Annotated in this window: 50 protein-coding genes and 1 other RNA gene (2 of these 51 cut by a window edge); 12 read left to right on the top strand and 39 right to left on the bottom strand. The window is 61.0% G+C overall.

Going from position 1 to position 57671, the window contains the following annotated elements; translation table 11 throughout:
- The 4 genes from ACQ7C1_RS11475 to ACQ7C1_RS11460 form a co-directional block, all read right to left on the bottom strand.
- Window positions 1–861 carry the 5' portion of a SpoVR family protein gene (locus ACQ7C1_RS11475; protein ID WP_221126960.1) on the bottom strand. The gene continues 690 nt to the left of window position 1, outside the view, so only the first 861 of its 1551 coding nucleotides appear in the window; its start codon is at window positions 859–861; its stop codon lies off the left edge, out of view.
- On the bottom strand, window positions 858–2132 hold the full coding sequence (locus tag ACQ7C1_RS11470) for a YeaH/YhbH family protein (protein WP_430958341.1): 1275 nt from the start codon (window positions 2130–2132) through the stop codon (window positions 858–860). Before ACQ7C1_RS11470 ends, ACQ7C1_RS11475 begins: the two co-directional genes overlap by 4 nt.
- Before the next feature lie 12 nt (window positions 2133–2144).
- Window positions 2145–4088 (bottom strand): PrkA family serine protein kinase, encoded by a 1944-nt coding sequence (locus ACQ7C1_RS11465; protein WP_430958340.1) that lies wholly within the window; start codon window positions 4086–4088, stop codon window positions 2145–2147.
- 406 nt (window positions 4089–4494) lie between these two features.
- On the bottom strand, window positions 4495–4971 hold the full coding sequence (locus tag ACQ7C1_RS11460; protein ID WP_430958339.1) for a VOC family protein: 477 nt from the start codon (window positions 4969–4971) through the stop codon (window positions 4495–4497).
- Between the two features lie 211 nt (window positions 4972–5182).
- Here ACQ7C1_RS11460 and ACQ7C1_RS11455 point away from each other — a divergent pair, with 211 nt between their 5' ends.
- Window positions 5183–7660 carry an ATP-dependent helicase gene (locus ACQ7C1_RS11455; protein ID WP_430958338.1) on the top strand — a complete coding sequence of 826 codons (2478 nt, stop codon included), beginning with the start codon at window positions 5183–5185 and terminating at the stop codon, window positions 7658–7660.
- Window positions 7661–7686: 26 nt separating this feature from the next.
- Here the strand turns inward: ACQ7C1_RS11455 and ACQ7C1_RS11450 are convergent, their stop codons facing one another.
- Entirely contained in the window at window positions 7687–8034 is a 348-nt protein-coding gene (locus ACQ7C1_RS11450) for a hypothetical protein (RefSeq protein ID WP_430958469.1), read from the bottom strand.
- Window positions 8035–8397: 363 nt separating this feature from the next.
- Here ACQ7C1_RS11450 and pncA point away from each other — a divergent pair, with 363 nt between their 5' ends.
- A complete protein-coding gene (pncA, locus tag ACQ7C1_RS11445) occupies window positions 8398–9024 on the top strand; it encodes a bifunctional nicotinamidase/pyrazinamidase (protein ID WP_430958337.1) in 627 nt (208 codons plus the stop codon).
- Window positions 9025–9039: 15 nt separating this feature from the next.
- On the opposite strand, the gene ACQ7C1_RS11440 is transcribed toward pncA, so the two are convergent.
- Both ACQ7C1_RS11440 and ACQ7C1_RS11435 read right to left on the bottom strand, forming a co-directional pair.
- On the bottom strand, window positions 9040–10632 hold the full coding sequence (locus ACQ7C1_RS11440; RefSeq protein WP_430958336.1) for a hypothetical protein: 1593 nt from the start codon (window positions 10630–10632) through the stop codon (window positions 9040–9042).
- Between the two features lie 82 nt (window positions 10633–10714).
- Window positions 10715–10966 carry a DUF2164 domain-containing protein gene (locus tag ACQ7C1_RS11435; protein WP_430958335.1) on the bottom strand — a complete coding sequence of 84 codons (252 nt, stop codon included), beginning with the start codon at window positions 10964–10966 and terminating at the stop codon, window positions 10715–10717.
- Window positions 10967–11097: 131 nt separating this feature from the next.
- Here ACQ7C1_RS11435 and ACQ7C1_RS11430 point away from each other — a divergent pair, with 131 nt between their 5' ends.
- Window positions 11098–11829 carry an AzlC family ABC transporter permease gene (locus tag ACQ7C1_RS11430; RefSeq protein WP_430958334.1) on the top strand — a complete coding sequence of 244 codons (732 nt, stop codon included), beginning with the start codon at window positions 11098–11100 and terminating at the stop codon, window positions 11827–11829.
- A gap of 3 nt (window positions 11830–11832) precedes the next feature.
- Window positions 11833–12141 (top strand): AzlD family protein, encoded by a 309-nt coding sequence (locus ACQ7C1_RS11425; RefSeq protein WP_085778763.1) that lies wholly within the window; start codon window positions 11833–11835, stop codon window positions 12139–12141.
- A gap of 66 nt (window positions 12142–12207) precedes the next feature.
- Here ACQ7C1_RS11425 and ACQ7C1_RS11420 read toward each other — a convergent pair whose 3' ends face one another.
- Window positions 12208–14040, bottom strand: coding sequence for an aminopeptidase P family protein (locus ACQ7C1_RS11420; protein ID WP_430958333.1), 1833 nt, complete (start codon window positions 14038–14040; stop codon window positions 12208–12210).
- A gap of 278 nt (window positions 14041–14318) precedes the next feature.
- Here ACQ7C1_RS11420 and ACQ7C1_RS11415 point away from each other — a divergent pair, with 278 nt between their 5' ends.
- Window positions 14319–14492, top strand: coding sequence for a hypothetical protein (locus ACQ7C1_RS11415; RefSeq protein ID WP_004668779.1), 174 nt, complete (start codon window positions 14319–14321; stop codon window positions 14490–14492).
- A 399-nt stretch (window positions 14493–14891) separates the two neighbouring features.
- Here ACQ7C1_RS11415 and ACQ7C1_RS11410 read toward each other — a convergent pair whose 3' ends face one another.
- Together ACQ7C1_RS11410 and ACQ7C1_RS11405 are read right to left on the bottom strand one after the other, a co-directional pair.
- Complete coding sequence (locus ACQ7C1_RS11410) at window positions 14892–15770, bottom strand: 50S ribosomal protein L11 methyltransferase (RefSeq protein WP_285191561.1); 879 nt, start codon at window positions 15768–15770, stop codon at window positions 14892–14894.
- Window positions 15771–15838: 68 nt separating this feature from the next.
- A complete protein-coding gene (locus ACQ7C1_RS11405; protein WP_430958332.1) occupies window positions 15839–16441 on the bottom strand; it encodes an SCO family protein in 603 nt (200 codons plus the stop codon).
- 380 nt (window positions 16442–16821) lie between these two features.
- On the opposite strand from ACQ7C1_RS11405, the gene ACQ7C1_RS11400 reads away from it, so the two are divergent.
- Complete coding sequence (locus tag ACQ7C1_RS11400; RefSeq protein WP_430958331.1) at window positions 16822–18786, top strand: methyl-accepting chemotaxis protein; 1965 nt, start codon at window positions 16822–16824, stop codon at window positions 18784–18786.
- Between the two features lie 2 nt (window positions 18787–18788).
- Window positions 18789–19256: a chemotaxis protein CheW gene (locus tag ACQ7C1_RS11395; protein WP_011426076.1), complete on the top strand. Its 468-nt coding sequence runs from the start codon at window positions 18789–18791 to the stop codon at window positions 19254–19256.
- A 238-nt stretch (window positions 19257–19494) separates the two neighbouring features.
- Here the strand turns inward: ACQ7C1_RS11395 and ACQ7C1_RS11390 are convergent, their stop codons facing one another.
- Together ACQ7C1_RS11390 and ACQ7C1_RS11385 are read right to left on the bottom strand one after the other, a co-directional pair.
- Window positions 19495–19986: a CreA family protein gene (locus tag ACQ7C1_RS11390; protein WP_085780127.1), complete on the bottom strand. Its 492-nt coding sequence runs from the start codon at window positions 19984–19986 to the stop codon at window positions 19495–19497.
- A gap of 78 nt (window positions 19987–20064) precedes the next feature.
- On the bottom strand, window positions 20065–20655 hold the full coding sequence (locus ACQ7C1_RS11385; protein ID WP_430958330.1) for a 3'-5' exonuclease: 591 nt from the start codon (window positions 20653–20655) through the stop codon (window positions 20065–20067).
- A gap of 273 nt (window positions 20656–20928) precedes the next feature.
- Between ACQ7C1_RS11385 and ACQ7C1_RS11380 the strand changes: the two genes are divergently transcribed.
- Window positions 20929–21465, top strand: coding sequence for a GNAT family N-acetyltransferase (locus ACQ7C1_RS11380; protein ID WP_097597966.1), 537 nt, complete (start codon window positions 20929–20931; stop codon window positions 21463–21465).
- Window positions 21466–21604: 139 nt separating this feature from the next.
- Here ACQ7C1_RS11380 and ligA read toward each other — a convergent pair whose 3' ends face one another.
- The 9 genes from ligA to ACQ7C1_RS11335 form a co-directional block, all read right to left on the bottom strand.
- Complete coding sequence (gene ligA / locus ACQ7C1_RS11375; RefSeq protein WP_430958329.1) at window positions 21605–23761, bottom strand: NAD-dependent DNA ligase LigA; 2157 nt, start codon at window positions 23759–23761, stop codon at window positions 21605–21607.
- A 109-nt stretch (window positions 23762–23870) separates the two neighbouring features.
- Window positions 23871–24398: a DUF6886 family protein gene (locus tag ACQ7C1_RS11370; RefSeq protein ID WP_430958328.1), complete on the bottom strand. Its 528-nt coding sequence runs from the start codon at window positions 24396–24398 to the stop codon at window positions 23871–23873.
- A gap of 76 nt (window positions 24399–24474) precedes the next feature.
- Window positions 24475–26148: a DNA repair protein RecN gene (gene recN, locus ACQ7C1_RS11365; protein WP_221112225.1), complete on the bottom strand. Its 1674-nt coding sequence runs from the start codon at window positions 26146–26148 to the stop codon at window positions 24475–24477.
- A gap of 5 nt (window positions 26149–26153) precedes the next feature.
- Entirely contained in the window at window positions 26154–27023 is an 870-nt protein-coding gene (locus ACQ7C1_RS11360) for an outer membrane protein assembly factor BamD (protein ID WP_170965882.1), read from the bottom strand.
- 267 nt (window positions 27024–27290) lie between these two features.
- On the bottom strand, window positions 27291–28247 hold the full coding sequence (gene lpxC, locus ACQ7C1_RS11355) for a UDP-3-O-acyl-N-acetylglucosamine deacetylase (protein WP_085778772.1): 957 nt from the start codon (window positions 28245–28247) through the stop codon (window positions 27291–27293).
- 264 nt (window positions 28248–28511) lie between these two features.
- Entirely contained in the window at window positions 28512–30257 is a 1746-nt protein-coding gene (gene ftsZ, locus ACQ7C1_RS11350) for a cell division protein FtsZ (protein WP_430958327.1), read from the bottom strand.
- A 56-nt stretch (window positions 30258–30313) separates the two neighbouring features.
- Complete coding sequence (ftsA, locus tag ACQ7C1_RS11345) at window positions 30314–31645, bottom strand: cell division protein FtsA (protein ID WP_064803798.1); 1332 nt, start codon at window positions 31643–31645, stop codon at window positions 30314–30316.
- The gene (locus tag ACQ7C1_RS11340) at window positions 31642–32574 is read right to left on the bottom strand and encodes a cell division protein FtsQ/DivIB (protein ID WP_430958326.1); all 933 of its coding nucleotides are present in this window, start codon (window positions 32572–32574) and stop codon (window positions 31642–31644) included. The genes ftsA and ACQ7C1_RS11340 overlap by 4 nt, the downstream gene beginning before the upstream one ends.
- The gene (locus ACQ7C1_RS11335; protein ID WP_430958325.1) at window positions 32562–33488 is read right to left on the bottom strand and encodes a D-alanine--D-alanine ligase; all 927 of its coding nucleotides are present in this window, start codon (window positions 33486–33488) and stop codon (window positions 32562–32564) included. Before ACQ7C1_RS11335 ends, ACQ7C1_RS11340 begins: the two co-directional genes overlap by 13 nt.
- A gap of 447 nt (window positions 33489–33935) precedes the next feature.
- On the opposite strand from ACQ7C1_RS11335, the gene ACQ7C1_RS11330 reads away from it, so the two are divergent.
- Window positions 33936–34865, top strand: a complete 930-nt coding sequence (locus ACQ7C1_RS11330) for a UDP-glucose 4-epimerase family protein (protein WP_430958324.1) — start codon at window positions 33936–33938, stop codon at window positions 34863–34865.
- A 1-nt stretch (window position 34866) separates the two neighbouring features.
- Here the strand turns inward: ACQ7C1_RS11330 and murB are convergent, their stop codons facing one another.
- From murB to ACQ7C1_RS11240, 18 genes are all read right to left on the bottom strand, one after another.
- Window positions 34867–35841 carry a UDP-N-acetylmuramate dehydrogenase gene (murB, locus tag ACQ7C1_RS11325; protein WP_085778776.1) on the bottom strand — a complete coding sequence of 325 codons (975 nt, stop codon included), beginning with the start codon at window positions 35839–35841 and terminating at the stop codon, window positions 34867–34869.
- The gene (gene murC / locus ACQ7C1_RS11320; RefSeq protein ID WP_430958323.1) at window positions 35838–37253 is read right to left on the bottom strand and encodes a UDP-N-acetylmuramate--L-alanine ligase; all 1416 of its coding nucleotides are present in this window, start codon (window positions 37251–37253) and stop codon (window positions 35838–35840) included. The genes murB and murC overlap by 4 nt, the downstream gene beginning before the upstream one ends.
- Entirely contained in the window at window positions 37250–38374 is a 1125-nt protein-coding gene (murG, locus tag ACQ7C1_RS11315; protein ID WP_430958322.1) for an undecaprenyldiphospho-muramoylpentapeptide beta-N-acetylglucosaminyltransferase, read from the bottom strand. The genes murC and murG overlap by 4 nt, the downstream gene beginning before the upstream one ends.
- A 5-nt stretch (window positions 38375–38379) precedes the next feature.
- Window positions 38380–39534 carry a putative lipid II flippase FtsW gene (gene ftsW, locus ACQ7C1_RS11310; protein WP_085778779.1) on the bottom strand — a complete coding sequence of 385 codons (1155 nt, stop codon included), beginning with the start codon at window positions 39532–39534 and terminating at the stop codon, window positions 38380–38382.
- A gap of 1 nt (window position 39535) precedes the next feature.
- The gene (murD, locus tag ACQ7C1_RS11305) at window positions 39536–40948 is read right to left on the bottom strand and encodes a UDP-N-acetylmuramoyl-L-alanine--D-glutamate ligase (RefSeq protein WP_221112220.1); all 1413 of its coding nucleotides are present in this window, start codon (window positions 40946–40948) and stop codon (window positions 39536–39538) included.
- Between the two features lie 7 nt (window positions 40949–40955).
- Window positions 40956–42056, bottom strand: coding sequence for a phospho-N-acetylmuramoyl-pentapeptide-transferase (mraY, locus tag ACQ7C1_RS11300; protein WP_085778781.1), 1101 nt, complete (start codon window positions 42054–42056; stop codon window positions 40956–40958).
- A 22-nt stretch (window positions 42057–42078) separates the two neighbouring features.
- Window positions 42079–43518 (bottom strand): UDP-N-acetylmuramoylalanyl-D-glutamyl-2,6-diaminopimelate--D-alanyl-D-alanine ligase, encoded by a 1440-nt coding sequence (locus ACQ7C1_RS11295; protein WP_183701725.1) that lies wholly within the window; start codon window positions 43516–43518, stop codon window positions 42079–42081.
- The gene (locus ACQ7C1_RS11290) at window positions 43515–45035 is read right to left on the bottom strand and encodes a UDP-N-acetylmuramoyl-L-alanyl-D-glutamate--2,6-diaminopimelate ligase (protein ID WP_183701728.1); all 1521 of its coding nucleotides are present in this window, start codon (window positions 45033–45035) and stop codon (window positions 43515–43517) included. The genes ACQ7C1_RS11295 and ACQ7C1_RS11290 overlap by 4 nt, the downstream gene beginning before the upstream one ends.
- 6 nt (window positions 45036–45041) lie before the next feature.
- Window positions 45042–46799 (bottom strand): peptidoglycan D,D-transpeptidase FtsI family protein, encoded by a 1758-nt coding sequence (locus ACQ7C1_RS11285; protein ID WP_085778783.1) that lies wholly within the window; start codon window positions 46797–46799, stop codon window positions 45042–45044.
- Complete coding sequence (gene ftsL, locus ACQ7C1_RS11280) at window positions 46799–47287, bottom strand: cell division protein FtsL (RefSeq protein ID WP_085778784.1); 489 nt, start codon at window positions 47285–47287, stop codon at window positions 46799–46801. Before ftsL ends, ACQ7C1_RS11285 begins: the two co-directional genes overlap by 1 nt.
- Before the next feature lies 1 nt (window position 47288).
- Window positions 47289–48314, bottom strand: a complete 1026-nt coding sequence (gene rsmH, locus ACQ7C1_RS11275) for a 16S rRNA (cytosine(1402)-N(4))-methyltransferase RsmH (RefSeq protein WP_430958321.1) — start codon at window positions 48312–48314, stop codon at window positions 47289–47291.
- A 17-nt stretch (window positions 48315–48331) separates the two neighbouring features.
- Entirely contained in the window at window positions 48332–48769 is a 438-nt protein-coding gene (gene mraZ, locus ACQ7C1_RS11270; RefSeq protein ID WP_221112217.1) for a division/cell wall cluster transcriptional repressor MraZ, read from the bottom strand.
- Between the two features lie 411 nt (window positions 48770–49180).
- Window positions 49181–49578, bottom strand: an RNA gene (rnpB, locus tag ACQ7C1_RS11265) — RNase P RNA component class A.
- A gap of 56 nt (window positions 49579–49634) precedes the next feature.
- A complete protein-coding gene (locus ACQ7C1_RS11260) occupies window positions 49635–50810 on the bottom strand; it encodes an NAD(P)/FAD-dependent oxidoreductase (protein ID WP_430958320.1) in 1176 nt (391 codons plus the stop codon).
- 10 nt (window positions 50811–50820) lie between these two features.
- Window positions 50821–52008 (bottom strand): NAD(P)/FAD-dependent oxidoreductase, encoded by a 1188-nt coding sequence (locus ACQ7C1_RS11255; protein ID WP_430958319.1) that lies wholly within the window; start codon window positions 52006–52008, stop codon window positions 50821–50823.
- A gap of 116 nt (window positions 52009–52124) precedes the next feature.
- Complete coding sequence (locus ACQ7C1_RS11250; RefSeq protein ID WP_088681326.1) at window positions 52125–52748, bottom strand: lytic transglycosylase domain-containing protein; 624 nt, start codon at window positions 52746–52748, stop codon at window positions 52125–52127.
- A gap of 260 nt (window positions 52749–53008) precedes the next feature.
- Window positions 53009–53770, bottom strand: a complete 762-nt coding sequence (locus tag ACQ7C1_RS11245; RefSeq protein ID WP_430958318.1) for an N-acetylmuramoyl-L-alanine amidase — start codon at window positions 53768–53770, stop codon at window positions 53009–53011.
- Window positions 53767–54474: a J domain-containing protein gene (locus ACQ7C1_RS11240; protein WP_285191542.1), complete on the bottom strand. Its 708-nt coding sequence runs from the start codon at window positions 54472–54474 to the stop codon at window positions 53767–53769. Before ACQ7C1_RS11240 ends, ACQ7C1_RS11245 begins: the two co-directional genes overlap by 4 nt.
- A gap of 385 nt (window positions 54475–54859) precedes the next feature.
- Here ACQ7C1_RS11240 and ACQ7C1_RS11235 point away from each other — a divergent pair, with 385 nt between their 5' ends.
- The 3 genes from ACQ7C1_RS11235 to ACQ7C1_RS11225 form a co-directional block, all read left to right on the top strand.
- Window positions 54860–56071, top strand: coding sequence for a pyrophosphate--fructose-6-phosphate 1-phosphotransferase (locus ACQ7C1_RS11235; RefSeq protein WP_183701740.1), 1212 nt, complete (start codon window positions 54860–54862; stop codon window positions 56069–56071).
- A 58-nt stretch (window positions 56072–56129) separates the two neighbouring features.
- Complete coding sequence (locus ACQ7C1_RS11230) at window positions 56130–56765, top strand: LysE family translocator (RefSeq protein ID WP_085778793.1); 636 nt, start codon at window positions 56130–56132, stop codon at window positions 56763–56765.
- Between the two features lie 144 nt (window positions 56766–56909).
- Window positions 56910–57671, top strand: the 5' portion of a protein-coding gene (locus ACQ7C1_RS11225) for a transglycosylase SLT domain-containing protein (protein ID WP_430958317.1). Its footprint extends 180 nt past the window's final position; 762 of the gene's 942 nt are visible here — the first part of the coding sequence; the start codon lies at window positions 56910–56912; the stop codon falls past the right edge of the window.

Genomic DNA, 57671 nt, shown 5'->3' with positions numbered 1-57671 from the left:
TCCCTCGTTCATCACCTTGGTCTGCCGCTGGGGATGGAAATATTGCGCGACGTGGCGCACGATTCGAAGGATCTCTCGCTGCCACGGCTGCAGCCGGGGCGCAGATTTCTCGAGAAAATAGAGGATATTATCCTGCGGGAGACCGAGCGCGGCGCGCCGCTTTTCCAAGCCTATGTCACCCGTCTTCTTCGCCTTCCCGACGGGAACCGTGCGCCACAGATCGTTGAACATCTGCTCCTCGTGGGCGCGACGCTCCTGTTCCCGCTTCTCCTCCTGGCGAAGGTCGATGGTGGTCTTGCCGGCATATCGATGCACCCCATGCGACATGAGCGCATGCGCCGCATCGAGCGTTCTTTCGACCGCCGTCTCGCCGTAGCGCTCTTCGCAGCGGGTGATATAACCCTTGGCGAAATCGAGATAATCAAGAATTCCCTCGGCATCGGTCCAGAGCTTGAAGAGATAGTTGTTCTTGAAGAAGTGATTGTGGCCGAAGGCCGCATGGGCGGTGACGAGCGTCTGCATCGTCGCCGTGTTTTCCTCCATCAGATAGGAGATGCAGGGAGAGCTGTTGATGACGATCTCGTAGGCAAGATCACGCATCCCGCGGCGGTAGAAGGTCTCGTGATGCGCGAAGTGCTTTCCGAAGGACCAATGACGGTAAAAGAGCGGCATGCCGGTTGAGGAATAGGCATCCAGCATCTGCTCCGAGGTAATGACTTCGATCTGGTTCGGATAGACATCGAGGCCGAGTTCACCGAGCGCGATCTCTTCGCACGCATCGTGGATGCGCTGCAGCGTTGCAAAGTCCCAGTCGGCCCCCTCGAATAGGAGCCGCTCTCTTGGCCTCACCGTCATGGTCATGGCGTCACCTTCGACTGTGCCTCACGTTTCTGGAAGAGATCGTGGAAAACAGGGAATATTTCGCTTCGCCGGCAGACCTTGCGCATTGAAAGCGGCAGCGGTTCGGAACGGATCCCATCATAGAGCATCCACAGCGGCGATCGCGATATTGAAGAATCGCCGCCCTCCTCGCCGACTTCGATATAGGCGAAATACTGGCATAGCGGCAAAATCTCGCGCAGCAGCTGCCCGGTCAGATTTCCGTCCGAATGGGCGTTGTCGCCATCCGAGGCCTGGGCACCATAAATATTCCACTCCGCCGGGTCGAAACGCGCTGCGATAATTGCCCGCATTGCGGCAAGCGCACTCGAAACCAGCGTGCCACCCGTCGCCGGGCCGTAGAAGAAGGTTTCCTCATCGACCTCCTCAGCTCTGTCGGTATGACGGATGAAGACGATTTCCACCTTCTTGTAGCGTTTCGACAGGAAAAGGTAGAGCAGCAGATAGAATCGCTTCGCGAGGTCCTTCATGTGCTCCGACATGGAGCCTGACACGTCCATCAGGCAGAACATCACCGCTTTCGCGACTGGCTTCGGCTCGTTTTCGAAGCGGCGATAGCGGACATCAAGCGGATCGATATAGGGAATGCGCCGGCTTTTTTCCGTCAGGGCTTTGAGTTTTGTCTCAAGCGCCAGACGGGTCTCCTCGTCCTGGCATTCCTCTATCTGTCGCTGCAGGGCTTCGATTTCTTCGCGGCGTGGGCGGCCAAGCGCAACGCGGCGCATCATTGCCAGCTTCGTCGTGCGGCCGACAGCAATGTTGGAAGGCGACCCTGATACGGAATAGCCGGCCCGGAACGGAGTTTCCTCCTCGGTTTCGGCTAGACGCCGCTTGGCGAGGTCTGGCAATTCGAGGTCGTCAAGGAACACATCGAGGAATTCCTCCCGCGTCAGTACGAAGCGGAAGCCGTCCTCACCGTCACCTTCGCCTGCATCTTTTGGTTTTCCGCCCTTCCCGCCCGGCGGCCGCGGAATGATGTCCCCTTCGACAAAAGCTCGGTTCCCAGGCAGGATGTGGTCGGCGATGCCGCCTTCGCCCCGTCGAAAGCTTGGTTCGGCCATTCCATCGATCGGCAGGCTGATCTCCCCGCCGTCGAGCACGTCTCGAATGTTTCGATTTTGCAGCGAACGTTTCACCGCCTGCTGCACGGCTCCCTTCATGCGTCGAAGGAACCGCTGACGATTTTCCAGACTTTTACCGCGCGGATTTAGCCGCCGGTCGACAATGTGCATAATGGCTCCGCATTAACTTGCCTGTTTGACGCGCATGTACCATTCGACGAGGCGCCGAACCTGCCGTTCCGTGTAACCTCGCGCGGCCATGCGCGAGACGAATTCGCTATGCTTCTTTTCTGTTTCCGAATCCTTCTTCGATCCGAAGGAAATGACCGGCAAGAGATCTTCGACCTGCGAGAACATACGCTTCTCGATGACTTCCCGGATTTTCTCGTAGCTCGTCCATGACGGATTTTTTCCGCCATTGGCTGCCCGCGATCTCAGCGAGAACTTGACGATTTCGTTGCGGAAATCCTTCGGATTGGCGATTCCCGCCGGCTTTTCGATCTTCGTCAGCTCCTGATTGAGGAGCTCGCGGTCGAGAAGCTGACCAGTATCGGGATCCTTGAAGTCCACATCTTCGATCCAGGCGTCGGCATAATCTACATAACGGTCGAACAGATTCTGTCCGTAGTCCGAATAGGATTCAAGATAGGCTTTCTGAATCTCGTTGCCAATGAACTCTGCGTAGCGTGGCGCAAGATCGGCCTTGATGAATTCCAGATAGCGCTTCTCGACATCATCCGGGAATTGCTCGCGACGGATCGCCTGTTCCAGCACATACATCAGATGGACGGGATCGGCGCCGATATCGGTGGTGTCGTGATTGAAGGTGGAGGCGAGCACTTTGAAGGCGAAGCGAGTTGATATCCCGTCCATGCCTTCGTCGATGCCGGCAGCATCCCGGTATTCCTGGACACTGCGGGCGCGCGGATCGCTTTCTTTCAGGCTCTCCCCGTCATAGGTGCGCATCTTCGAGAAGAAGGTCGAATTTTCGTGCTTGCGCAGCCGTGAAAGGACGGAGAAACGCGCCAGCATTTCGAGCGTTGCCGGGGCGCATGGAGCATCCACCAGTTCCGATCCCTCGATCAGTTTTTCGTAGATCTTCTGTTCCTCTGTCACCCTCAGGCAATAGGGCACTTTGATCACACAGATACGGTCGATAAAGGCCTCATTGTTCTTGTTGGCCTTAAAGGTCTGCCACTCCGCCTCGTTCGAATGAGCAAGGACGATGCCGGAGAAAGGTATGGCACCGATATTCTCGGAGCCGATATAATTGCCCTCCTGCGTTGCCGTCAGCAGCGGGTGCAGCATCTTGATCGGCGCCTTGAACATCTCGACGAATTCGAGCACGCCCTGATTGGCCCGGTTCAGCCCGCCCGAATAGCTGTAGGCATCCGGATCGTTCTGAGAGTAGGTTTCCAGCTTGCGGATATCTACCTTGCCGACCAACGAGGAGATGTCCTGGTTGTTCTCATCGCCTGGCTCGGTCTTCGCGATTGCGATCTGGCGCAATCGCGAAGGTTGTATCCTGACGACGCGAAATCGAGAAATATCGCCTCCGAAATCGTCGAGCCGCTTCAGGCACCACGGGCTCATCAATCCGTTCAGCCGCCGCTGCGGGATTCCATACTGCTCCTGCAGGAGCGGGCCCATCGTCTCCGGATCGAAGAGGTTGAGCGGGCTTTCGAACACGGGACTGATCTCGTCACCGGCTTTCAGCACATAGATCGGATGCACTTCCATCAACTGCTTCAGCCGCTCAGCCAGCGAGGACTTGCCGCCCCCGACCGGACCGAGCAGATAAAGAATTTGCTTGCGCTCCTCGAGCCCCTGCGCTGCATGCCGAAAGAAGGAGACGATGCGTTCGATTGTCTCTTCCATACCGTGAAAACCGGCAAAGGCCGGATAAACCCGGATGGTCCTGTTCATGAAGATTCTGCCGAGGCGCGCATCCTTGGCAGTGTCAACCATCTGCGGCTCACCTATTGCCGCGAGCAGACGCTCGGTCGCATTGGCATAGGCGATCGGATCGGTTTTGCAGAGATCGAGATATTCCGAAACCGACATGTCGCTTTCGCGGCGCGCTTCATAACTGCGTGTGAACGCATCGAATACGGATTCACTCAGCATGGGACCTCCATTAAGGTTATGCCGCAGGCTCTAAGCCGTATAACCATCGAGATGGCCACGGCGTTCCTTAGAATCAATAGTTTCGTAGGTATATTCGACGCTGACGTTCCGTTTGTAGCAATGCACAAAATTGTGCATGCACCGGTATTTTTTTACTCCACGAAACTGTTTCTCATTCTAGTTGAGAAAGGGGTCGTTGGCATATCAGCACATTTAGCGACGTGACATGAATGTCAAAAAGGTGTGCAATGGCGCCCGTGATTCGAGCCGTGGAAATTCGACGTTAGCCGCCGGTGAGAGCAAGCTGGCGCTGACGTCAGGGGTGCCAGAGCGCGCTCGCCGTGGGATGAAACCGGGCGAATCGTCACGATGCGCCCGTCGTCTCGATCATGCGTCTCCAGCGCTCTTAGCCATTGAATGCCTTCTCCAGCGCAGCCACATCGATCTTGACCATGCCAAGCATGACTTCGGTGACGCGCCTTGCCCGCTCGCGATCTTCGTCGGCGATCATCTCGGAGAGAGCGCGCGGGACGATCTGCCAGGAAAGACCCCAGCGGTCCTTCAGCCAGCCGCAGGCCTCCGGCATGCCGCCATTGGCGAGGAAAGCATCCCATATCCGATCGATCTCCGCTTGGCTTTCCAGAAGGATGGCGATCGAAAAGGAATGGTTGAAGCTGTCGAGTGGACCGGCCTTCATCGCCAGGAAAGCCTGGTCGCCAAGCGTGAACTCGATCAGCTCGACACTGCCAGGAGGGCCGCTCGGCGTTTCCGCCGGAAGTATGGTGGTGCGGCCGATCGTGGAATCCGGAATGATCGACACGTAGAATTCGACGGCTTCGCGTGCCTGCTCGGCGAACCAGAGATTTGAAATGACCTTCGGCATAGACAGCCTCCTTGTTGGCGAGTATCCCGGACTTCTGTCCGTGCTTCGAGGACGTCTGGTCGGCGCCGGTTCCGACAGGCTGCGATCGAAATTTTTCGCCCGCTCACCCGCGGCAGCCTCGCCACCCGCACCCAGGCAATAGTGGTGGTTCGGGAATGAAAGCAGAACATCTTTTCTGGTCTTTCCTTCCCGAATCACTACATTACGCGCCATGAGCAATAGTTTCGACGATATTCCCTTCTTCGACGAAGAGCCCGGCGAAGTGGCGCGCAAGCCGCAGCCGTCCGTCGCTGCAGCCGGAAGACCCGCCGCTGGCGGCGGCATCGCCGCCCGCGCCATGGCGGCGCGCGAGGGCGGCAAGCGGCCGGATTATCTCGCTGGACTGAACCCGGAACAGACTGAAGCCGTCGAAACGCTGGAAGGTCCTGTCCTCGTGCTCGCCGGCGCCGGCACCGGAAAGACACGCGTGCTGACGACCCGCATCGCCCATATCCTCAACACCGGCCGCGCCTTCCCGTCGCAGATCCTCGCCGTCACCTTTACCAACAAGGCCGCGCGCGAGATGAAGGAGCGCATCGCCCTGCTCGTCGGCGGCGCCGTCGAAGGCATGCCCTGGCTCGGCACCTTCCATTCGATCGGCGTCAAGCTTCTGCGCCGCCACGCCGAGCTGGTTGGCCTCAGTTCCGATTTCACCATCCTCGACACCGATGACGTCGTCCGCCTGATCAAGCAGTTGATCCAGGCCGAAGGTCTCGACGACAAGCGCTGGCCGGCAAAGCAGTTCGCCGGCATGATCGACACCTGGAAGAACAAGGGCCTCGGCCCGGCCGATATTCCCGAAGGCGATGCCCGCGCCTTCGCCAATGGCCGCGGCCGCGATCTCTATTTCGCCTATCAGGCGCGCTTGTCGACGCTGAACGCCTGCGATTTCGGCGACCTGCTAATGCATCCGATCGCGATCTTCCGCAAGAATCCGGATCTCCTAAAGGAATATCACGGCCGCTTCCGCTATATCCTCGTCGACGAATATCAGGATACCAACACCGCCCAATATATGTGGCTGAGGCTGCTGGCCCAGCGCAGCAAGGGCGAGCCGCAGAATGTCTGCTGCGTCGGTGACGACGACCAGTCGATCTATGGCTGGCGCGGTGCGGAGGTCGACAATATTCTTCGCTTCGAGAAGGATTTCCCCGGCGCCAAGGTGATCAAGCTCGAGCGCAACTACCGATCGACCGAACATATCCTCGGTGCCGCCGCCCATCTGATCGCCCATAATGAAGGGCGTCTGGGCAAGACGTTGTTCACCGATCGCACCGATCCCGATGACGTCAAGGTGCAGGTTCACGCCTCCTGGGACTCCGAGGAGGAAGCTCGCGCCATTGGCGAGGAGATCGAGCAACTCCAGCGCAGCAAGCATCTGCTGAACGACATGGCGATCCTGGTGCGCGCCTCCTTCCAGATGCGCGAATTCGAAGATCGCTTCGTCACCCTTGGCCTCAACTACCGAGTCATTGGCGGCCCGCGCTTCTATGAGCGCCTCGAAATCCGCGATGCCATGGCCTATTTCCGGCTCGTCGCACAACCGGCCGACGACCTCGCCTTCGAGCGCATCATCAACACGCCGAAGCGTGGCCTCGGCGATACAACGGTGCGTGCGCTGCATGATTATGCCCGCGCCCGCGACATCCCGATGCTGGCGGCAGCGGCCGACATCATCGAAACGGACGAGCTGAAGCCAAAGGCGCGCAAAGCCCTCTTCGACGTGATTCAATCCTTCCGCCGATGGCAGGAGCTGCTTGAAAACACACCGCATACCGAACTTGCCGAGCAGATCCTCGAAGAGTCCGGCTATACCGACATGTGGAAGAACGACAAGAGCGCCGAAGCCCCGGGTCGACTGGAAAACCTGAAGGAACTGATCCGCTCGATGGAAAGCTTCGAGTCGATGCGCGGCTTCCTTGAGCACGTATCGCTCGTCATGGACGCCGAGACCAACGAGAACCTCGACGCCGTCTCGATCATGACGCTGCACTCGGCCAAAGGCCTGGAATTCGACACGGTCTTCCTGCCCGGCTGGGAGGAAGGCCTTTTTCCGCACCAGCGCTCGCTCGATGAAAGCGGCCGCGCCGGCCTGGAGGAGGAACGCCGTCTCGCCTATGTCGGCATTACCCGCGCCAAACGCCGCTGCCACATCTGGTTCGTCTCCAACCGCCGCATTCACGGTCTCTGGCAATCGACCCTGCCCTCGCGTTTCCTGGACGAACTGCCGGAGAGCCATGTCGAGGTCGCCGAGATGGAACAGAGCTATGGCGGTTACGGCCGCGGCGGCTACGGCCAGTCCCGCTTCGACAAGGCCGAACCTTTCGCCAACTCCTATTCGACCCCCGGCTGGAAACGTGCGCAGGCCAACAGGACCGACGCCACCCGCGATAATTGGGGCACCCGCTCCGGCCACGCCGTCGAACGCATCGGTTACGGCGAAAGCGGCCCGAAGGGGCGCATGATCGACGGCGAACTGGTGGCGAAGTCCACGTCCTCGGAGCCGTCGCGCTTCACCCTCGGCGACCGCGTCTTCCACTTAAAGTTCGGCAACGGCAACATCACCGGCATCGAAGGCAACAAGCTGACGATCGATTTCGATCGCGCCGGCCAGAAACGGGTGCTGGACGGGTTCGTCGAGCGCGTGTGATTTGCGGTGATACCGCGTGGGAACCCTTACCCGAACATCCGCATACTGCTGAGTCCGAGAATATCGTTCAGCAGGGCGATCCCCATTCCGACGGCGACGATCGACAGCCCGATCAGGAACAGTCGCCGAGCCCGGTCATATTTTGCGGCGAGCAGGGAGTCGCGCGCGAGCAGATCGGCAAACACCTTCACCTGAATGGCGATACCGACGGTCAGGAACGACATCGGCAGCAGATCGACGCGGCTCCAGTCATTGGGATTGGACACCCAGAGACTGATGAAATTGAGGGAGAAACCAAGAATGATCCCGGTCGCAGTCAGCGAGCCATTTCGGAAGGCGGCATCGATCTTTTCATCTGCTTGAGGCTCGGACATGGCTTCAATCTCGATTTGCTGATGAGCCAAGAAGGCAGAAATCGCGGCGGCGGGCAAGCTCGAGCGGACGTCGCCGTCGAAGACGGTGCTGCAGCACCTCAGCCGGTAAACCGATGAAGGCTGACACCGGGAAAATGAGGCTCTGCCGGGGAGATCCCGCAGCGTAAAAACTTCTGCTCCCGCCATTTCGAGAGGAGAGTCAGCGCGACCAATATCCACGGTTGCATTAGCGTGTGCTTTTTCGACCAGCCACTACCGGAGGTACTAGAATTAACACTTGCGCACCCGCGCTGGGAAATCCACTAGTGGTGTGTTCGGTGCATTTGGCATTTGCATTGCAATAACGCGAAGGGATTGGCCTTGATGAAAGCGCTGCTGCTCGTCGATATCCAAAACGGCTTCTGTCCCGGCGGCAATCTGCCGGTGCCGGACGGCGACAAGGTGGTTCCCGTCGCAAACCGGCTGATCGACAGCGGCAAATATGATTTGATCGTCGCCTCGCAGGACTGGCATCCGCCCGGCCACGGCAGTTTCGCCTCCGCCCATCCGGGCGCCGCTCCCTTCGAGATGGGCGAATTGTCCGGCAAGCCACAGATGATGTGGCCCGACCACTGTATCCAGGGTACGCTCGACGCCGAACTGCATCCGGACCTGAGATCCGAAGAGATCGACCTGATCCAGCAGAAGGGCGAGGATCCCAGGATCGACAGCTATTCGGCATTCCGCGACAATGACCGGGATGCTTCGACCGGTCTTTCCAATTTTCTCCAGGAACAGGGTGTCACCGATCTCGACATCTGCGGGCTGGCGACCGATTACTGTGTCAAGTTCTCGGCGCTCGACGCGCTCGAGATGATGCCTGGTGTGCGCGTGCGCTTCATCGAGGATGCAAGTCGCGGCATTACCCCCGAAGGTGTTGCCGCCGCTATCGACGAGATGCGGGCGCATGGCATCGCTGTGATTAAAAGCGCAGATGCCTTGCGCCAATGAGCTTGCGATCGCCGACTATTTCAACAAATAGGCGTCGAATGTCTCATCGCTGCCGGCAACGGGGCCGAAGCGCTTGACGAGGGTCGTCTCGCTCCGGAATGCGGAAATGTCCTCTGGCGTCAGGGACAGCAGCCAATTGTAACTTTCGCGCAATGAGACCGGCGCGGCAATTCGGTCAAGCCGCTGTGAGAGAAGAATGACGACGGGGGCATGCTCGCTGTGCTGCAACTGCCGCGCCGTCTGCAGAATGTCGGCAAGGCTGAGAGAAAGCCGCGCATTGCGGGTATAATGCACAATGGCACCGAACCGTTCCTCTCTTAGAAGATAGGTGCGATTGGAAATGAAATAGGGCAAGGCTTCAACGAGATAGTCGGGATCCGCCATGATGATCGCATTCTCGAGATCAGGACGAGATTGAATGAACGAGCCGAGATCCTGGGCTCGGCTGAGCGGCATGTCGGTGAAAAGGAATTGATGGACCCTCTCGATGCCGGAAGCGACCTGCAGTGCGAGCAATATCATGAAGCAAAGACGCCCGATCTTCACGACGATGCTGGCAGCTTCGGTGCCGGCAACATCGGCGAGGCCGGCCCGAGGCGGCTGGGTCAAAGCGGTGATTGCGATCATGAACACCAGCCAGAGCGCCTGATGCCTGTAGCTACCTGGGTAAACGAGCGTAAAAAGCAGGGAAAGCCCCAGGAGAACCAGTGCTGCTGCGAACATCGCCGGTCGCCGGTTGGCCAGCCCCAACAGACTGCCATAGATGAGCACAGCCATGAGCGACGCGAAAATCCGGGCGAGCGATGGATCAGCCACGACCAGTTCAAGGACCCGGTCGGGGTAGAATGCCATGAAATAGGAACTGGCCGCGGTAAAGGCAGAAAGGACAAGCAAAGCGAAATTCTTGTCCGCGAGATCGTTCTGCCCGGCATCGTTGAAGGTCGGATAGACCGTCAGGACGCACAGAACAACGCCGACCGCGGCAATGGCAGCAGCTGTCACAAAGGCCCGATATGCGCTCAAAGGGGGTCTTGGCCGCGCCAGAACCAGATCGAAAAACCAATAGGCGAGAAAGCCGCCGACGAGGACGACCGAGTGGACATTGGTATTTGCCAGCAAGGCAAACAAAAAGCCGAGCAATATCCCGTTGCGTACTCCCCTCTCCCAGCTCAGGACGACAAGGAAGACCACCAGCATGCTGATGCCGTAATTTCGCGACATTGCCGCATAATCGAAAATCGAGAAGCTGCTGAACAGCGACAGCAGCATGATGGGAAGGGGCAGTTTCAACCGGAAAACAAGAAGGTAGGCGGCGGCCGCCGCAATCGTCAGTGCGACGATTTTCAAGACGACGGGTGAGCCGACTATGACATAGGCGGCGCGCAGCAGGATATACCACAGGGCAGGATGCCCCTCACCCTGCAGTTGGCGAAGCATAGCGGCGAAATTGTCTCCCTGAAGAGCCAGTGACAATGCGCGAACTTCGTCACGCCATACCGTTTCGGACCAGCAAAGCGCAGACGCCAGCGCAAGCCAGGCGAGGAAGAGCATCGCCTTGGCAAGCCTGGCGGATCGTGGTTCATCAATAACAGAGACAATCAGGGCCAAATGACACCAACCTGGTGAAGGAAAGCGCCGACCGTATCGCCGCAGCCATAATTTGGCGTTAAGCAGGCCTGCCGTCTGATTTTCAGGCGCTGGATTTCTGCTCTCTCTCGAGAAGATGGATATCTTCGGCCACGTCTTCCATTCTCTTCAGTAAGGCAGCCTGGGCATCTCTCAGCCCTCGATTGTAGAAGTAAGGCCCGATCTCCTCGGTAAAAAAATCGAGCAGGAATTCGGCCGGAAGGGTGCCGATGGGATCCAGTTCGCGGTCGAAATAAACGCGGATGCGTGAAACGATCTCAGTCTTTTCTTCCCTGGAAAATTCGATCTGCTGCATGCCTGGTTCTCCGACAAATGCAATCACGGCGTTGATGCTTCAGCGAAATCGATTGGTCAATCAACGAAATTCAATTGCCGCGGAAGACTGTAGCCCATAAGGAAAACCTGAATTTCCAACAGGACACTCACATGAATCGCGCCGACTTTGTTGAAGGTTTGCGGGGCGGCTCGGCCGTTGCGCTGGCATCGGCGCCCTTTGGCGCGCTGTTCGGAGCACTGGCGGTTGAAAACGGCATGTCGCTTTCCGAGGCGGCCTTCATGAGCGCCACCGTCTATGCCGGTGCCAGCCAGATGGTCGGAATCGAACTCTTCGGCCACCAGGTTCATGCCTGGCTGATCGTGCTTTCGATCCTCGCCGTCAATTTCCGCCATGTGCTCTATTCTGCGGCCTTAGCCCGCTACATCGGCCATTTCAGCCCGGTGCAGAAGTTCTTCACCTTTTTCCTCCTCGTCGATCCGCAATTTGCCGAGGCAGTCAAGCGGGGCGAAGCCGGCAAACCGCTTACCTTCGCCTGGTATCTCGGCTTCGGCGTCATCATCTACATTCCCTGGGTGCTGATCAGCGTCGCCGGCGGCCTGCTCGGCGGCTTCATCGGCGATCCCAAGGCAATTGGACTCGATATCTTGCTGCCGGCCTATTTCCTCGGCATCGTCCTCGGCTTCCGCAAGCGCGACAATTTCCTGCCGGTGGCGCTCGTCAGCGCGGTAGCATCAGTGCTCGCCTACCGCTATGTCGGCTCGCCCTGGCATGTCAGCCTGGGTGCGGCCGCCGGCATCGTGCTGGCTGCCCTGCTGCCGCTGCCGCGCGAGGTGCCGGATCTCGAAGCCGACGCCCTTCAATCCGAAGTGCACGAGGTCTGAGCCATGGAATTCGATCTCCATATGGCGCTCGTAATACTCGCGGCAGCAGTCGCCACCTTCGCCACCCGCATCGGCGGTTATATCCTCATCACCCGAATGAAGAGCATTCCCCCGCGCATGGAAGCGGCGCTGAACGCCGTGCCGGCCGCCGTACTGACCACTCTTGTCGCACCTGCCTTCTTCATTGGCGGCTGGGAATCGAAACTGGCGCTGATCGTTGCCCTCTTCGTCGGCCTGCGCATTTCCCATACATGGATGCTGGTTGCCGCTTGGGTTGTCGTGATGGCATGGCGCTACACGATCGGCGCCTGAACCCTGGCCTTGCGCCTGAAAGCGCGCGGCCTTGCAGCCCGAAAGCAGTGTTCCGCCGTCTGTTGCCTAATATTCGAGCGGCAGCGTCGCGTTTTCGAGCCACGCCCTGACGTCGGGATCGTGGATCAGCGGCATCAGCGCCTCGCATGTGCGGCGGTGATAGTCGTTGAACCAATGCAGCTCATCATGGGTCAGAAGCTCGGGAATGACGAGGTTGCGGTCGATCGGGCAGAAGGTCAGCGTCTCGAAGCCGAGCATCGGCATGTCGCCGCCTTCGATTTCCTCGGCGCCGCGCACATAGATCAGGTTCTCGATCCGGATGCCGAAGCTGCCAGGCCGGTAATAACCGGGCTCGTTCGAAAGGATCATCCCGGGCAGCAGCTCCTGCGTCGAAAGCCGGGAGATGCGCTGCGGCCCCTCATGCACAGAGAGATAGGAGCCGACCCCATGCCCTGTGCCATGGGCAAAATCGGCGCCCGCCCGCCACAGCGCGATCCGCGCCAGCGGATCGAGGTCGCAGCCCCGTGTACCCTTCGGGAAACGTGCCGTGCTGATCTGGATCATTCCCTTGAGCACCATCGTGAAGAAACGGCGATGCTCCTCTGACACCGTGCCGATCCCGACCGTGCGGGTAATATCGGTCGTGCCGTTGATGTATTGCGCACCGGAATCGATCAGGAAAAGTTCACCTGCTTCGATCATCCGGTTGGTCTCGGTGGTGACGCGATAATGCATGATCGCCGCATGTTCGCCGGCGCCCGAGATCGTATCGAAGGATATATCCTTCAGCGGGTTCTGCATGCTCTGGCCGACTCGAGCGCGCACCGCTTCCAGATGTTCGGCGGCGGCGATTTCGCTTACGCTGCCCGGCTTCTCCTGCGACAGCCAATAAAGGAATTCCACCATCGCTGCTCCATCCTGCAGATGTGCAGCGGCCGAGCCGTTGATTTCCACGTCGTTTTTCACCGCGCGCGGCAGCTTAGCGGGGTCGGCGCTCTCCACCACTTCGCCGCCCGCCTTGCGGATAATCTCCGCCAGCGCATGGGAGGCGATATCAGCATCGATCAGCACGCGGCGATCCCTGGAAACGGCAGCAAGCCTCTCTTCGAGCGCCGATGGCGGAAGTTGCGTGCATATCTGCCCGAGATAGGCCTCAGTCTCGATTCCAGTCTTGCGCTTGTCCAGGAAGAGTTCGGACCGCCCGTCGGCGTGGATGATGGCGCGCGCCAGCGGATGCGGCGTGTGCGGCACGTCGGCACCGCGGAGATTGAATATCCAGGCAACCGAGGAGGGATCCGCAATCAGCACCGCGGCGAGGTTCTTCTTCGAAAGATCAGCGGCAATCGTCGCAATCTTATCGCTTGCCAGCACGCCGGCTTGGGCGACATTCTGGATGGTGACGGCGCCGAGCGGCTCGGCAGGCCGATCGCTCCACAACCTGTCGAGCGGATTGTACGGCAGGAAGACCAACCTCCCGCCGATCTCCGCCAGTGCTCTTTCCAGACGCCGTACTTCCGCGCCGGCGTGAAGCCAGGGATCGATGCCGAGCCTCAGCCCCTTAGTTCCGTTTGCGGCAAGCCAGACATGCGGCGGCTCGTTCACCAGATCGCCGCCCGAAAACACCGAGCCGTCGACTTGTTCGGCGAGCTGCGTTACATAGCGTCCGTCGACGAAGACGATCGCCTGCGTCCGCAGGATCAGCGCGATGCCCGCCGAGCCGGTGAAACCCGTCAGCCATGCCAGCCGCTCGGAGCAGGCCGGAACATATTCGCCGTTGAACTCATCGGCGCGCGGCACGAGGAAAGCATCGATGCCTAGCGAATCGAAAGTAGCGCGCAGCGCCGAAACTCGTTCCTTGCCGAACTGCGGCGTGGAGGTGACTTCGAAAGACTGGAACATGCTGGAAATCCGAATGGTTGAAACGAATCTGGTTAACGGGATGCCGGTCATGTTAGCGAAATTTAAATCGATGGGGAGAAAAAGCGACGAAACGAGGCGAAACCGTTGGGCCTGCTCGGCATTTTGACGGAACTGTGACGCCGAAAGTTAGTTTGGCACGCTATATGCATTGGCCGCATGGCTCCCATGAGGAAAACCCTCTGCCTCCGCATTTCAGAATAGCTATATAGACGCCATCGAACGGTTCGAATGAACCAGTAAACAAAGGATTTTTTGAAATGACCGCCTCTCTCTCGCGCTTCGCATACAGCAGCCCGGTGCAGGCTGGCGAACGCCAGACTGTGCGTCACGTGATCGGCGCCCGCCGCCCGCAGAACGAGGACAGCCTCAAGCTTCTCGGCGCCGGCCAGCGCGTCACGCGCCACCAGGGCGCCCCCAGTTACGCGTTCTAAGCTTAAAGCCTGTCCGTCTCCTCCCTCCCGGACCGGCCTATTGGAATGCAGTAGAGCCTGCTTGAGCACTCCTCCTCCTTCGAGCTCGCGGGCATTGGCCGGAAAACCGGTCCAAGGCGGTGCCACTGGCGCCGCCTTTTTCTTTTGAGAACGGCACGGGAAGCGCGCTATCCTGTGGAACAACTGAGGTCACGACTTGTTCCCTCTTCTCCCCAGCGGGGAAGAAGGTGGCCGTAGGGTCGGATGAGGGTGCCGCACGGCACACCCTTCATTGTCCTTCGCTTGCGCTCAGCGGATTCGCGGCTTCGCCGCTCACCCCTCATCTGCCCTTCGGGCATCTTCTCCCCGCCGGGGAGAAGAGGGAGTAAGTCGCACCCGTCGCCCCGATCCTCTCCCTCCTCAAGGCCGATCGAAATGAATCGTCACCCAGCCGTTCCGCCAGATCGTCCTGACATGCCGGAGCCGCGCGCCGCTATAGGCGGCGATCACCTTCCACCGTTGTGACGCGAGAATGCCTGAAAGGATCACCGATCCGCCGGGCGCAAGATGCGTGGCGAGCTTTGGCGCCATCCGGATCAACGGCCGGGCGAGAATATTGGCGATGATGAGGTCGAAGGGGCCATTCTCCGAGAAGGCCGTCGAATGGAACCCCGGTGCGGTCTTCGTGACGATGCCAGACGCGATGCCATTGCGTCGTACGTTCTCAGCCGCGACCAGCGTTGCGATCGGATCGATATCGGTCGCAAGCACCGGGATGTTTTTGAGCTTACGCACCGCGATCGCCAGGACGCCACTGCCTGTGCCGAGATCAAGCGCATTGCGAACCCGGCGCGAACACATCACTGCATCGATCATCTCTAGGCAACCGGCCGTCGTTCCGTGATGGCCGGTACCGAAGGCTTGGCCGGCATCGATCTCGATGGCGATGTCACCGGAGCGGACCTTGTCTCGGTCATGCGAGCCATGCACCAGGAAGCGCCCCGCCCTGACCGGCTTCAGGCCCTCCAGCGATTTCGCCACCCAATCAACATCCGGGATGACTTCTCGCGACAGCTGAGCATCGGGAAAAGCGACCTTCAGCGCCGCCTCGATGCGGGAGCGCACATCCGCCTCGTCCTCGGCCATCATATAGACCGAGGCCTCCCATATATCCTTCTTCTCATCGATTTCGGTGGTGCCGATGGCAAAGTCTTCTTCGCCGAAGACTTGGGTCAGGAGATCGAGGATCGCTTCGGCCTGGCTTTCGGTGGTCGACACGTAAAGGCGGATTTCACTCACGATAGGCGGTCTTTCCCGTTTCCCTTGCCCGCCATCGGTCGAGCCAACGTCCCATCACGCTGAAGCCATCACCCCTTATGGACGAGATTCTCCAGCTTCTTTACCGCCGTGTCCGGATTTTCGCCATAGGCGATCGTTCCGGAAAACCGCCCGGCGGAATCGAGCAGGAAGACCGACGCAGTATGATCCATCGTATAGTCGCCGTTTGGATCCTTCTCGTCGACCGGCACCTTCTTGGCATAGACGCGGAACCCCTTGATGACCTCGGTGATCTTGTCCGGTGGGCCCGAAATGCCGGTAATTCGCTTGGAAACGTTGGACACGTACTCGTTCATGATCTCGGGCGTATCGCGCTCCGGATCGACGGTCACAAAATAGGCCTGCAGCTTGTCACCATTGGGATCGACCTTCTCCATCCAGCCGTTCAGTTCGAACAGCGTCGTCGGGCAAACTTCCGGGCAATGGGTAAAGCCGAAGAACAGCGCCGTCGGCTTGCCGCGGAGCGCCTGCTCGGTGATCGGTTGGCCGCTCTGGGAAACCAGCGTGAAGGGCACGCCGAATGGCGGTTCCGCCACGACATCCTGAGATGTCATGGGATACCACCTGACCGCACCGAGAACTCCGGCAAGTATCAGAACACCGATCCAAACGGCGATGCGAAATGTCTTCATTGGCGTGGCCCTCAGTCTGAGGCGGTCATGGCCCCGCCGGCGTGATTATAGCCTCAGGCGGAGGCGCGCAATTCAAGAATATGTTTTCTGACCCGTGATTAATTGCCTCAAGGGCAGAAGCTGTCCAGGGCGGAAAAATCGTCGAACCGCGATAGCGCACATCAAAAAGCGGCATCATTTGAACCACTTGCTCTTAAGGTGAACAGATAAGTTCAAGAGAAACATCATTAGGAAAGGCTTAAATCGTCATCTTTATATTTAGCAGTGCGTGCGGCTCGATCGAGCCGTTCTGACATGAAGTCTGCCGAGTGGCGAAAACCCCGGACGCCGCGTGAGGGTAGCAAAAACATAAACCCGAGCGGTTTGTGGAGGGGTCTTTCATGACGAATTCATCGGTGCGCAAGAGCCTGTCGGTCAGCCAGCGGCTCTGGACACTGGGCGGTGCGGCCTTCATCGGTTTCGGAACGATGCTCGGCGTCGGCTGGTACGAGAACATGCGGGTCGACACGGCATTGCGCCGCGCCGGCGAGATCCAGGCCAGCGTCAACCATATCGGCGACATGCGGCTTGCGAATCTGACGATGGTCTTAGCCGCGATGGACATTATCGTCGACAAGGACAGCAAGGCCGTCGAACCCGAGCGCATCAAACTAATCGGTGATTCGCTGACTGCTCTTTCGGGTGGTTCGAAAGAGATGCACCTTCTTGCGAATGAAATGCAAGTCGACAGCCTGTTGAAGAGCTATGACGCGGATGTCGCCGCAATCGGCAAGGCAATACAGGTCGATCTCGTCGCGCTGGTTCAGCAGGGCGCGGCTGATGCGGAATTCGACAAAATCGACGACGCGATCGACGGCGCCGGCGAAGAGCTGACCGCGACCCTCGACAAGCTCGCCGCTGAAGGCACGGTTTTCGCCCAGCAGCATGTCGAGCTCGCCAATGCCGTGTCGCGAGAGGCCCTCATCCTGCAGATCGGCCTCGGCGTCCTGGCCATCCTCATCATGGGTGTCCTGCAATATGTCCATGGCGGTTCGATCCGGCGTGGCATCGGCGCCGTGCGCGAAAGCATGCAGCGCATCATGAATGGCGATCTTGCCAGCAACGTCGCTGAAAAGACCCGCGGCGATGAAATCGGCGAGATGGCTCGCGCCGCCGACGGCTTCCGCCTCGCCGCGATCGAGAAGCGCGACCTTGAAGCCCAGGCCCAGACAGACAGACAGCGCAGCGATGCTGAGCACCGTGCCCGCGAAGCCGCCAAGCTCGCCGACGCCGAGGCGCTCAGCGCCGCCGTCGCCGCTCTTGGCGCCGGCCTTACCCGCCTTTCGGGCGGCGACGTGACCGTGACCATCGACCAGCCTTTCCGCGAAGAGCTGGAGCGCTTGCGCCTGGACTTCAACCAGACGACCGCGACGCTGCGCAAGGCGATGAGCGACATCGCCATCAACAGCAGCTCGATCGAGGCGAACAGCCGCCAGATGCGCGCCGCCGCCGACGATCTCGCCAAGCGCACCGAACAGCAGGCCGCCTCGCTGGAAGAGACGTCCGCCGCCCTCGATCAGATCACCGCCACCGTCCGCAACGCCACCAGCCGCGCGGAGGAAGTGGGCCACATGGTCTCCCACACCCGCGAAAATACCGCGAAATCGGATATCGTTGTCGGTGATGCGATGGCCGCGATGGAGCGAATCGAGGGCGCCTCCCGCGAGATCGGCAAGATCATCAACGTCATCGACGAGATCGCCTTCCAGACGAACCTGCTCGCGCTCAACGCCGGCGTCGAGGCCGCACGCGCCGGCGAGGCCGGCAAGGGCTTCGCCGTCGTCGCCCAGGAAGTGCGCGAACTCGCCGGCCGTGCTGCGGGTGCTGCCAAGGATATCAAGGCCTTGATCGGAAAATCGGGCGAGGAAGTGAAGATCGGCGGCGAACTGGTGACAGCCGCCGGTGAAGCGCTTCGCCAGATCGGCGAGGATGTTCTGCGCATCGACGAACATGTTAAATCAATCGTAACCTCTGCGCGCGAACAATCAGTCGGATTGAACGAAATCAACACTTCGATCAGCCAGATGGATCAGGTCACGCAGAAGAACGCGGCCATGGTGGAAGAGACGAATGCCGCAAGCCATACGCTCGCCGTCGACGCCGAAAATCTGACGCAACTGATCAAGCAGTTCAAAACCGGCGAGGGCATGAGCGCCCGGCAAACGCCGCGAGAGGCAACCGCCGCCTCGCATTCGAGACCTTCTCCCGCACGCAGCCTGATCGGCAAAGTCGCGGGCGCATTCAACGGCGGTTCTGCCGCCAAAGCCATCGCCGCTCCCGCCGGGGACAATTGGGAAGAATTCTGATCATGAACAATAGTGCCATCAAGCAGTCGGGCGCCTATCTGGAAATCGTTTCGTTCCACTTGGGCGATCAGGAATTCTGCATCGACATCATGGCTATCCGCGAAATCCGCGGTTGGGCGCCGGTGACGCCGATGCCGCATACCCCGCCCTACGTGTTGGGCCTCATCAACCTGCGCGGCGCGGTGATCCCGGTCATCGACATGGCCTGCCGCCTCGGCATGAAGATGACCGAGCCTTCCGAGCGCTCGGCGATCATCGTCACCGATATCGCGGGCAAGCTGGTCGGTCTGCTGGTCGAGCAGGTTTCCGACATGATGACCATCAAGAGCGAAGACCTGCAGCCGCCGCCGGAAATCATCCCGGAAGCCCAGCGCGCCTTCTGTCGCGGCATCGTCGCACTCGAGAAGACCATGGTCTGCTTCCTCAACCTCGATACGGTCATCGCCGACGAGTTGAACCAGGCGGCTTGATATTCTTTAGATACGGAATTCAAAGGCTCGGCTCGTCCGGGCCTTTCTTGTTTTTCGTCAGAAAGTACGCATGCTTTGCGTGTGCGGCCCCTCACCCCGAAGGACAGAGGGGACGTAGCACACCAAGCCAAGTATGCGGAGACGATGCGGCTTACCCCTTCTCCCCCGCGGAGAGAAGGTGGCGCGAAGGGTCGGATGAGGAGGCGGACGGCACATCAGAAGAAAGGATCTCCAGCCCCTATGGCTTCCCATTCTTCCAAGTCACGCTCTGCCCATAAAGCGGAACGGTCGAGATCGACATCTTCGCCGAACCATCGGTCAATTGGCGCGAATGGGCGAGATAGATCAGCGTGTCGTTGGCCTTGTCGTAGATGCGGTTGACAACCAGCGTCTTCCAGATCAGCGACATGCCCTGGCGGAACACCTCGCTGCCGTCCTTGGAGAGGTCGATGTTGCCGATCTCGATCGGTCCGGTCTGGCGGCAAGCGATCGAATTGTTGGACGGATCTTCGAACCAGTTGCCGTTCTTGAACCGATCGATCAGGCTGCGATCGAAATAGGTGACGTGGCAAGTGATGCCCTTGACCTCCGGGTCGGAGAGTGCCTCGACGATGATGTCGTTGCCGATCCAGTCGACCCCGACCTTGCCGACGACCTCGGCCGAGGCAGCGCCCGCGGAAATAGCGGCGAAGGAAAATGCGGCGAGAAGAAACGTGCGAAGCTTGGTCATGGCGGCTCCCTGGATGATCCGCATTCTAGATAAGCATGCACCTGGGCTTTGCAAGAAATCGCCGTTATTACGGGGCGTTCAGGCCTTCCGGCAGGTGCAGGGCGCATAGCCACGCGCCGTCAGCCGCCCCGGCGTCATACCGATCACCGCCGGGATCGCTTCCACGGCCTTCGCCTTGACCGCCCTCGCCATCTCGATCGCCGCGGCCGCGCAAACCGCCGCATCCTCGGCGGCATTATGGTGCATGAAGCGCAGCCCGAGATGCTCGGCGATCAGGTTCAGCCGATGCGAGAGGAAATGCGGCCAGATGCGCTGCGCCATCTTCAGGCTGCAGAGATAGGTCAGCTCAGGATAGGACTGCCGATAGAGATCGAGGCTTGCCCGCCAGACGCTGAAATCGAATGCCGCATTGTGCGCGATCATCGTCGCGCCGCTGATATCGTCGTAGAACTCGTCCATCACCTCGGGAAATTCAGGCGCATCCTCGACGTGCTCCGGCCGAATTCCGTGGATTGCGATGTTCATGCCGGAAAAGCGCATGTCTCTGGGTCGGATCAGCCGCTCCTCGACGCGCGTCACCCTACCCTCTTCGATCCAGGCAAGCCCCACAGAACAGGCGCTGCCGCGCTGCTCGTTGGCTGTCTCGAAATCGATGGCAATGGTCTTCAAGGGTAAAATCCGAATCGTCTGCCCTACCGGCATAATGTCAGCCGGAGGCGAAGGCAAATCCCGGCCTATTGACATCTGCACGCGGATGGGGAAACTTTCGCGCATGATCAACTCTGTGACGCATACCATGCATCATATCGCCACGACCCCTCCAGGGTACGCGGGAGCGATGGTGCGTCACTAGCCGTCCGATCATCCCGAGAACCCTGCCGAGGCGAGCAGGGTTTTCCAAAAAATCCCGGCTCTCCTCGCTGTAACCCAAGGAGAGATGCCATGCCTGAAAATGAAGAGAATGAACCCCGCGGCCGGGCGCCCCTGCCCGACGGTGTCGTCGTGCGAGCCGTGCGTCTTTCCGACGCCGAAGAGATCACTGATCTTATAAATTTACCGGGCTATCGGGCCGGCACGCTGAGGCCGCCTTACCAGCGGATTGAGGAGGTCCGCAAGAACATGGAAAACCCGTCGGCGGGCGCGCTCAACCTTGTCGTGACTCTAAATGGCAAGATCGTCGGCAATTGCGGCCTCAACCGCCTTAGCGGCCGTCGCCAGCACGTCGCCAGCCTCGGCATGGGCGTGCATGACGACTTCACCGGTCGCGGATTCGGCCGCATCCTGCTTGGCGCGATGGTCGATGCAGCCGACGACTGGCTCGACATCAAGCGGCTCGAACTGACCGTATATACCGACAACGCGGCTGCGATCGCTCTCTACGAGAAGTTCGGCTTCGAAAAGGAAGGGCATCTGCGTGCTTTCGGATATCGCGCCGGACATTATGCCGATGCCTATACGATGGCGCGGCTGAGGACCTGAGTCGGACGGGTCTATCCGCATCCCTCGTCGTGCTTGGTCTTGCCCGCCTTATCCGGAGCATTGGCAACGGGCGCAGCAGATCCTCGCACAAGGCCGAGGCAACGCCGAACAGGATGCGGGCATTCTGACGCCGGCTTCCTCACCCGCCAATCAGCGCCAGCCACTCATCCTCATCCATCGTCTGGACGCCGAGTTCGCGCGCCTTGTCGAGCTTCGAGCCGGCGCCGGGACCGGCAACGACGATGTCGGTCTTCTTCGATACCGATCCCGCGACCTTGGCGCCGAGGCTTTCGGCCCTTGCCTTCGCCTCGTCGCGGGTGAATTTTTCGAGCGAGCCGGTGAAGACCACGGTCTTGCCAGCCACAGGACTGCCCGTCGTCACCGGTTGCTCGGCCGCTGCGGGCGTCACTTCTTCAAGCAGACGGCCGATCACTTCGATGTTGCGCGGCTCCTTGTAGAACTCGACAATCGCGCGCGCCACGACCTCACCGATACCCTCGATGGCGTTGAGATCGTTCCAGGCGTCGCCGGAAAGCGGTGCGGCCTCCTTCATCGCGGTCGCAAAGGCTTCATAGGTGCCGTAGGAGCGCGCCAAGAGTTTTGCCGTGGTTTCACCGACATGGCGAATGCCGAGCGCATAGATGAAACGGTGGAGCGCAATGCTGCGCCGCTCGTTGATCGCCGCATAGAGCTTGCCGACGCTGACCTTGCCGAAGCCGTCGATATTCTCCAGCTTGGTCAGCGACTGCGCCTGGCGCTTCTCCAAGGTGAAGATATCGGGCGCCGTGCGGATCTGCAGGGACGCATCTTCATTTTCGAAGAAGAAGTCGATCTGCTTCGAACCGAGCCCCTCGATATCGAAGGCGTTGCGCGAAACGAAATGCTTCAGATGCTCCGTCGCCTGCGCCCGGCAGATGAAGCCGCCCGTGCAGCGGCGCACCGAATCCATCTTGCCGGTCTTCTCATTGACCTCGCGCACCGCATGCGAGCCGCAGACCGGGCAGGTCTTGGGAAAATCATATGGCTTCGCCTCGGCGAGACGCTTTTCCATCACCACGTCGAGGATCTGCGGAATGACATCGCCGGCGCGCTGGACGATGACGGTATCGCCCTCGCGAATATCGTGCTCCTTCGGCCGGATGCGCTCGCCGCTATTGCCGATGCCCTTGATGTAGTCCTCATTGTGCAGTGTCGCGTTGGTGACGACGACGCCGCCGACCGTGATCGGCTTCAGCCGGGCCACAGGCGTCAGCGCACCGGTCCGGCCGACCTGGATCTCGATCTTCTCGACCTCGGTGAAGGCCTGCTCGGCCGGGAATTTATGCGCCGTCGCCCACCGCGGGCTTCGCGAGCGGAAGCCGAGGCGCTGCTGCAGTTCCAGGCTGTCGACCTTGTAGACGACGCCGTCGATATCGTAATCGAGATCCGGGCGCTTGAGGCCGATCTCGTCGTAATGCGCCAGGATGTCGGCGACCGAATTCAGCCGCTTCATCAACGGATTGACCGGGAAGCCCCAGTCCTTGAAGGTCTGCACCATGCCGAATTGCGTGTCGGCCGGCAGGTCCGACATCTCGCCCCAGGCATAGGCGAAGAATTTCAGCTTGCGGCTCGCCGTCACCTTGGCGTCGAGTTGGCGCAGCGATCCCGCCGCCGTGTTGCGCGGATTGACATAGGTCTGCTTGCCCTCCGCTTCCATCTGGCGGTTGAGCGCCAGGAAATCGCTCTTGGCCATATAAACCTCGCCGCGGATTTCCACGACTGCGGGGACATCCTTCGGCAGCTGGTTGGGAATTTCGGATATGGTGCGGATGTTGGCGGTGACGTTTTCCCCCGTGGTGCCGTCACCGCGCGTCGCAGCCGTCGTCAGTCTCCCGTTCTCGTAGCGGATCGACATCGATAGCCCATCGATCTTCGGTTCGGCGGTAAAAGCGATCGACTGGTCCGGCAGTCGGCCGAGGAAGCGATAGACCCCGGCGACGAAATCCTGCACGTCCTCCTGTGAGAACGTGTTGTCGAGCGACAGCATCGGCCGCGCGTGGACGACGGGCGAGAAGGTGACCGAGGGCGCAGCACCGACCCGTCGCGACGGGCTGTCCTCACGGATCAGCTCGGGAAACCGCGCTTCCAGCGCATCGTTGCGGCGCTTCAGCGCATCGTAATCGGCATCTGAAATCTCCGGCTGGTCCTTGCCGTGATAGAGCGCGTCGTGGTGCGCGATCTCCCTTGCCAGCCGCTCGAGCTCGGCGGCAGCCTCTTCGATCGTTAACGTGTCGATGGCGGAACCTTCGGTGGACATGGAACATCACTCCAGAGAATCTGGCCAGAAATCTGCATTGTTTTTAGAGCAAAATCGCCGGATGAAAAGAGAGGCTGCTTACCCTGACCAGTGAGGACTGCCTACCAGCCTATTCCCAATCCAAGGCGTTGCGCAGCCGGATGCCGCTGACATGCAGTCCGCTGTTCCACAGGCCTTTCAGCGGCTGCAAACTGTCGACCACCCGCAGTTCCACTCCGCGCGGCATGAATTCCCGGTCGAGCCGCGAAATGGCGGTGCATTCGATCGGAACTATACGCCGGCGAGCCACCCACATGCCCGCATCGCCGAGCTCCTCGAAACCTTCGGCCGGCAGCGCGTAACGATAGACTGTCACCGCCGAGAGCCGTTCCAGCCAACGACGCTCGACATAGGCTGCTGCCCGGCAACCTGCAAGCCAATGCCGCCTCTCGGCTTCCGGCGTCTCGGACGTGGCCCAGATCAGGATCCGCGGGCAATCTCGCGGAAAGAGATACATGAAGTCATGATCGGCATCGATCGCCCAGACGAGCGGGCCGTTCAGCCATTCCTGGCCGGCCGGGCGGATTGAGGGGATGCGAACGGCACGCGGCTCGAACGCTGCGATGCCGGAGTTATCGCTGAAATGGAACAGGCGCATGGCAACGGATCGCCGCTAATCGGAGCAATCGGCATAGCGCGAAGCGGGGTATTTGTCAGCGTGCCGGCTGCGGCAATCAGCCGTTACCGGCCAGCAGCCGCTTCGCCGCCGCCCTCGCCTCTTCCGTTACCGAGGCGCCGGCGAGCATGCGGGCGATCTCCTCGGTGCGATCCTTGTGCGCCATCGTCGCGACGCGCGTGGCGATTTTTTCGGAACCCTCGGCCGCCGGCCCCTTGGAGATCAGCAGATGCGTAGCCGCCCGCGCCGCGACCTGCGGCGCATGTGTGACCGACAGCACCTGGACCCGCTCGGACAGCCGCTTCAGCCGCTGGCCGATCGCATCGGCCACAGCACCGCCGACACCGGTATCGATTTCGTCGAAAACGAGCGTTGGGGCTGAACCGCGATCGGCGAGCGCCACCTTCAGCGCCAGCAGGAAACGCGACAGCTCACCGCCGGAGGCCACCTTCATGATCGAGCCGGGGCGCGTGCCGGGATTGGTCTGGACATGGAACTCGACGACGTCGATGCCTTCGGGAAGCGCCTCCTGCGCATCCGTGGTGATCTCGACCATAAAACGAGCGCGTTCGAGCTTCAATGCTGGCAGTTCGGCCATCACGGCGGCAGCCAGCGCAGTGCCTGCCTGATGGCGCTTGTCGGAAAGCGAGCGCGCCGCCGAATCGTAATTCTCTCGCGCCAGACCGACCTCCGCTTCCAGATGCGCCAGCCGCTCCTCGCCTGCATCGAGATCGGCGAGATCAGCGATCATGCGCATCGCAAGCGCCGGCAGCTCGGTGACGGGCACGGAATATTTGCGCGACGCGGCTCTGAGCGCGAAAAGCCGCTCCTCCACCCGCTCCAGTTCTCTCGGATCGTATTCGGTCTTGCGCAGCGCTGCCTCGACTTCCATCTGCGCATTGGAAAGCTGGTCGAGCGCAGCATCGAGTAGCGTCACGGTGTCTTCGAGCAGCCCGGGCGCTTCATGGCTCTTGCGCTCCAGTCTGCGCACCAGCGAGGCGATATGCGGCACCGGCGAGGCATTGCCGTTCAGGAATTCGGAGGCTTCGGCGATGTCGCCGGCGATTCGCTCCGCCTTCATCATCCTCTGCCTGCTTTCGGCGAGTTCGTCCTCCTCGCCGTCCTGTGGCGAGAGTTTCTCCAGCTCTGCCACAGAGGAACGCAGATAGTCAGCCTCGCGCGCCGCACTTTCCACCTTCTCGCGATGCTTTTTCAGCGTCCGTTCGCTGTCGCGCCAAATACGATACAGGCGGGAGACCTCAGCAACCTCATCGGTGAGGCCGGCAAAGGCATCGAGCAGGTTGCGATGGGCATTCGTGTCGACAAGAGCGCGATCATCGTGCTGCCCGTGGATCTCGACCAGCATCTGGCCGGCCTGGCGCATCAGTTGCACACTCACCGGTTGATCGTTGACATAGGCCTTGGTGCGACCATCGGCCGATTGCTGACGGCGGAAGATCAGGTCGCCCTCGTCGTCGATGCCGTTTTCACGCAGGAGCACCCGCGCCCCGTGGTCCATGCCGACGTCGAACACCGCCGTCACCTGGCCCCTGTCTTCGCCATGGCGCACCAGACCGCCATCGCCGCGCCCGCCGAGCGCCAGCGAAAGACTGTCGAGCAGGATGGATTTGCCCGCGCCGGTCTCGCCCGTCAGCACGGACAGACCGGTCTCGAAGGCAAGATCCAGCCGCTCGATCAGGACGATATCGCGGATCGAAAGCTGGATCAGCATGGGACTTAGGAACCGAGCAGGAGTTTCTTGCCTGCCGCAGCGATCCAGGAGCCCTTGTTCTCACGCGGCTCGGCGCCACCTGTCTGCAGCAGCTTGTAGGAATCGGCGTACCACTGGCTGTCCGGATAGTTGTGACCAAGAACGGCTGCCGCGGTCTGCGCCTCGTCGACGATACCCATGGCGTAATAAGCCTCGACGAGACGGGCCAAGGCTTCCTCGATCTGGTTCGTATTCGGATATTTCTCGACGACGATGCGGAAACGCGAGATTGCGGCGAGATATTCCTTCCGCTCCATATAGTAGCGGCCGATCTGCATTTCCTTGCCGGCGAGCTGATCACGGGCGTAGCGGATCTTCGCCTGCGCGTCATCGACATATTCGGAGTTCGGGTAGTTGTCGATCACAGCCTGCATCGCCTCGATCGTCTTGGCCGAGGCGCGCTGGTCCTGGGTCACGTCGACGATCTGTTTGGAATAGGTGAGACCGATGAGATACTGCACATAGGCAGCGTCCTGGGACTTCGGATATTGCGACATGTAGCGATTACCCGAGGCAAGCGCATCATCGAGCTTGCCCTGGCGGTATTTGACAAAGGTGCTCATGACCAGCGCCTTGCGCGCCCATTCGGAGAATGGGTTCTCGCGATCGATTGCATCGAACTTGCGCGCCGCTTCCGCCATGTTGCCCGCCTTCATATTGGCAAGGCCCTGGGTGTAGAGCACGTCAGGCGGATCGGTTTCGAGGCCAAGCTTGGTGATGTCGATATCGGGATCCGACTGGCAGCCGGAGATCGAGGCGCCTGCGCTCAGCACCAGAAGCGATGCGAACAAAGCGCGCGCTGTCTTCATCATACCTTCAGATCCTGCATAAGCCATTCAAAAGAACCCCAATGCCGCCGCTCGCTCCACGACAGCCACGCCTCGCTGGCGTTTCTAGCCACAAATGTGCATCAAGAGCAACGCAATGATAAGGCATTAACGCATTTTTGTGGCAGCCGCCGCCGGATTGGCCGGCTTTTCACCTTCTTGCCGACCTGTGGCAGCTAAGCAACTGCGAGAAAATGCCTATCACCACAGACTCGGGCCGACATAAAAAAACCGCCTCCGGGAAGAGGCGGCCTGGTCTTGAGAATATGCTGGAGGTCATGCCGACCAGGGAGCGAATTCCGAAGCGTTGACGGCGATCAGTTCACGAGCGGCGACGCGCTGGCGCGGCGTCGAGGTCTCGACCACCTCGTAGGCGGAGGGATCGGCGAGCAGCGCCTTCAAAGCATTGGCATTCATCTTATGGCCGCCACGATAGGATCGGTAGCAACCGATGAACTGGACGCCAGCGAGAGACAGGTCGCCAACGGCATCAAGCGTCTTGTGGCGAACAAACTCGTCCTTGGCATATCGCAGGCCTTCGACATTGATGACGGTATTGTCGTCCGAGATGACGACGGAATTTTCAAGCGAAGAACCGAGCGCATGGCCCGATGCCCAGAGACGTTCAACATCACGCATGAAGCCGAAGGTGCGGGCGCGGGAAAGTTCGGATTTAAAGACGGCGGCGTTTAGGTCGCCGGCCCACTTTTGCCGGCCGATCAGCGGGCATTCGAAATCGATCTCGACTTCGAAGCGCGTGCCGTCATAGGGACGGAATTCGCTCCAGGAGCCGCCATGCTCGATCCGCACCGGCTTGGTGATGCGGATATAGCGACGCTTGACGCCGAGCGAGATGAGACCGGCCTGCTCGATCGCTTCGACGAAAGGCAGCGAACTGCCGTCCATGATGGGCATTTCTGCGCCCTGCACCTCAATGAGGACATTGTCGAGGCCGAGCGCATAGACGGCGGCCATGACATGTTCGATCGTCGCGATTGAATGCGTGGGTGAGAAGCCGAGCACCGTGCAGAGGTCTGTATTGCCGACCTGCGAGGAGACGGCCTTCAGTTCGGTGATGTCGCCATTATCATGCAGGCGCTGGAAAACGACGCCAGTGTCCGCTTCGGCCGGGTTCAGCGTAATCGAGACATTCGCGCCCGAATGAACGCCGATGCCCGAGAGCGTCACCGGACGCGATACCGTCGTTTGAAAACCCAGCAAGCCAATAGCCATAAAATCTGCCTTTATTTTTCCGCTCCAGCGGTTGGTGCCACGGCGCGGTTATCATTCTTTCTGCAGAAAGAGCCTCGTCTAGACGACTCCCAGCGCAGTTTTCTTGCGCCATATTTACGTGCGCCGGCGCTCCAATCCAAATCACTGTTTCTTTCGTTTTGTTACGAAGTCACACGATTGATATCGCTCAGGAATTCTCGGCCGAAAACAGCAATGCCCGGGACCTGGATCCCGGGCATGAACGGTGCCGAAGCCCGCGATATTTCAGTTCGACTGGCGGCGCAGGAATGCCGGAATTTCCAGCTGATCGTCTTCCTGCATCATGCGAGCCTGCGGAACTGCACGACCCTGATCGTCGAGATTGCCGCGGCGTGGCGCATAGAGGCTTGCCTCCGGCGACAACGGACGGCGCTGCTGTGATGCGGCCGGCGGTGCGGCGGTCATGTCGGCGGCAACCGCGTCATCGTCGCGGCGGCCAAGCGAATTGGTTATTCGCTTGAGCAAGCCCATTGGGCCGCGCTCTTCCTGCTGATGCGCCGAAGCCGGCTGCGTGCGGTGGTCGAGTTCAGCCTGGACGACCGGCGGGAAATCCTCGACCTTCGGCATGCGCACCGGTTCAGCCGCCTGCCGGATAATCGGCTCCTGTCGGATCGGCTGCTGCTGGATGGGCTGCTGCTGGACGGGCTGGCTCATCACCGGCTGGCTCATTGCCGGCTGGCTCGTTCCCGGCGCCGGAGCCTGCTGCTGCACCTGAGGACGCATGGCCGGAGCTTCCGGCGCAGGCGCGAAGATCTTGCTCTGCGGACGGAAGACTTCCTGCTGCGCAGCAGGCTGCTGGACGGGGGCGCTGGCACGCGGGGCCGGAATTTCGAGCTCACGTTCCATCTCGGATTGGCGGATGGTTTGCGCGATCGGATCGATGGCCTTCGGTGCCTGCATCACCGGCGCAGGCTGAACTGCGGCCGCTGCCGGAGCAACAGCCGCGGAGGGACGGATAGCGGGCCTGGCGGCCGGCTGGAAGTTGCGCTCGGCAGCTTCGCTGATCGCCCGGTCGATACCGGTCGCGACGACCGAGACGCGGATGATGCCTTCGAGCGATTCGTCGAAGGTGGCGCCCAGGATGATGTTGGCGTCCGGATCGACTTCTTCGCGGATGCGGGTCGCAGCTTCGTCGACTTCGAAGAGGGTGAGGTCGCGGCCGCCGGTGATGGAGATCAGCAGGCCCTGGGCACCCTTCATCGAGGTTTCGTCGAGCAACGGGTTGGCGATTGCCGCTTCGGCTGCCTGCAACGCGCGGCCGGCGCCGGAGGCCTCGCCGGTGCCCATCATCGCACGGCCCATTTCACGCATCACCGAGCGGACGTCGGCGAAGTCGAGGTTGATGAGGCCTTCCTTCACCATCAGGTCGGTGATGCAGGCAACGCCGGAATAGAGAACCTGGTCGGCCATGGCGAAAGCGTCGGCGAAGGTCGTCTTGTCGTTGGCAATGCGGAAGAGGTTCTGGTTCGGAATGACGATCAGCGTGTCGACAGACTTCTGCAGTTCCTGGATGCCCATCTCGGCTAGGCGCATGCGGCGGCCGCCTTCGAAATGGAACGGCTTGGTGACGACGCCGACCGTCAGGATGCCCTTGTTGCGGGCGGCCTGCGCGACGACGGGAGCAGCACCGGTGCCGGTGCCGCCGCCCATGCCGGCGGTGACGAAGCACATATGCGTGCCGTTCAGGTGATCGATGATCTCGTCGATGCACTCTTCGGCGGCCGCGCGGCCGACTTCCGGCTGCGAGCCGGCGCCGAGGCCTTCGGTGACGTTGGCGCCGAGCTGGATGATGCGCTCGGCCTTCGTCATCGTCAGCGCCTGCGCATCCGTGTTGGCAACGACGAAGTCGACGCCCTGGAGGCCTGCGGTGATCATATTGTTGACGGCGTTGCCGCCGCCGCCGCCGACGCCGAACACTGTGATGCGCGGCTTCAGCTCTGTGATGTCAGGCTTTTGCAGCTTGATGGTCATGGTACCTGTTCCTTCTCTCTCTGGCCGCATCGCCACGCCGGCCAATTACGCAAATTTCAGAAGCTTTCCTTCAGCCACTGGCCCATGCGGGCTATGCGGCTGTTATTTCCCCCAAGCGACATGAGCAGACCGCTCTGTGACGCATGTGTCTCCATGTCCGCGACCTGCGGGTAGATCATCAGGCCGACGGCCGTCGAAAAGGCCGGACCTTTGGCCGCCGTCGGCAGTCCCGAGACGCCCATCGGACGGCCGATGCGGACGTTGCGGGCCAGAATGCGCCGCGCCACCTCGGCAAGGCCGGTCAGCTGGCTCGCGCCTCCCGTCAGCACGACGCGTTTTCCGACGATCGGGCTGAAGCCGGAACGCTGGATACGATCGCGGATCAGTTCCATCGTCTCTTCGATTCGGGCCGATACGATGCGCGAAACGAGCGCCCGCGGCACCTGCGACGGCTGGTCGCGGTCATCCTCGCCGATCGGCGGTATCGAGATCAGCTCGCGTTCATCGGAGGAATTCAAGAGCGCGGAGGCATGCACGACCTTCAGCCGCTCGGCATCCTCGATGCGGGTCGAAAGGCCGCGGGCGAGGTCGGTGGTGACATGATGGCCGCCGAGCCCGACGGCATCGGTATGAACGAGCTTGCCTTCGGCAAAGACCGAGATCGTCGTCGTGCCGCCGCCCATGTCGATCGCCGCACAGCCGAGCTCGACCTCGTCGTCGACGAGAGCGGCAAGGCCCGATGCATAAGGCGTCGCGACGATGCCTTCGACAGAAAGATGCGCGCGATTGACGCTAAGCTCGAGGTTCTTCAGTGCCGAGCGCTCCGCGGTCACGACATGCATGTCGACGCCGAGCGCATCGCCGTACATTGCCAGCGGGTCACGAATGCCGCGCTCGCCGTCGAGCGAGAAGCCGGTCGCCAGCGAATGCAGCACCGAGCGGTCCTGGCGCAGCGATTGCTGGCAGGCAGCCGAGAGCACCTTCTTGAGGTCGTTGAGTTCGACTTCCTGACCGCCGAGATCGATCGTCGCGGTGTAGATGTCGCTGCCAAGGCGGCCGGCCGTCAGGTTGACGATCAGGCTCTCGACGGTCAGCCCGGCCATGCGTTCAGCCGCGTCGACCGCCAGCCGAATGACGCCTTCCAGCGCATCGAGATCGGCGATGACGCCGGTCTTGATGCCGCGGGAGCGCTGATGGCCTATGCCGATGATCTCGATATTGTGCGTGCGGCCCGGCAGGATCTGGCTTTCCTCGCGCGGCGTCAGCCGGCCGATCATGCAGACGACCTTGGTCGAGCCGATGTCGAGCACCGAAACGACATGCGACCGCTTCGACGAAAGCGGCTTCAGGCGCGGCAATCCGAAATGGGATGAACCGAACAAGCTCATATATTCTGCCCCGCCTTCTTCAATTCCTTGGTACGCTCCGTTACCGCCGCCTGCCGGCGGACCGCCGCTTCCGGCGTCAGCTGGATCGCGGTCCTGTCGGGCAATCTCAGATCAACGGCGGCGATGTCCCGCTCCAGGAGCTGATGCTCCTTGTCGAACTTCGAAAGCGTCGCCAGCGCCTGATCGATGCCGTCTTCCGGCAGCTTGACGATGACGCCGTTATCCATGTGCAGATCCCAACGACGGCCCGATATCCAGACATAGGCCTTCACGCGGGCCTTCACGTCGGGCCACTTCGCGAAGGCGTCGCCGAGCGAAGCTGCCGCAGTCTCGGCGTCGCGGCCGACGACGAGCGGCAGCGACGAAAACTTGTTGTCGCGAAGCGGCGCAATGACGCTGCCGTTCTTCTCGATCAGCGAAAGCTCCTGCCCGTGCTGCCAGATCGCATAGGCCTCACGCTCCTTGAGCTTCACTTCGATTGTCCTCGGATAGACCTTTCGAACCTCGACATTCTCGACCCAGGGAAGGTGAGCGATCTTGCGCCGGGCCGCATCGACGTCGAGTGCGACCAGTGAGGTTGTGCCGTCGAGGCCGATCAGCTGCAGGATCTCGATTTCGGAGGTTTCCGCATTGCCGGAGACTTTCACGTCCTCGATCGCAAAACCTGCGGCCGTCGTCGTGGCCTGCGCGACGGCTTCGGTGTGACCGCCGAGCGACATACCGTAGAGGCCGGTCGCAGCCAAAAAGGCAAGCGCCGACACCGTCCCGGTATGGGCCGGAATGTAAATGCGGCCGCTACCGAGGCTGATCAAGAAACGAGTGACGCGGCGCAGCGGACGCGGCAGCACGAATCGCTCTTCGGCTTCCACGATCGGAAGCACAGCATGATGGCTGGGGCGCCCTATCCTCTTGACCGTCAACGCAAACAAGACGCGTCCTCCACCATCCACCGGAGAAACTCACCAAAGGAATAGCCGGCATGACCGGCCATTTCGGGCACGAGCGAGGTAGGAGTCATGCCTGGCTGGGTATTGACCTCCAGCCAGATGATTTCGCCGTCTTCGGAGAAACGATCGTCGTAACGAAAGTCGGACCGACTGACGCCGCGACAACCGATTGCCTGATGCGCCCTTAGCGCCAATGTTTGTATTTTTTGGTAAATATTCGGTGAAATTTTCGCCGGGATGACGTGTTTTGAACCGCCCGCAGCATACTTGGAATCGTAATCATAAAAATTGTGTCCCTGCGGCACCACCTCCGTGACACCGAGCGCATTCTCGCCCATGACACCGCAGGTGAGCTCGCGGCCGTAGACATAGCGCTCGACCAGCACCTCTTCGCCATAGCGCCATTCGGGCGAACTGACGACCTGCGGCGGATGCGTCTGATCTTCGGTGACGATCACGACGCCGAAGCTCGACCCTTCACGCACCGGCTTCACCACATAGGGCGGCTTCATCGGATGCACCGAAGGAAAAGCGAAACGATTGATGACCTGCGATTCGGCGACCGGAATGCCGGCGGCAGCGGCAACAAGCTTCGCCTTTTCCTTGTCCATCGCCAGAGCCGAGGCAAGCACGCCCGAATGCGTATAGGGGATCTCGAGATATTCGAGGATACCCTGGATGGTGCCATCCTCCCCGAAGGGCCCATGCAGCGCATTGAAGATGACATCGGGCTTCAGCGCCGCGAGCCTCTCGGAGACGTCGCGCGCCACGTCGATGCACGTCACCTTGAAGCCTTCGGCTTCGAGGGCCTCTGCGCAAGCCTTTCCCGAGGAAAGGCTGACAGGCCTTTCCGAGGAAAATCCGCCCATCAGGACAGCGACATGCTTGCGACTCATCAACACCCCCAAAAATAACTTCCACTTTTGAAATCGACGCTTGCGCGAAGCTGTCTGCGTCGTTCGCGCCTTTGCCGGGCCTCACATGCATTAGAGCATCATTATGGTTAATGAAGTGTTTACTTTCGTTAACTGTTAGCCCGGAGTTTTGCGGCCTTTTAACTTTTGCTCATTGTGCAACCATTTCCTTCGCGCCCGGGAAATGAACCCGAGCGGAATCGGAAAAGTTCATTTATTCAACGACATATCCAATCGCGCTCAGTTGCGATGGAATCAGTCAACAGAATCGGGTGTCATCTCTCAGCCGGATACCGGCAACAGTGAGGCGGCGGCCAGCGTCTCGATTTGATTAATGCAAAGGGTCTCGGCGCGGGCGTCACCGCTTTTCTATTGATGCCGATATCACTTCCGGCTAGCGAAGACGCATGGGTGAGCAGGGAGAAAATCATGCGATGCCTCGTCACCGGCGCAGCCGGCTTCGTCGGTAGTCCGCTTGTCAAACGACTGCACATAGACAAAACTTGCGAGCTCGTGGCGACCACGAGATCCCAGGCCTCTCCCTTTCCGCCTGAGGTAGCGCATTTTCCGATTGAAATTACCGACGGAACCGATTGGACAGCCGCGCTTGAAGGCGTCGACGTCATCGTCCATCTCGCCGCCCGCGTTCACATCATGAACGACCGCGCAGCCGATCCGCTGGCGGAGTTCCGCCGGGTCAACACCGCCGCCGCGCTCAATCTCGCCGAACAAGCCGCCCACGCCGGCGTGCAAAGGTTCGTCTTCATCAGCACCATCAAGGTCAACGGAGAAGAGACCGACCGGCCGTTCCGGCACGACGACAGGCCGAACCCAATCGATCCCTACGGCATTTCGAAACTGGAATGCGAAATCGGCCTGCGCGAAATCGCAGCGCGCACCGGCATGGAAGTCGTCATCATCCGCCCGCCGCTGGTTTATGGTCCCGGCGCACGCGGCAACTTCGCGCTGCTCGTCAATCTTGTCCGCAGGAAATTGCCGCTCCCCTTCGCTTCGCTAAAGAACCGCCGCACATTGGTCGCAGTGCAAAATCTCGTCGATCTGATCATCGCCTGCATGGACCATCCCGCCGCTGCGGGCGAGACTTTCCTTGCAGGAGATGGCGAGGACCTCTCGACGCCTGATCTCATCAGGGGAATTGCCGCGGGGCTGGGCGTCAAGCCGATGCTGGTCCCCTTCCCGCCTGCACTGCTGCACATGGCGGCAAAGGCACTCGGGAAGGAAGCCGTCTATCAGCGCCTCTGTGGTTCGCTGCAGGTCGACATATCCCGAGCGCGCGACGTTCTCGGCTGGTCACCCGTCGTCACCCCGCGCGAAGGCCTCAAACAGGCAGTAGAATAGCTTATTCGCTCGTCACGCCCTGGAACGGGCGCACTTCCCGGCCGGGCATGAAGACGCCGAGGCGCTTGATCTCCCATTCGAGCTTGATGCCGTCTTTCTCGAAGACCTCACGGCGCACCTGCTCTCCGAGATATTCGAGATCGTAGCCCGTCGCCTGGCCCATGTTGATCATGAAGTTGCAGTGAAGCGACGACATCTGTGCGCCGCCGATCACGAGGCCGCGGCAGCCTGCCTCATCGATCAGCTTCCAGGCCGAATGGCCCGGCGGGTTCTTGAAGGTCGAGCCGCCGGTTTTCTCACGCACCGGCTGCACCGTCTCGCGGTGATTGCGCACAGCGTCCATTTCGGCGCGAATCTGGGCGCGATCTTCCGGATAGCCCTCGAACAGCACCGAAGTGAAGATCAGATCGGCGGGTGCCTTTGAATGCCGGTAGGAATAGCCCATCTCTGTATTGGAAAGCACATGCTTGTTGCCCTTGCGGTCGACGGCGTTAACCTCGATCAGTCGCTCACGCGTCTCGACGCCGTTCGCGCCGGCATTCATGCGCGCCGCGCCGCCGATGCCGCCCGGTATGCCATAGAAGAAATGAAAGCCGCCGATGCCATTGTCCATCGCCATCGCCGCGACATGCTTGTCCGGGCAGATGGCGCCGGCAAGGATGCGGTTTTCACCGGCCAGTTCGACGAAGCCGAAGCCCTTGGCCGACAGGCGCAGCACCACGCCGGGAATGCCGCCGTCGCGCACCAGGATATTGGAGCCAACGCCGACCACCGTCAGCGGCACCTCTTCCGGCAATATCTTCAGGAAGGCAATGAGATCGTCGACGTCATGCGGCTGGAACATCAGTTCGGCCAGACCCCCGGCCCTGAACCAGGTGACGCGATCCATGGGGGCATCCGGCGTGATCCGGCCGCGGATATCCTTTACACCGTCTCCGAGAGACGCGAGAAGCTTTTCCCCATTCACCTGTTTCATGCGGACTTTCCCGATAGGCCTTCCAGTTGCTTGGGCAGTGCTGCTGCCCATGATGTGATGCTCCCAGCCCCCAACAGAACCACGAAATCGCCAGGCTTTGCAACCTCCGCAACCATTTGCGGCAGAAGCTCCGCCGAAGCGAGGAAGCGGGCGTCGCGATGGCCGCCGGATTTGATGCGCGAGACGAGCGATATCGCGTCGATACCTTCGATCGCATCCTCGCCCGCCGCATAAACGGGCGCAAGGAAGATGCTGTCGGCGTCGTTGAAGCAGGCGGCGAATTCCTCGAAGAGGCTCGCGAGACGCGTGTAACGGTGCGGCTGATGGACGGCGATGATGCGCCCCTTGCAGGCCTCGCGGGCCGCCTTCAGCACCGCCTTGATCTCGACCGGATGGTGGCCGTAATCGTCAAAGATCTGCACGCCGTTCCATTCGCCGGTCAGCGTGAAGCGGCGCTTGACGCCGCCGAAGGAGGCAAGCCCCTTGGCGATATCCTCGCTCGATATGCCGAGCCGGTTGGCGACCGCGATCGCCGCCGTGGCGTTCGATATATTGTGGCGGCCGGGCATGGGCATGACCAGCCCCTTGAGCTCGGTCCTCTGGCCGGTGCGGCGGCGACGGATCTCGACGTCGAAAATCGAGCGCGTGCCGTCGATGCGCACATTCTTGAAACGCACGTCGGCCTGCGGGTTCTCGCCATAGGTGATGATCTTGCGGTCCTCGATCCGGCCGACCAACGACTGCACCTCGGGATGATCAAGGCACATGACGCCGAAGCCGTAGAACGGCACGTTCTCGACGAACTGCCGGAAGGCGGCGCGCACGGCGTCGAAACTGCCGTAATGGTCGAGATGTTCGGGATCGATATTGGTGATGACGGCGACATCGGCGGGCAGCTTCAGGAAGGTGCCGTCGGATTCGTCGGCCTCGACCACCATCCACTCGCCCTCGCCCATGCGGGCATTGGTGCCGTAGGCGTTGATGATGCCGCCATTGATGACTGTCGGATCGAGCCCGCCAGCCTCGAGCAGGGTGGCGACCAGCGAGGTGGTCGTCGTCTTGCCGTGCGTGCCGCCGATGGCGATCGCATTGCGGAAGCGCATCAGCTCGGCAAGCATTTCGGCGCGGCGCACCACCGGCAGCAGCTTTTCGCGCGCGGCGATGAGTTCCGGATTGCTCTTCTTGATCGCCGTCGAAACGACGACGACTTCGGCATCGCCGAGATTTTCGGCGCGATGGCCGACGAAGACCTCAATGCCTTTGTCGCGCAGGCGCTGCACATTGGCGCTGTCTGATTGATCCGATCCCTGCACCTTGTGGCCGAGATTGTGCAGCACTTCGGCAATGCCGCTCATGCCGATGCCGCCAATGCCGATGAAATGGACGAGACCGATCGCCTTCGGCAGTTTCATGCGCGTGTCCTCTTGAATTCCGAGACTGTCTTGCCGGCGGCAATAGCCTCAACCATGTCGGCAAGCAAGTTCGCCGCATCCGGTTTTCCGGCGAGCTTGGCCGCCGCCGCCATGTGCGAAAGCTTGTCCGGATCGTTCATCACATGGCTCAGTATAGAGGCGATGCGTTCAGGCGAAAGCTCCGACTGAGGGATCACCTTCGCTCCGCCGGTCGCAGCCAGCGCGGCGGCGTTTGCCGCCTGATCATGGTCGAGCGCATGCGGATAAGGCACCAGAATTGCCGGGCGTCCGATGACGGAGATTTCCGAGACCGTGGAGGCGCCGGAGCGGCAGATCACCAGATGTGCCCGGGCAAGGCGTTCCGCCATATCGTTGAAAAATGGCGCGATTTCGGCTCCCATCTCCAGCTTGGCGACGCAGCCGCTGACCATCTCCATATCCTCAGGGCGCACTTGCTGAGTCACCCTGAGCCGTGCGCGCAGGCCGTCGTCGAGCAGGCTGATCGCCGTCGGCATGGCCTTGGAAAAATACTGCGCGCCCTGGCTGCCGCCGAAGACCACAAGGTTGAACGGCTCGCCGGGATGCGAGGGCAGGTAGGGCTGCTCGGCTGCGGCAAGGATCGCCGGGCGCACGGGATTGCCTGTTGCAACCGTCTTCTCGGAAAAAGCATCGCCGCTTTCCGGCAGAAAGCCGCCGGCAATCGCCTTGACGCGCGGAGCCAGCGCCTTGTTTGCCCGGCCCATGACCGCATTCTGCTCATGCAGCATCGAGGCAACGCCGAGCCGCGTGGCGGCCAGCAGCGGAGGCACGGTTGGGTAACCGCCGAAGCCGACGACAATCACCGGCTTCAGTCGCTGGATCAGCCTTTTGGCCGCTCGCATGCCGCTCCACAGCGTCCACAGCGAGCGGGCGACGGCGACCGGGTTCCTCGAGCCGATCGTCGCCGACGGCACGACATGGATCTGCTCGGCCGGGAACTTGCCGGCATAACGTTCGGCTCGGCTGTCGGTGACGAGATGCACCGAATAACCACGCTCCTTCAGCTTGAAGGCCAGCGCCTCCGCCGGGAACACGTGGCCGCCGGTCCCCCCGGCGGCAAGCAGCACGATGCCTTTGCTCATGACCTCTACTCCGCGGGCATTCCGTGCGGGACACGGAAGAGGCTCCGGTCCTGCGCACGTTTTTCCGGGCGATGGCGCGTCAGCGCCAGAATAAAGCCGGCGGTGACGCAGATCGCCACCATGGACGAGCCGCCGTAGGAGATAAGCGGCAGCGTCATGCCCTTTGCCGGCAGCAGCTCGAGATTGACGCCGATGTTGATGATCGACTGGATGCCCATCTGCAGCACGAGACCGGCGACGGCGAAGCGGTTGAAATCGTTGCGCTCGCGATAGGCATGCGACAGGCCGCGCAGCACCAGTACGGAAAACAGCGCGACGAGCGCCATGCAGAAGACGATGCCGAATTCCTCGGCAGCGACGGAGAAGATAAAGTCGGTATGCGCGTCCGGGATGATGCGCTTCACAATGCCCTCGCCCGGTCCTTGACCAAACCAGCTGCCGCGGATGATCGCCTCGCGGGCCGTGTCGATCTGGAACGTGTCGCCCTCGCCGGTCATGAACTTGTCTATGCGCAGCGCAACGTGCGGAAAGACGTAGTAGGCGCCGAGCAGACCGCCGGCGCCGCCGATGCCGAGCAGCATGATCCAGATCCACGGCATGCCGGCCATGAAGAACATGCCACCCCAGACGGCGGTCGTCAGGATGGTCTGGCCGAGGTCGGGCTGCGCAACGAGCAGCGCGGCGACAATGCCGAACAAGATAATGGCAAAGAGATTGCCGGGGATTTCAGGCTGACGCGCATGCTCGGCAAACAGCCAGGCGCAGACGACGACGAAAGCGGGCTTCATGAATTCCGACGGCTGGATCGAAAGGCCGGCGATCCAGATCCAGCGCCTGCCGCCCTTGACCTCCTGCCCGACGAACAGCACCAGCACCATCATCGCAAGCGAGATGATCAAAAGCAGGATTGCGGTTCGCCGCACCTGGCGCGGCGTCAGGAAGGACAGCCCGAGCATGACGGCGATCGAGGGGATCATGAAGGCCGCATGACGCTTGACGAAGTGGAAGGGTTCGAGCCCGATGCGCTCGGCAACAGCTGGAGATGCCGCAAACGACAGCATGAAGCCGATGCCCATCAGGAAGATGAACATCGCCAGGAAGAAGCGGTCGATGGTCCAGAACCAATCGGCCAGAGGCCCACGTTCCGCGCGGCTTACCATGTCATTTCTCTCCTATTGCCGGATCGATCAGCATCGTCATTCCGTCAAGGGCGGCCACATGGCTGACGAAGGCATCGCCCCTGACTTCGAAATTCTTATACTGGTCGAAGCTTGCGCAAGCCGGGGATAGCATCACGGCGGAAGCAGCAGCTTCGTCGCGCTCCGCATCGGCCGCCGCATGTACGACTGCGCGCTCCAGCGTGCCGGAGATTTCGTAGGGCACGGCCTCGCCGAGGGTGGCAGCGAACTCCGCCGCCGCCTCGCCGATCAGATAGGCCTTGGCGATGCGCGGGAAATAGGGCGCCAGCGTCGTGATGCCGCCCGCCTTCGGCAAGCCGCCGGCAATCCAGTAGATGCGATCGTAGCTTGAAAGCGCCGGTGCGGCCGCATCGGCATTCGTCGCCTTCGAATCGTTGACGAAGACGACGCGGCCTCGTTTGCCCACAGGCTGCATGCGATGCTTAAGGCCGGGGAAGGAGGCGAGGCCGGCGCGGATGGCGTCGTGGGAAACCCCGATGGCAAGGCAGGCGGCAACCGCCGCGGCGGCATTCTGTGCATTGTGGCTGCCACGCAGCGTCTGGATGCCGTCGAGATCGGCGAAAGGCAGCATGGCGCCGCCAGCGGCCTGAACGAGCTTGGTGCCCTCGGCATAAATACCGTCAGCCACCACACTCCGGCGCGAGATGCGGACCACTTTGACATTAGCCCGCTCGATGCGGTCCGCGATCAATGCCGAATGGCTGTCGTCGATGCCAACAATCGCGACATCGCTGCCCGCAACCAGGCGTTCCTTGACGTCGGCGTAGTGCTGCATCGTGCCGTGACGATCGAGATGATCGGGCGTCAGATTGAGCAGGATGCCCGCGGAAGGGTTCAGCGTCGGCGCCAGATCGATCTGGTAGGAAGAGCATTCGACGACGTAAAAACGTCCCGCCTTCGGCGGATCGAGCGTCAGCACCGCCGTGCCGATATTGCCGCCAAGCTGGGTGTCGTAGCCTGCGGATTTCAGTATGTGGGCGATCAGCGCCGTCGTCGTCGATTTGCCGTTGGTGCCTGTTATGGCGATGAAGGGGCAATCCGGCGCATGGGCGCGGCGCTCGCGCACGAAGAGCTCGACGTCGCCGACGATGTCGACGCCGGCCGCCCGCGCAAGGTCCACTGTCCAGTGCGGCTTCGGATGGGTGAGTGGCACGCCGGGCGACAGCACGAACAGCGCCTGCTGGCTCCAGTCGATATTGTGCAGATCCTCCGTCCGGATGCCTTCCGCCGAGGCCTTGGCGACGCTGTCGGGATTGTCGTCCCAGGCCGTCACCTCGGCGCCGCCGGCGACCAGCGCGCGGGCAGTGGCAAAACCGGAGCCGCCGAGTCCGAAGAGCGCGACCTTCTTGTCCTTGAGCGTCGTGACCGGGATCATCGCCGCCTCACCGGAGTTTCAGCGTCGAGAGGCCGAGCAGAGCGAGGCCGACGGCAATGATCCAGAAACGGATCACCACCTGGCTCTCGGTCCAGCCCTTCTTCTCGAAGTGATGATGGATCGGCGCCATTAGGAAGACGCGCCGGCCGGTCATCTTGAAAAAGCCCACCTGGATGATGACCGACAGCGTCTCCATGACGAAAAGACCGCCGATGATTGCCATGACGATCTCATGTTTGGTGGCGACGGCAACGGTGCCGATGGTGCCGCCGAGCGCAAGCGAGCCCGTATCGCCCATGAAGATGGCGGCGGGAGGCGCGTTGAACCAAAGGAAGCCGAGGCCGGCGCCGATGACGGCGCCGAGCACGACGGCAAGCTCGCCGGTGCCAGGCACGAAATTGATCTGCAGGTAGTTCGCAAACACGACGTTGCCGGCGAGATAGGCGATGACGCCGAAAGAGGCGGCGGCGATCATCACAGGCACGATGGCGAGACCATCGAGGCCGTCAGTCAGGTTCACTGCATTGCCGGCACCGACGATAACGAATCCGCCGAAGACGACGAACATGATGCCGAGATTGATCAGGAAGTCCTTGAAGAATGGAAAGGCGATTGAAGAGCCAAAGGTCGAGCCCGCCGCCCCGGAGGCAAGGGCCGTGCGCATCATGAAATAGACCGCGATACCGGCAATGACGAACTCGATGCCGAGGCGCGCCTTGCCGGAGAAGCCCTTGTGACTCTGCTTGGTCACCTTGAGATAATCGTCATAGAAGCCGATTGCGCCGAAGCCCAGCGTCACCAGCAATGTCGCGACGACGTAGACGTTGGAAAGATCGGCCCAGAGCAGCGACGCGCCGACGATGCCGGCCAGGATCATCAGCCCGCCCATGGTCGGCGTTCCGGCCTTCTTGAAATGCGTCTGCGGCCCGTCGGCGCGGATCGGTTGGCCCTTGCCCTGGCGGATGCGCAGCGAATTGATGATCGTCGGCCCAAACAGGAAGACGATCAATGCGGAGGTGAAGAGAGCGGCCCCTGTGCGGAAAGTGATATATCTGAACAGATTCAGAAATTTGAAATATTCCGACAGTTCGACAAGCCAGATCAGCATTCAGGGCCCCTTGTTTACCCGATCAAAGTTCGCGTTGCGTGTCGGCAAATGCCGGGAACTTGTCAAGGAGCGCGGCGACGATCTTGCCGAAACCAATGCCCAGAGACGATTTCACCATCAACACGTCGCCCGGTGCGACCGAATTCAAGACATAGTCCGTCATTTCGTCCGTCTTTTCGCAATACTGGACCTGGACGCTTTCCGGCAGTGATTCCTTCAGCGCAGCCATTTCGGCGCCTGCGAGCCAGACATGTTCGATGCCGGCCGCAAGCAGCGGTCCGGCAAGATCGCTGTGGACCTTTTCGGCATACTCGCCCATCTCGAGCATGTCTCCAAGCACGGCGATACGACGTCCGCGCCCAGTCGGCTCGGCAGCTGCGAGCAACGCGATCGCCGCGCGCATAGAGGCGGGATTGGCATTGTAGCTCTCGTCGATCAGGGTGAAGCTGCCGTTACCGCCGCCGATCGACAGCCGGTGGCGTTTGCCCCTGCCCTTTTCCGGCTTCAGCGTCGCAAGTGCCGCAATCGCCTTGTCCAGATCGGCGCCGACGATCGTGACGACACCGAGGGCAGCGAGCGCATTTTCGGCAATATGGCGGCCCGGCGCACCGATCGCCACCTCCAGCGTCTCCCCGCCGATCGTCAGCCATAGTGTCGAATTCTCGTCCGCGCCGTTGAATTCCGCGAGCCGGAATTCCGCCTTGGCATGCTGGCCGAAGGAATGAATATGCTCGATGCCGAGCGACTGCGCCGTTCGATCGAGGAAATTGAACTGGTCATTGTCCCGGTTGAGCACAACATGGCCGCCGGGCTCGAGCCCCTCGAAGATCTCTGCTTTCGCGGCAGCGATCTCCTTTATGCTCTTGAAATTGCCGAGATGCGCCGGTGCGATCGTCGTGATGACGGCGACATCGGGACGGATCATGGCCACCAGCGGTCGGATCTCGCCGGGATGATTCATTCCGACTTCGAAGACGCCGTAATCCGTGTCATCAGGCATCCGCGCCAGTGTCAGCGGCACGCCCCAGTGATTGTTGAAGGAAGCGACGGAGGCGTGCACCTTGCCCGATGGCGACAGCACGTGCCGCAGCATCTCCTTGGTGGTCGTCTTGCCGACGGAACCGGTGACGGCGATGATCTTTGCCCGCGAGCGCTCGCGAGAAGCCTGCCCCAGACGCCCGAGTGCCGCCAGCACGTCGTCGACGACGATCATCGGTACCGTCAGGCGGCCGAGGGCAGGAAGCCTCGCCTCGCTGACGACGAGAAGCGAAGCGCCGTTCGCCATCGCCATCGACGCATAGTCGTGACCGTCGACACGGTCACCCTTGATGGCGAAGAACGCTTCGCCTGATGTAATCGAGCGGCTGTCGATGGAAATGCCGGTGATGCCTTCGGGCAAAGTGCCGAAAGGGCGCCCCGCCATTGCTGCAATCATGTCCTCGGTCGTCCAGAGCCAGCTCAAGATTTCAGTTCCTCCAAGGCCTTGCGCACCTCCGCATGATCGGAGAACGGCAGTGTGACGCTCCCGATCGTCTGCCCTTCCTCGTGCCCCTTGCCGGCGACGATCAGCGTATCGCCGGATTTCAGCATGCCAACCGCCTCACGGATAGCCGTGGCGCGATCGCCGATCTCGGAGGCGCAACCTGCTGCCGCCATGATCTCGGCCCGGATCGCAGCCGGCTCCTCCGAACGCGGATTATCGTCGGTGACGATCACGACATCGGCAAGGCGGCAGGCGATTTCACCCATGATCGGCCGCTTGCCGCGGTCGCGGTCGCCGCCGCAGCCGAAGACGACGATGACGCGGCCGGTGGTGAAGGGCCTCACCGAATTCAGCACATTTTCCAACGCATCCGGTTTGTGGGCATAATCGACATAAGCGAGTGCACCATCTTTGGTATGGCCGACCAGTTCGAGGCGGCCGGACGCGCCGACCAGTTTTTCAAGCGCCGCCATCGCGACCTTCGGCTCGACCCCAGTGGACATGGCAAGGCCTGCCGCGACCAGCGCATTGGCGACCTGGAAATCGCCGGCCAGTGGAATATCCACCTCGAAGATCTCGTCACCGATATGGATCTCGGCCGTCTGCTTGTGGCGGAAATGCTCGACGCGTTTCAGTGACAGATATTGACCCTTGCGCCCGACGGTGCGGACGTCATGACCGGCATCGGCAGCCACCTTGACGGCCTGTGCCGACCACGCATCGTCCGCGAAGACGACCGCCGGCGCACCCTTCGGCAGCAGCGTATCGAACAGCCGCATCTTGGCGGACATGTAGGCCTCGATCGTGGGATGATAATCCATGTGATCGCGGCCGAGATTGGTGAAGGCTGCAGCGGCGAGCCTGACACCGTCGAGACGGCACTGGTCGAGGCCGTGACTGGAAGCCTCCATCGACGCATGCGTAACACCCTCGTCGGCGAGCTCGGCCAGCAGTTTGTGCAACGACACCGGATCCGGCGTCGTCAGCGCGCCATATTCATTGCGCGTCGGCGAAACGACACCTGTTGTGCCGATCATCGCGGCTGCATGACCGGCATGTGCCCAGATCTGGCGGGTAAAAGAGGCGACCGAAGTCTTGCCTGCCGTGCCGGTGACGGCGACCATGGTTTCAGGCTGCCTGCCGTAAAAGCGGGCGGCGGCGATGGAAAGAAAGCGGCGCGGTTCTTTGACCGCAAGCACCGGGATGGGAGCATCGACAGCCTGGGAGGTGATCGCGACGGCGGCCCCGCGGCCGGCGGCATCCGCGATGAAGCCCGCGCCATCCGCCTTGGTGCCGGCGACGGCGACAAAAGCAATGCCCGGTTCCACCTTGCGGCTATCCGAAGACAGGCCTGAGATATCAAGCAAGCCTGCCGGGCCTTCGAGCTGTGCTTCAAGTTCCGGAAACTGATCTCCGGCCAGGTCTCGCAATTTCATCGAACGCACTTTTCTCTCTTGAAGCCGGTTCACCCCTCGCGAATCGGCGTCGGTATTCATTCACACTCAATAAGACACCAGCAAGGCCGAACCGCCCTCCCCAAATTTCGGCTCGATGCCGAGAATGGGAGCCGCGCGGCGGATGATCTCACGAGCGATCGGGCCGGCAGTACCGGCGGAGATCGTTCCACCATATTGCTTTTCGCCTGTTTTCGGCTCGTCGCAGAAGGTGATGACGACATATTGGGGATTATCGATCGGGAAGGCGGAGATGAAGGAGTTGAAGTTGAGCGTCGAGGAATAACGCCCGTTCACCACCTTGTCCGCCGTACCGGTCTTGCTGCCGACGGCAAAGCCCGGCACGCGGGCGACGCGCCCCGACCCCTTGTAGCCATTGAAATCCAGAAGGTAGCGCACTTCGTCGCTGGTCGACTTCTTGAGCACCTGCTTGGCGATCTGATCGGCCTCTTCGCGGGTGCGCGGCAGGAATGTCGGCTCGATCAGTTTGCCGCCGTTCACCAGAGCAGCCGCCGCCACGCCCGTCTGCAGCGCGGTCGTCGAAACACCGTGACCGAAGGAAATCGTGATCGAATTGATTTTCTTCCAGACACGCGGCTGGCTCGGCATCTTCACTTCCGGCAACTCGGTCTGCATCTTCGTCAACAGGCCGAGTTTGGTCAGATAATCCTTCTGCGAGTCGATGCCGACGAGATCGATCACGCGTGCCGTGCCGATGTTCGAGGAATACTGGAAGATTTCGGGAACAGTCAGCCAGCGGCGCTGCCCGTGAAAGTCATGGATGGTGAAGCCGCCGATATAGATCGGCTTGCTGGCGTCGAATGTGTCCGACATCTTCACCTTACCGCTGTCGAGCGCCATCGCCAGCGAGAAGGTCTTGAACGTCGACCCCATTTCGAAGGTGCCATTCGTCATCCGGTTGAGCCAGCCTTCCTTGGCGCCCTCCTGCGGATTGTTCGGATCGAAGTCGGGGGCCGATGCCATGCCGAGCACTTCCCCGGTGTGCACGTCGATAACAGCCGCGCCGGCCCCCTTGGACTGGAAATTGTTGACGGCGTTAACAACCGCATCGCGAACGATGTTCTGCACGCGCAGGTCGATCGACAGCCGCACCGGCTCCAGCGGCTGGTCGCTCGTCATCCCGACCGAGGCGAGATCGGCGAGCCCTTGGTCGTCGATAAACTTCTCCATGCCGGCCACGCCGCGGTTGTCGATGTTGACATAGCCGAGGATGTGCGCCGCGGTCGAGCCGCCGGGATAGAAGCGGCGCTTCTCCGGCCGGAAGCCGATGCCGGGAATGCCGAGCGCCAGGATCTGGCTCTGCTGCTTCGGCGTCAGCTGCCGGCGCAGCCAGGCGAAATGCGAGCTCTTGACGGAAAGCTTCTTGTAGGTGTCCTTGACGTCGAGCTCCGGCAGAACAGTTGCAAGCTTCTCCACCGCCTCGTCGACGTCAACGATCTTGTTCGGCTCGGCAAACAGCGAGACCGTTCGGATGTCGGTCGCCAGCACCTCGCCGTTGCGATCGAGAATGTCGGGCCGCGAGGCCATCAGCCGGTCGGGCGGCAGGATGCTGGAGACGACCTCCTGATCCTTCATGGCATATTCGACCAGACGGCCACCGATGACGACATAGACACCCATGAAGCCAAGGATCAGCAGCCCTACGCGGCTTTTTGCCTGCCCCGTCTTCTTCTTGCGCGACCCCTCGATGGCCACGCCGGCAGAAGGGCCGCCGAAGCGGTTATAGACGCCGGCGGAGAAATGCGCCTGGCTCTTCAGGACCATGATGCGGGAAAGAAACGACATTATTCCACCGACCCCGTTTCGATCTCGTCTGCTTCATCCGCCACCACACCACGCTGCTCGACAGCGTCGCGCTGCTGTGCCGCGCCGCGTGGCACGGGCATCGGCGGGGGCTGCGCTTTGCCGGTCGCGCCTTTGGCGCTGGCCACGGTCGCACCCTTGGCACCGGCTTTGGCCTCCGTTACGTCGGGTACCGGAACCTCGGATTTCAGCATCGGCAGCTCCTTCGCATGCACGAGCGCCGTCGAATCCGTCGGCTGCAGCTGCAATTCCGCATTGTAGGCGTTGACCAGCCGCTCCAGCCGGTTCGGCTGCGATTGCAGCGCCCAATCGGCCTTGAGAAGATCGATTGTGTCCTTCTCGAGTTTGATCTCGGCTTCGAGGCGATGAACCTCCTCGAGCTTCAATTCGGCGCGATGCTTGATCGTGTAGGTGACGGCGGCAGTCGCCGTCATGACGCCGATGAGCACGAGATCGAACGTTTTCAGCATATCAACCTCCGAGCTTTCCGAGAGAGGCAAGATTGGGAAACCCGAAGAGCGACATATCCGCCGCCTCGGCGGCCGCCTCCGTCCGCAGGCCTGCGCGCAGCTTGGCGGAGCGGGCGCGCGGATTGGCTTCGGCCTCCGCCTCGCTCGCCGAAACCATCGGCTTGCCGATCGCCGTGAAGGTCGCCGCCCGCTCATATGCGGCCGGCAGGTGCCGCGAGCCCGTCGCCTTGCCGGCGCGGTCGGAGAAGAATTTCTTGACGATGCGGTCTTCAAGCGAATGAAAGGTCACGACGACGAGCCGGCCGCCGGGCTTCAGAGCTCGTTCCGCCGCAAACAATGCCTGCGCCAGTTCCCCGAGTTCGTCATTGACGAAAATGCGCAAGGCCTGGAAGACGCGCGTCGCGGGATGGATCTTGTCCTTCATCTTGCGCGGGGTGACCAGCTCGATGAGGCCGGCAAGATCGCGGGTCGTTTCGAAGGGCTTTTCCTCGCGCCGCTTCTCAATCGCATGTGCGATTCGCGGCGCCTGGTTTTCCTCACCGAGAAAATGGAAGATGCGGATCAGATCCGCGACCTTGGCGCGATTGACGACATCGGCGGCCGAAACACCTGTTGCCGACATGCGCATGTCGAGCGGCCCGCTCTTCTGGAAGGAGAAGCCGCGCTCGGGCTCATCGATCTGCATGGAAGAGACGCCGATATCGAGCACGACGCCGTCGAGCCCGCCCCGCGGCGCATGATCGGCGAGATTCGAGAACTGCGAGTGAATGAGCGTGAGACGACCGGCATGGGCGGCAACCATGGCCTGGCCTGCGGCAATTGCACTGGGATCGCGATCGAGCGCGATCACCTCGGCGCCGGCCGCAAGAATGGCCGCGCTATAACCACCCGCGCCGAATGTACCGTCGAGAATCAGCTTGCCGGGTGCGGGCGAGAGCGCCGCGAGGACTTCATTGAGAAGAACAGGAATGTGACGAACCGGTCCGCCACCGGCATCAGCTGAACCTCCGCCAGGATTCGTCACCATTCCGTTCCCTCGTTCCTTCAGGAACGCTTGCCCGCCAGCTTGCGCTCCCCTCGTGCCTGCGCCTGCGCAGCCAAGAATACCTGCGGCTGCCAGAGCTGAAAATGATCCGCCCGACCGACGAAGGTCACTTCGTCCGAGACGCCGGTGAAGTCGCGGATGAAATCCGTGACCATTAGCCGCCCCTCGGCATCGAGCTTCATGAAGACCCCGCCTCCGTGGATCAGAAGCGACATCGCGTTCGCGTCCGGCGAAAACGGATCTTCCGCAGCAATCTGCCGCTCGAATCTTTCGAGAAGATCCGGGCCGCCGACGCTGATCGCCGGAAACACAAAGTCCTGGAAACAGTAGAGCTCCTGGACGTTGCGCTGCGCCAGCACGGAACGGAATGCCGAAGGCACGGAAACCCTGCCCTTGGCGTCGATCCTGTTGGTCGCGTTCGAAAGGAAGCGGCTCATGACTCGAAACATCCGTTTCCGCAGGGAGCCGGACAAAAAGACGCCCGAAAGTCCCAATATCAGGCACAGCTTCGCAAGCCGGATGAGCCAAATCCCACCCGACGCATCCGGAAAGGAAGACGCCTTTGCTTTGCGATGAATGGGCAAATGATTGCCCTGATGCAGTGCGCATTTGGGATAGCATGGGACCATATGGGCGTCAATGGGATACGCCCGTTTTGCAACGGACGCATGATCAAACATTTATAAGCTGTTAAGTTTAACAAAGGGTTAGCGGCGTCATTTTCAGCATGGCCCGCAATGGTAGCGTGACACAAGCAAACAGCCATAACGTGCATTAATATTGGTTTGAAAACAGCTGGTTTCAGCAGCTTAGGGTGAAATCCCGGCCCTGCCGTAGCACGGATGTTAATCGCCAGTTGGCCTGTAAGCCGGGTTCTGTATGGCTCCGGCGTGAACCGGAACGTGGCAGCCATTCCTCTGGGGCAGCGCTCGCACGCTGCCTCACGCAACCCACCCGGATGACTGGCCTGGAAACCGGCCGGAGAGCCTTTCGGCCCGCCGCGTCATCCCTATTCGGTCTTGCTCCCGGTGGGGTTTACCGTGCCATATCCGTTGCCGGAGATGCGGTGGGCTCTTACCCCACCCTTTCACCCTTACCTGTCATGACAGGCGGTTTGCTTTCTGTGGCACTTTCCCTGAGGTCGCCCTCGCCGGACGTTATCCGGCACCGTGTTTCCGTGGAGCCCGGACTTTCCTCACCTTACCGCCTTTCGGCATTGGTAAAGCGCGGCTGCCCGGCCAACTGGCAGGGCTCCCATAAACGAGAGAGCCCGTAATTGCTACTGAAATATAGGGGACAGGCTTAACGGAAATTAGGTGTGAAATCCGTGGAGTAGCCCTGTTCGTTGATTCTGCCTGACAAAAGCAGCTCCGCGCCGAGCCTGCCGATTTCGTCCGAACTCTTGGCCGAGGTGCCGGCGCAGCCCGTCAGCACCGCAATCCTGGGCGAAGAGGTATAGCCGATCATCGGATAGCTGCTTTCCGTAAACGAGACGACGCAGGCGGCCGTCGAAATCGACAGCGGCGTCATATCAGGCACGAGGTCGGCGATGATGCGCTGCAGATGCGAGCGCACGCTCTCGCGCCCTTCGGTCCTGAACCAGGCCCGCATCTCGATGTCGTTGTGTAAAATCAGATCGTCGGGATCGCCGCCGATCTTCAGGTAGAGTTTGCCATCGGGATAACGGATCGGCGGCAGCAGATAGATGTGGATGCCGGGCACGTCGAGAATGAGTGACGGCATCGCTCCAAGGCGGAGCGCATCAGCCTCGCCGACCTGGAATAGCGTGACGGTCCGGCCATAAACCGTCATGGCAACTGGCCGTGGCAACAGATTCTCGGCAATGGAAAATCCGCCCGCCGCCAGCAGCACCTTTTCACCGCGATAGGTGAGGCCTCCGGCAGTCTTGACGGTCGCCAGCCCGCCCTCCTCGCGGATCGAGACCACATGATCCCGGATGACAGTCGCGCCTGCCCTTTCTGCCAGCAGTGATTGCGCATTCACCAGTTTGCGCGGACTGATATGTCCGGCGCCCCTCGCCTCGAACACACCTGCACTGCCGGCGGGAAAGGCAAAGAAGGGAAATGAAGTCTTCAATCCGCCCACGTCCAGAAGCCTGGTCTCGACGCCGAGCGAAACGGCGGCCTGCCGAGTCCTTTCAAGATAATCGCTTCCATCAGGCGCGACGACGACGCAGCCTGCCTCCCGATAGAAGTCGATGCCGCTCTCGTTCGCGATCTCCTGGTAGCGACCGATCGAGCGATTGGCGAGCAACGCCCAGTTGCGGTCGGGATCGATGGTGCGGGTAATGCGCCCCTCGTCGTAATGGCTGGCGAAAACGCCTTGATGCGCCTTGCGATCACCAGGCTCGTCCGGGCCGATCACCGCGACACCATCCGTCTGCCGCGCCAGATGCCGCGCGGCAGCCGCTCCCATCAGCCCGCGGCCGACGACGATAAATTTGAAATCGACTGCCATGATATTCCTCTCAAGTGAAGACTGGCGTCAGCTCGCGGCCGAAATCCTCATCCCCGAGCCGCCCTTCCCTGAGAAGCACGGCGCCGAGACGCCCGAGTTCATCGGAGGATTTGGCCGCGACGAAATTGCCGCCGGTCAGCACTGCGACCCGCGGCGACGGCGTGAAGCCGACGTAGGGATAACCGGTCGGCGTGAAATTCGCCACGCACGGAGCCGACGTGGCCGGACAGCCGGCAAGCTCCGGCATCAGTTGCAGGGCGATGCGCGAGAGATGATCGCGCTCGGCCACACTGCCGTCGGAACGGAACCACGTGCCGGCCTCTTCCAGCCGGCTGAAGGAAAGCGCTTCGGTATCGCCGCCAAGCTTCAGATAGGTCTTACCGTCGGGATAACGCACCGGCGGCAGGATATAGATGTGGTCCTCCTCCCGGTCGCCAAGCACGATGGTCGACGGCATGTCGCCGAAAACCGCCATCTCGCGCTCGCCGATTTCGTAGAAGACAACGGTGCGCGCCATCACTCTCAAATCGACGGGACGCGGCAGCAGGGCATGGAAATTGCTGAAAGCCCCGGCCGCGACCAACACGCGCTCGGCGCTGTAGCTTCTGTCGCCGGCCGTCACCTCGACATAGGAGCCTGTATCGCGCACCGATGTCACGGTCGCGTCGATCAGCAAGACGCCGCCCTCCTCGGCAAGATTGGCTTGCGCGCGCACCAGGGCCCGCGGATTGATGTGCCCGGCGCGCTTGCGCTCGAAATACCCACTGAAATCAGGACCGACGGCAAGATAGGGAAAACGCTGCCCGAGCTCCGCCGGCGCGACGCTTTCGATATCGCTGCCGAGCCTCCGGCTGACGGCCAGCGCCCTCAGAAGAAAATCCTGCTCATCCCTAGGCGGCGGACCGGCAAAGAGGCAGCCGACTTCCGAAAAGAAGGAAATGCCGCTCTTCGCCTCGATCTCGCGGTAGCGCCCGAGCGCCCGCGCGGCGAAGGTTCCCCAGGCAAGATTGCCGTCGAAGGTGCGGGTAATGCGTGCTTCGTCATAATGGCTGGCAAAGACGCCGTGATGGACCTTGCGCTCCTCGGGCTCCGGCGGGCCGATCAGCGCGATGCCGTCGGCCATGGAGGAGAGGTGCCGTGCCGCCGCCGCCCCCATCATGCCGCGTCCGATGACGATGAACCTGAAATCGAGTGCCATATCTCACCTCATCTCGAGGTGGCCCACCTCGTTTCGAGCTGGGATATCATGGCGCGCGTGCCGATTCATATCGCAAATACAGTGGCGGAGGATTTTCCTCCGGTCCGCTCGGCGGCTCAGTCGAGCATCGCTAGGACCTTACCGCAATAGGTCTTCGAGACCGGGTTCATGCGCGTTGCGCCGTGGCCGGCATTATACTTGAGGATGGTGTTGCAGGTCTCTCCACCACCGAGATCATGAGCAGCAGCCAGATATTTCATGCCGTACTTGATGTTGGTTTCCGGATCGAACAGGCCCTTGGCGCTGCCGGAATAACCCATCATGCGGGCCGTTGCAGGCTTTATCTGCATCAGGCCGATTTCACCGTGGCTGCCGCGTGCATTCGGATTGAAATTGCTTTCGACGCGGATGACCGCGGTCGCAAGCGCAACCGGTACAGCATATTGGTTCGCATATTTGCTGATCAGCGCGGAATAGGAATTGCCGGAAACATTGGCGACGGGATAACCGCTCTGGCGCTCGACCGTCTTCAGCGGGCGTTCCGCCGTCTTGAGCGGACGCTTCGCCGGCTTGACCGAACGTTCCGCTTTCTTCAACGGACGCTCTGCCTTCTTCGAAGGACGCTCGACTTTCTTCACCGGCGCATCGGCTCGCACACCCCAATCATTCGCAAACGCAAAGCTATTTCCCGCCAGCACCATGCCAACGCATGTTGCAGCAACAACAATCAGTTTTCTCATGTAGTCTTGAACACTCCGACCCAAAGAATTTCCGGACGCGCGCCTCGCTGTCATAATGAATACCAGATCAATGACCGATCGGTATTCACGGTAATTCTTATCGTTTCACATATCGCCCGTGCTTTAACTCGAAAACAACCCCGAGGACCGCTTGGCGGACGTTCTTAGACCATCGCAATGAGGAGATAATAGGGAAATGATGTGGCAGGCTGAATTTCGCGCTGCAATGCGAAATTCGGCGTTTCAGTAATTGCCGAGAATCAGGAGTAACGCGGTAGCGCCGACAGCAGCCGGTGCAGCGTGTCGATTGTCGAGAAATCGGCGATCCCGTCCACCCGTTCGGGCCGGAAATGTCGCTGGAAGGCTTCCACGTCGCCGGCCGTCTTTTGGGAGAATTCCCCCGTAATTTCAGTGCCGTAACCATAAAGCGACAGCATCGACTGCAGCGCTTCCACCGGCTGGCCGGCGTCGCCGCGCTGAAAGAAACGCCCACCGGTGATCGGCGCTGGCTCGACCCAATGGCCCACACCCGCCCGATGAAGCTCGGCCCAGGGGAATTTTTCGCCCGGATCGACCTTGCGAATCGGTGCGACATCGGAATGCCCGAGCACTCTTTCCGGCGCAATCGACCAACGTTTGACACAGTCGCGACACAATTCGATGACTGCTGCGATCTGCTCTTTCGGATAGTCGGGAAGGCCGCCGGGATGACCCGCATTGGCGATTTCGATGCCGATCGACAGCGAATTAATATCACTCTCGCCGTGCCAGCTGCTCTTGCCCGCGTGCCAGGCGCGCCGCGCCTCCGGCACGAGCTGCATCACCTCGCCATTCTCGTGCACGAAATAATGGCTGGAAACCTGGCTCTCGTCCCGACAGAGCCAGTCGAGCGCACCATCGGCCGTCGGCATACCCGTATAGTGCAGTAGGATCATATCGGGACGCCGCCCGTCCGCCCGCTCGCCGTGGTTAGGAGACGGCCGCACGTAAGCGCCTCGGTAATCGGCCTCGAAAGAGGTCATGCGGCGCGGCGTTCCTTCTCGATCGCCGCATAGGCTGCGTTCAGCGCCGCCATGCGCTCATTGGCGATCAAATGAAACTCCTTCGGCACCCCCCGCGAGATCAGTCGATCTGGGTGGTGCTCGCTGACGAGGCCGCGGTAACGGCGGCGGATCGTCGGAAAATCGTCGGAAGGCGACACGCCGAGCACCTTGTAGGGATCGCCGCCGGACGAGACGTGGCGAGCGGCGATCTGCTCGAAACGAGTCTCGCTCATCTGGAAGATCTCGGCGATATGGCTGAGGAAATTCAGCTCCTTCTCGTGAATCAGCCCATCGGCCTTGGCAATGTGGAACAGGCCGTCAAGCACGTCTTCCAGCACCGGACAATTGGCCGCGCAGGTAACGCAGAGCGTCGAAAGCCGCTCGGCGTAAGCTTCGTAGCCGGCGACATCCTGGCGTGCGAGATTATAGAGCCTGGCAACATTCTTGGCCTGATCTTCGGGAAATTCGAAGATCTCGCGGAAGGCCTCGACCTCTTTCTCGCTGACGACGCCGTCGGCCTTGGCCATCTTGGCCGAAAGCGCAATGATCGCCACGGAAAACGCCACTTTGCGCCGAGTTTCGGGATCACCTTCGAAAACCGTTCGGATCGCCTCGACGACCGCGGAAAGCGCATTGCCCGCGGTATTGCCAATGGCATTCAACAGTTTTTCCCAGAAGGACATCGAAATCTCTCGCACGCTTGTCAAGTATGAGCAATCAGCTTGACCAAAGAATCTGAGCCTTTGCAAGGCGACGATTGGTCGTAGGTTCGAAAACAGTTTTCACAATTCAGTAATTATTGCATCGCAGCAAGCCGGTCGCTTTCGCCGGATCTGCCGTAAGAGAGTGCCCGCACAATCCCATTCGATCCTTAGCCGCCGATTTCCACAAACAGTTCCCGACAAGCAAAGCGGGCTTGAAACGATTATATCGATACTTAGCGCCACCTTCGCCGTTCAACCCGGCAAAAAGCTGCTTTTTTCGTAAATTCTTTACTTTACAGAGCCCTTTCCCTGCCGCATCCATGCGCTAGCTAACGCTGCCGCACTGAACACCATAGGAGGGATCATGGCCAAACAGAAAGTCGCAATGCTGACCGCCGGAGGCCTGGCGCCCTGTCTTTCCTCCGCAGTTGGCGGCCTCATCGAACGCTACAGCGACGTCGCGCCCGAAATCGACATCGTCGCCTATAAGTCCGGTTATCAGGGCGTGTTGCTCGGTGACCGCATCGAGATCACCAGTCAAATGCGGGAAACGGCGCCGCTGCTGCACCGCTATGGCGGCTCACCGATCGGCAATAGCCGCGTCAAGCTCACCAATGCCGCCGACTGCGTCAAGCGAGGCCTTGTCAAGGAAGGCGAGAACCCGCTGAGGGTCGCCGCCGAGCGTCTTGCCGATGACGGCATTACCATTCTCCACACGATCGGGGGCGACGACACCAATACCACCGCCGCCGACCTTGCAGCCTACCTCGCCGCCAACGGCTACGACCTGACGGTCGTCGGTCTGCCGAAGACGGTCGACAACGACGTCGTCCCCATCCGCCAGTCGCTCGGCGCCTGGACGGCCGCCGAAGTCGGCGCGCATTTCTTCGACAATGTCAGCAACGAGCAGACGGCCGCGCCGCGCACGCTCGTCATCCATGAGGTGATGGGCCGCCATTGCGGCTGGCTGACGGCAGCCACCGCCCATGCCTATCTTCAGCGCACCAGTCGCAACCAATATGTCGACGGCCTGATGATGGACGCGCATCTGAAGAGCATCGACGCCGTTTATCTGCCCGAAATAGCCTTCGACCTCGACGCCGAGGCCGCCCGCCTGAAGGACATCATGGACCGCACCGGCCATGCCACCGTCTTCGTCTCGGAAGGCGCCTGCCTCGACGCCATCGTCGCCGAGCGCGAAGCTGCGGGTGAGACCGTCAAGCGTGACGCTTTCGGCCACGTGAAGATCGACACGATCAATGTCGGCGCCTGGTTCCAGAAACAATTCGCCAACTTGCTGAACGCAGAGCGTTCGCTGGTACAGAAATCGGGCTATTTCGCTCGATCGGCCCCGGCCAATGCCGACGACCTCAGGCTGATCCAGAGCATGGTCGATCTCGCTGTCGAAAGCGCGCTCAATAAGGTCTCCGGCGTCACCGGCCATGACGAAGCGCAGAACGGTAAGTTGCGCACTATAGAATTTCCCCGCATCAAAGGTGGCAAAGCTTTTGACCTGTCGACGGCATGGTTTGCCGAAGTCATGGACAATATAGGCCAGAAATACAAAGAAGCATGATTGACGGACGGTTAATATGGTGTCTTTGCTTGTTCCCGACGGAATAGGAGGAGATTCCATGTCGCTTGAAGCCTGGCTCGCTTTTGCTGCCGCATCCGCCATCATGCTGGCCATACCGGGACCGACGATACTGCTCGTCGTCTCCTATGCGCTCGGTCATGGCCGCCGGACGGCCTTTGCGACGGTGAGCGGCGTGGCGCTTGGCGACTTCACCGCAATGACCGCGTCCCTCTTCGGTCTCGGCGCGGTGCTCGCCACCTCCGCCGCCCTCTTCACCCTCTTGAAGTGGATCGGCGGCGCTTACCTAATATGGCTGGGAATCAAGCTCTGGCGGGCTCCGGTGATTGGCGAGCCGGTCGCCGACAACGACAATCTGCCGGAGGAAAAGTCGCTTAAGATCTTCCTCCACGCCTATATCGTCACCGCCCTCAATCCGAAGAGTATCGTCTTCTTCGTCGCCTTCGTGCCGCAGTTCCTCAACCCGGCCCTGCCCTTCTTCGGGCAGATGACGATCATGGAAGCGACCTTCCTGGTGCTGGCGATCCTCAACGCCGCCACCTACGCTTTTCTGGCCCATTCCGCTCGCGGACTGATTCGCAAGGCGAGCGTTCAGCGCGCCGTGAACCGCACCGGCGGCACCCTGCTGATCGCTGCAGGCGCCGTCACGGCTGGGTATCGCCGTATTGCGGCTTAAAATCCAGGTATCGCGCTATTGCAGCTTAGAAATATTCCGTGGTTGCCGGAATGCAACGAATAGGTTAATGGGGTCATCGGGTTTAAGCTTTTTAGTAACTTTTATAACGCTGCCGGGGCGGCGCGATTTCACGAAAGTGACGGAATGGTAGCGATCGGATTGTCCGGCCTGAAACGCAGTCTTGTCGTTTCTACGGTGCTCTGCTGCGGCGTGATCACCGGCTGCACGAGCGTCGAATATACCTCTCAGGCCGAACTGACAGCCGCTCAGACCGTGGTGCCGACGCCGAAGCCCGGCGAAGATGCGATGCTCGCCGCAGTCCCGACAGCTGAAGGTGCTGCCGGCCAGGCGATCGCCGGCAGCGTTCTTCCCCAGGCAACTCCGTCGCTCACAGCAACGGCGATGCCGACCGCGCCGGGCTCCCAGCCTGCCGATCTGACCATGCAGGCCGGCATACAGCCGGCGGCCTATGCGCAGATCCCCCTGACGCCCGAGATGACGGCGATCCAATCCGTCGTGCCGACACCGCGCCCGGGAACGCCGTCACAGCCGGCGACGCAGCTTGCCTTTGCCGCCACCCCGCAGAACAGCGCGCTTGCAGCACTTGCCGCAGTCGACACCACGCCGCGTTCCATGGATTACGGCTTCGACGAGTCAGGACCGATCGATCCGCCGACGGCTCCCCCGATGTTCAGCGACGACGACAGGGACGATGCGCCGACAGTCGAGAAGAGCTTCGTCACCAAGCTCATCCAGAAATATTCGAAGATCTACGAAATTCCCGAGACGCTGCTCCACCGCATCGTCCATCGCGAGAGCCGCTACAATCCGAAGGCTTACAACAAGCGCGGCTATTTCGGCCTCATGCAAATCAAATACAACACCGCCAAATCTATGGGCTATGAC

The organism is Rhizobium sp. Nf11,1, from assembly GCF_050587665.1.
Taxonomy (GTDB): domain Bacteria; phylum Pseudomonadota; class Alphaproteobacteria; order Rhizobiales; family Rhizobiaceae; genus Rhizobium.
Note: the sequence above shows the minus strand (reverse complement) of the source record. Positions and strands in the feature narration are given on the sequence as shown.

Bases quoted from the DNA above. Each gene is read 5' to 3' on its own strand.
- ACQ7C1_RS11470 (WP_430958341.1), bottom strand. From the start codon at position 2,132: ATGCACATTGTCGACCGGCGGCTAAATCCGCGCGGTAAAAGTCTGGAA.
- ACQ7C1_RS11465 (WP_430958340.1), bottom strand. From the start codon at position 4,088: ATGCTGAGTGAATCCGTATTCGATGCGTTCACACGCAGTTATGAAGCG.
- ACQ7C1_RS11460 (WP_430958339.1), bottom strand. From the start codon at position 4,971: ATGCCGAAGGTCATTTCAAATCTCTGGTTCGCCGAGCAGGCACGCGAA.
- ACQ7C1_RS11455 (WP_430958338.1), top strand. From the start codon at position 5,183: ATGAGCAATAGTTTCGACGATATTCCCTTCTTCGACGAAGAGCCCGGC.
- ACQ7C1_RS11450 (WP_430958469.1), bottom strand. From the start codon at position 8,034: ATGTCCGAGCCTCAAGCAGATGAAAAGATCGATGCCGCCTTCCGAAAT.
- pncA (WP_430958337.1), top strand. From the start codon at position 8,398: ATGAAAGCGCTGCTGCTCGTCGATATCCAAAACGGCTTCTGTCCCGGC.
- ACQ7C1_RS11435 (WP_430958335.1), bottom strand. From the start codon at position 10,966: ATGCAGCAGATCGAATTTTCCAGGGAAGAAAAGACTGAGATCGTTTCA.
- ACQ7C1_RS11430 (WP_430958334.1), top strand. From the start codon at position 11,098: ATGAATCGCGCCGACTTTGTTGAAGGTTTGCGGGGCGGCTCGGCCGTT.
- ACQ7C1_RS11425 (WP_085778763.1), top strand. From the start codon at position 11,833: ATGGAATTCGATCTCCATATGGCGCTCGTAATACTCGCGGCAGCAGTC.
- ACQ7C1_RS11420 (WP_430958333.1), bottom strand. From the start codon at position 14,040: ATGTTCCAGTCTTTCGAAGTCACCTCCACGCCGCAGTTCGGCAAGGAA.
- ACQ7C1_RS11415 (WP_004668779.1), top strand. From the start codon at position 14,319: ATGACCGCCTCTCTCTCGCGCTTCGCATACAGCAGCCCGGTGCAGGCT.
- ACQ7C1_RS11405 (WP_430958332.1), bottom strand. From the start codon at position 16,441: ATGAAGACATTTCGCATCGCCGTTTGGATCGGTGTTCTGATACTTGCC.
- ACQ7C1_RS11400 (WP_430958331.1), top strand. From the start codon at position 16,822: ATGACGAATTCATCGGTGCGCAAGAGCCTGTCGGTCAGCCAGCGGCTC.
- ACQ7C1_RS11395 (WP_011426076.1), top strand. From the start codon at position 18,789: ATGAACAATAGTGCCATCAAGCAGTCGGGCGCCTATCTGGAAATCGTT.
- ACQ7C1_RS11390 (WP_085780127.1), bottom strand. From the start codon at position 19,986: ATGACCAAGCTTCGCACGTTTCTTCTCGCCGCATTTTCCTTCGCCGCT.
- ACQ7C1_RS11380 (WP_097597966.1), top strand. From the start codon at position 20,929: ATGCCTGAAAATGAAGAGAATGAACCCCGCGGCCGGGCGCCCCTGCCC.
- ligA (WP_430958329.1), bottom strand. From the start codon at position 23,761: ATGTCCACCGAAGGTTCCGCCATCGACACGTTAACGATCGAAGAGGCT.
- ACQ7C1_RS11370 (WP_430958328.1), bottom strand. From the start codon at position 24,398: ATGCGCCTGTTCCATTTCAGCGATAACTCCGGCATCGCAGCGTTCGAG.
- recN (WP_221112225.1), bottom strand. From the start codon at position 26,148: ATGCTGATCCAGCTTTCGATCCGCGATATCGTCCTGATCGAGCGGCTG.
- ACQ7C1_RS11360 (WP_170965882.1), bottom strand. From the start codon at position 27,023: ATGGCTTATGCAGGATCTGAAGGTATGATGAAGACAGCGCGCGCTTTG.
- lpxC (WP_085778772.1), bottom strand. From the start codon at position 28,247: ATGGCTATTGGCTTGCTGGGTTTTCAAACGACGGTATCGCGTCCGGTG.
- ftsZ (WP_430958327.1), bottom strand. From the start codon at position 30,257: ATGACCATCAAGCTGCAAAAGCCTGACATCACAGAGCTGAAGCCGCGC.
- ftsA (WP_064803798.1), bottom strand. From the start codon at position 31,645: ATGAGCTTGTTCGGTTCATCCCATTTCGGATTGCCGCGCCTGAAGCCG.
- ACQ7C1_RS11335 (WP_430958325.1), bottom strand. From the start codon at position 33,488: ATGAGTCGCAAGCATGTCGCTGTCCTGATGGGCGGATTTTCCTCGGAA.
- ACQ7C1_RS11330 (WP_430958324.1), top strand. From the start codon at position 33,936: ATGCGATGCCTCGTCACCGGCGCAGCCGGCTTCGTCGGTAGTCCGCTT.
- murB (WP_085778776.1), bottom strand. From the start codon at position 35,841: ATGAAACAGGTGAATGGGGAAAAGCTTCTCGCGTCTCTCGGAGACGGT.
- murC (WP_430958323.1), bottom strand. From the start codon at position 37,253: ATGAAACTGCCGAAGGCGATCGGTCTCGTCCATTTCATCGGCATTGGC.
- murG (WP_430958322.1), bottom strand. From the start codon at position 38,374: ATGAGCAAAGGCATCGTGCTGCTTGCCGCCGGGGGGACCGGCGGCCAC.
- ftsW (WP_085778779.1), bottom strand. From the start codon at position 39,534: ATGGTAAGCCGCGCGGAACGTGGGCCTCTGGCCGATTGGTTCTGGACC.
- murD (WP_221112220.1), bottom strand. From the start codon at position 40,948: ATGATCCCGGTCACGACGCTCAAGGACAAGAAGGTCGCGCTCTTCGGA.
- mraY (WP_085778781.1), bottom strand. From the start codon at position 42,056: ATGCTGATCTGGCTTGTCGAACTGTCGGAATATTTCAAATTTCTGAAT.
- ACQ7C1_RS11290 (WP_183701728.1), bottom strand. From the start codon at position 45,035: ATGAATACCGACGCCGATTCGCGAGGGGTGAACCGGCTTCAAGAGAGA.
- ACQ7C1_RS11285 (WP_085778783.1), bottom strand. From the start codon at position 46,799: ATGTCGTTTCTTTCCCGCATCATGGTCCTGAAGAGCCAGGCGCATTTC.
- ftsL (WP_085778784.1), bottom strand. From the start codon at position 47,287: ATGCTGAAAACGTTCGATCTCGTGCTCATCGGCGTCATGACGGCGACT.
- rsmH (WP_430958321.1), bottom strand. From the start codon at position 48,314: ATGGTGACGAATCCTGGCGGAGGTTCAGCTGATGCCGGTGGCGGACCG.
- mraZ (WP_221112217.1), bottom strand. From the start codon at position 48,769: ATGAGCCGCTTCCTTTCGAACGCGACCAACAGGATCGACGCCAAGGGC.
- ACQ7C1_RS11260 (WP_430958320.1), bottom strand. From the start codon at position 50,810: ATGGCAGTCGATTTCAAATTTATCGTCGTCGGCCGCGGGCTGATGGGA.
- ACQ7C1_RS11255 (WP_430958319.1), bottom strand. From the start codon at position 52,008: ATGGCACTCGATTTCAGGTTCATCGTCATCGGACGCGGCATGATGGGG.
- ACQ7C1_RS11250 (WP_088681326.1), bottom strand. From the start codon at position 52,748: ATGAGAAAACTGATTGTTGTTGCTGCAACATGCGTTGGCATGGTGCTG.
- ACQ7C1_RS11245 (WP_430958318.1), bottom strand. From the start codon at position 53,770: ATGACCTCTTTCGAGGCCGATTACCGAGGCGCTTACGTGCGGCCGTCT.
- ACQ7C1_RS11240 (WP_285191542.1), bottom strand. From the start codon at position 54,474: ATGTCCTTCTGGGAAAAACTGTTGAATGCCATTGGCAATACCGCGGGC.
- ACQ7C1_RS11235 (WP_183701740.1), top strand. From the start codon at position 54,860: ATGGCCAAACAGAAAGTCGCAATGCTGACCGCCGGAGGCCTGGCGCCC.
- ACQ7C1_RS11230 (WP_085778793.1), top strand. From the start codon at position 56,130: ATGTCGCTTGAAGCCTGGCTCGCTTTTGCTGCCGCATCCGCCATCATG.